A 43,161-nucleotide genomic window follows, 5' to 3' on the forward strand; every position below is an offset into this window, starting at 1 on the left:
GCCGCGCTCCATGCACCGGCAATCCTTCGAACAGGTCGTCGCCCACCATCATCCCCCAAGCAAATCAACGACCCAACAGAATCACAATCCAATCGCCTCCGCTACCAAACATTCACAGGCTCTCAGGTGGGGAGATTGGCTGGGTTTACCGACTTCCCCAAATAACGGGCGTCACAGCCCGGCGAACCGGCAGAGAGACGGGAAGGTTTGGCCACTTGTCGATCTCCCCACCTGTGGGGGTCCGAAGGACGGGCAAGACCCGTGGCTCGCCCCGGGCCCGGCAGGGCAGAGGGGGGCGGCCACGGTACGGCGGCAAAGACGTTTTCGCCCCAAATGCTCGAATTCGACTTTCCCTTACGGACGCCTTGTCACGGACACAATTCCCGATTAAACGTTCTCGCATCGATCTTGCTAGATGAACTTTGAAACGGCGCTCGCGTCGTTCCTGGCGAACTTCCTCCAAAATCGGTTTTCATCGTCGCTCGTGCTTCGGTACGCGCGGCAATCTTCTATGAGCGATTCGAAAAGGATATCGTCATGAGCACTGGTACCGTAAAGTGGTTCAACGCAACCAAGGGCTTCGGCTTCATTCAGCCGGATGACGGCGCTGCCGACGTTTTCGTCCACATCTCGGCCGTTGAGCGCGCCGGCATGCGCGATCTCAAGGATGGCCAGAAGCTGTCTTACGAGCTCGTCCGCGACAACAAGTCCGGCAAGATGTCGGCAGACCGCCTTCAGGCGGCTTAAGCCTCCAAGGCTTTTGAATATCATCTCCGGATCGTGACCACGGATGTACTGGCACGGTTCGTTGAGATGGCAGGGAAGGTCGGGTTAGCCCGGCCTTTTTTCGTATCTGGTCGGTCGCTATGCTCGCGGACAAAAGCGACATATGCCTTTGCGTCGTGCCCGCCAAACTGAATGCATCATTGGCGACAACAAGCCTCGTAAGACAGGTAAGCCACTCAGCCGCCAGCCGCCTCACCGCTCTTCAGTATCTCCATCACCCGCGCCATCACCGCCCGCGCCGCATCGAGTTCGGCTGGTGTAAACGCAGCGCCCAGCCCATCCGCCCATCCGGCCTGTGCCATCTCGATGACGCCGAGCCTGACGGCGCCTTCCGCCGTCAGCCGCACCAGCTTGGCGCGCTGGTGCTGCGGGTTGTCGGCATAGGCGGTCAGCCCTTCATCCTCCAGCACATCGGCAAGCCGCTGCACGCCCTGGCGGGCGAGGCCGAGCGTGCGGGCGATCTGCGCCACCGACATGTCGCCGCGCCTTGCCGCGGCCAGCACCTGCCAGCGGGCGCTTGTCTGGCCTGCCGGCTTGGCCAACTGGTCGCCCGCCGCCGTCAGATGGCCGGCGAGGCGAAGGGCGGTGATTGCGAAGGCGGAAAAGGCATTGCCCTCCATCGTCCGCTCCGGTCGATTTTGTTTGACAACATGTTGTCCATTTTGTATCTCATCCATAATGACAACATATTGTCATATATGCGAGCCCGATGCAACGGTGAGGAGGAGCCCACCATGAAGAAGACCTACAAGGGAAGCTGCCATTGCGGCAAAGTGCACTATGAAGTGGATATGGACCTCGAAGAGGGAACCGGTCGCTGCAATTGTTCGATCTGCGCGAAGCGGCGCTACTGGGGCGCCAACGTAAAGCCGGAGGATTTTCGGCTGATGTGCGACGAGGCCGAGACAGCGGACTACCAGTTCAATACGATGAGCGGTCACCACCGCTTCTGCCGCACCTGCGGCGTGCCCGCCTTTGGCGATGGTTATGTCGAGGCGATCGGCGGCGCCTATGTCTCGATCAACATTGCCTGTCTCGACGATATCGCCCCCGAGGAACTGGCAGCCTTACCCATCCGTTATTACGACGGCAGGCACGATGCCTGGTGGAACGAGCCTGAAGTGACGAGTTACCTCTGAGGCGATTCCGGCAAAATGGCGCGGCAGTTTGCGTCCGGAATTGCGAAAGCGGAAATGCATCCGTGTCGGATCGTCCTCCTGCCGTTCGTCCTCTGCCTGTAACGGAAAAGGAGAACGGTTGTGGAAGACGAAGCCAATGTCAGGCACGAGGAAGAGGCGGTTATCGCCATGCTGATGATGCGGGCCAAGGCGCTCGGCGAAAAGAACGCCGAGGAGGCGCTTTCCTATGAGGCCGAGGATTCCGTCGAGTTTTCGCTGGCGCCGCCGCTCGTCAGCAACGGCAGGGACGCAGCCGGTCTGCAGGCCTGGTTCGATAGCTGGGAAGGCCCGATCGGCGGTGAAGTGCGCGATGCCAGGTTGACGCTCGGCGGCGATGTCGCCTTCTGGAGCGGTCTCATGCGCATGACCGGGACCAAGACCGATGGCGCCGAGGTCGATCTCTGGTTTCGCCAGACGCTGGGCTTGGTCAAGCGGGATGGCCGCTGGCTGGTCAGCCATCAGCACGCCTCGGTGCCCTTCGCCATGGACGGCAGCGGCCGCGCGCTGCTTGATCTCAAGCCCCAAAGTGCCGGTCCCGTCGAATAATTCGGCTGCCCTCAAGCATGTCGCGCAGAACCGTGCAGCGGGTTTGCGGAAAAGACATGCGTAAAAAACAAAGCCTTAAAGCACGGGCGCGGATCTGAAGGATCGCGGCTGTGCTCTCGCCAATAAGAACTTTCTTTTAATCAAATTTTGCCAGCATGAATATTGGGGGGCCTTCGGTTTTTGCTGGATGACGATTGTCTAAACGAGCCGGCGAATGGGACTTAAGGCGTGCGCCAGTACAGCAGCGAGGGCGAGCGGGAACATGCTTTTCAAGTCTACGACAAGTCGCAATCTTTTCTCTGTGGCGGCTTGCGGCGTTATTGCCGTTATTGTCGCTTCCAGCGTCATTTTCTATCGGTCCTATACCGAAATTCGCAGCGGCAGCATCGAGCAGATGAGCCAGATCGCGACATCAGAGGCGCTGAAGGTCGAAAGAGATATCGGCGGCACCGTGCATATCGTTGACGGACTTGACGCCGTGCTGACGACGATGAAGGAGCTGGGCGATACCGATCGCGCCAAGGCGGACAAGGTCCTGCTCAACATGCTGCAAGCCAACCCGGCAATCCTGGCGACCTGGACCGGGTGGGAGCCCAATGCTTTCGACGGCAAGGACAAGGATTATGTCGGCAAGGAAGGATACGACACGACGGGCCGCTATGTGCCCTATTGGGTGCGCAGCGGCGGCCAGATCACCCATACCGCGCTGACGGACTACGCAACGGCGGGGCCGGGCGATTATTATCAGCTGCCGTTTACGCAGCGCAAAACCCTGGTCATCGAGCCGTATTCGTATGCGATCGATGGAAAAGACGTTTTGATGACCTCCGTCACCAAGCCGATTGTCATCGACGGCAAAGCGGTCGGCGTTGCCGGCCTCGATCTTTCGCTGCAGGATACGGCCAAGGCGCTGTCGGCCAGTCGGCCGATGGGAGCGGGCTTCCTCGGCCTGGTGACCAGCGCCGGCAAGATCGTCAGTCATCCCGATGCAGGCCTCATCGGCAAAAGCCTTTCCGAGGCCGGGGCAAAGACGGCGGATTGGGACCGGCTGATCGCCAACCCCGGTGTCGAGCAGGAGATGACCAACGAGGACGGCAGCGTCTCGCTGGCGATTGCCATCGCCGTCAAGCTTGCCGAGAGCCCCAATTGGTATGCGATCGTGTCGGTCCCGAAGGCAACGCTCTTCGGGCCGCTCTATGCCGTGGTGCGGGATGCCATCGTGGCGACGAGCCTGGCGGCTTTGCTGCTCGGCCTTGCCGGGTGGCTGATCGCACGCCGCTTCGTCGGCCGGATTTCCAGCGTCATCGCCGAGACTGCCGAGATTGCTGCGGGCAAACTCGATGTCACCCTGAAGGACGGGGACGCGAAGGACGAAATCGGCGATCTCTCGCGCTCGCTGAAGGCGCTGTTGGAGCGCAATCGCGACAGGGCGCGTCTGGAGGCCGAGGCGGAAGAGAACCGCGCGCTGCAGGAAAGGGAACGTGCCGAGCGCGCCCGGATCGACCAGGCTCAGGAAGCGGATGTCAAATTCGCCGTCGGTGAATTGGCGCTTGGCCTGGCAAAGCTTGCCGAAGGCGACATGACGAGCGCGCTCGAGCATCCTTTCGCCGCGACGCTTGACGAGACCCGCATCAATTTCAACGAGTCGGTCGTCAAACTGCGTTCGGCGCTGGTGTCCTTCTCGCAAAATGCCGAGGTCATCCAAAGCGGCACCGAGGAGATCCGTTCTGCTGCCGACGATCTTGCGCGCCGGACGGAGCAGCAGGCCGCCTCCGTTGAGCAAACCGCCGCAGCGCTTGAGCAGATCACGACATCCGTCAAGGATTCGACTGCGCGGGCCGAAGAAGCCGGATCGATGGTCGTTCGCACGAAGGAAAATGCTGAACGCTCCGGCCAGATCGTGCAACGGGCTGTCGAGGCGATGAACGACATCGAACAGTCCTCCAAGTCGATCTCGAATATCATCGGCGTCATCGACGAGATCGCTTTCCAGACCAACCTGCTTGCGCTGAATGCCGGCGTCGAGGCCGCGCGTGCCGGTGAAGCCGGCAAGGGTTTCGCCGTCGTCGCTCAGGAGGTGCGGGAGCTGGCGCAGCGCTCGGCCGGCGCCGCCAAGGAGATCAAGGCGCTGATCGGCGCTTCGGGCGGCCAGGTGCGCCACGGTGTTGCCCTGGTGCGCGAGACCGGCGATGCTTTGGAGGGGATTGTTCAGGAGGTGCAGCAGATCGACCGCAATGTCCACGCGATCGTTCAATCCGCCCGCGAGCAGTCGACCGGCCTTCAGGAAATCAACACCGCCGTCAATCAGATGGACCAGGCGACGCAGAAGAATGCCGCCATGGTCGAGGAGTCGAATGCCGCCGCCCACACGCTTGCGACCGAGGTCTCCGCCCTCTCCGGACGGTTGGGCCAGTTTCGCCTCGATGCGGGCACGGGCGTGACGCCGGCAATGTCGCGTTCGAATGCGCCGCGCCCGATCGCCGCTCCGAAAATCGTATCGTCGCACGCCGCCATCCCGGTTCCCTCGCCGGCTCGCGCCTTGAAGAAGACGCTGGCGACCGCGTTTGGCGGCGGTTCGAAGGCGACAGCCCCGGCCGAGCATGGCTGGGAGGATTTCTGATCCGATCCGCTCAACGGGATAGAGACGTTCGTGGCGGCCGTGTTCAGGCCGCCGCCTTCCGCCGTCCGGTGCGAAGCCCCAGCAGTCCGGCACCCATCAACAGCAGAATTACAGTCGCATAAATATCCGTCGTCAGCGCATAGCCGGCCGATCTCGCCAGGAACCCGGCAAGGATCGCCGGCAGGCTGAAGGCGAGATAGCTCTGCACGTAAAAGGCCGACAGCAGCCCGGCGCGCTCATCCGCCTTGGCGAGCGGCATGATGGTGCCGAGCGAGCCGAGGAAATTGGTGCCGAAACCGGCGCCGGTAAAGACCGTGCCGATCAGCAGCAGCGGCACATTGGCAAGATGCACGCCGGCAACGACCGTCAGAATGCCGAGCGCCTTGGCCGATACACCGAAGCCGAGATTGGCCGATGCCGACTTGCCGCGCCTGAGATAGACGGTGGTCGCCCCGCTCGCCATCAGCGCCGTCACCACCGCCCCGCCGGTCAGCGGCGCGCCGCTGCCGGTGGTGCTGGCGACCAGCGACGGCACCAGCGAGAGATAGAAGCCGGCAAGCGTCCAGTTGGCGATGTTGATCGGCGTCACCAGCGACAGCGGCCGCTTCACCTGCTGGGGAACCGTGACCCTGGGGATCAGCGACCCGAGCGCGCCCGGCCGTGTGCCGCCGGTCTCTTGCGTCAGCCAGATGCCGGCCGCCAGCAGGGTGAAGGCGAGAAGCAGCAGCGCATAAATGAGATGCATCGGGAAAGGGCCGTATTGGATCAGGGCGCTGGTGCCGACCGCGCCCACTGCCATGCCGCAAAGCGGCGCGATCGAATTGACGGTCTGCCCCTTTGCCCGGTCGACATCGACGAGAGCGGCGCCGAGCGAGGCGCCGGCGATGCCGGTCGCAATACCCTGGACGATCCGTGCCGCGATCAGCCAGCCCGGGCCGCTGGCGACGACGAAGAGACCCATGGCGATGATTTCGAGCACAAGGGCGAAAAAGATTACCGGCTTGCGGCCGAGATGATCGGAGATCGAACCGGCGGTCAGGAGTGCTGCCAGCAGCGCGAAGGCGTAGACGGCGAAAACCACGGTGATCAGCAGCGGCGACAGCGAGAAATTCTGCTGATAGATCCGGTAGAGCGGCGTCGGCGCCGCCGAAGCGCCGAAGAAGGTGGCGAGCGTCAGCGCATGAAAAACGATCGAGGGGCGCGGCGCATTCTCGGTGGATTTGGCTGCGGTGAGCATATATAAGCCCCTTAAAGCTAAGCCGTTGCGTTAGCTCCATGTAAGGTGAATGCGCGTTAAAGGCAAATTCTTTGCGTTTATGGTTCTGTCAAAGATTTTGAACCTTGGGTTATCGGGATCGGGTTGAAGGCATGGCAGCGAAAGAGAATCTCCGCCCGGGTGGCAGAAGCGCCCGGGTTCAGGCATCGGTGCACAAGGCGGTTCGCGAGCTGCTGGCCGAGATGAACCGCGCCGAGGTGACGATCCCGCTGATCGCCGCCAGGGCCGGTGTGACGCCGTCGACCATCTATCGCCGCTGGGGCGACCTGCAGGAGCTTCTGGCCGATGTCGCCGTCGAGCGGCTGCGGCCGGATATGCAGCCGGTCGATGCCGGCAGCGGCAAGGCCGATCTTCAAGCCTGGGCCGAGCAATATGCCGAGGAAATGTCTTCCGGGCCGGGCCGCGAGATGATCCGCGACGTGCTGGCGGCGCAGGCGGGCGACAATGCCTGCAAATGCTGCGAATATACCCGCCAGCAGATCGTCCTCATCGCCGAGAGGGCAAAGGCCCGCGCCGAAAGCTTCCCGGATGTCGAATGCGTCATGGATCAGGTCGTGGCGCCGATCATGTACCGCATCCTGTTCGGCGACGTGCCGGATGGCGCGCGGGTGCGTGATCTGGTGGCGCGCGTCATGAGCGCGGACTGATCTTATTCGGCGGCGGCGCGCTTGAGGCCGGAAATCTGGGTGATGTAGGCGCGCAGCGCCGCCGGCCGCACCGGCTTGTGCTGGACGGCGATATCTTGCCGCTCGGCCTCGCTGCGCACCTCCGGCGTGCGGTCGGCGGTAACGAGCAAAGCGGGGATATCGGCGCCGAACTGCCGGCGCAGATGCAGGATGGCGGCAATGCCGGTGCCGTCGTCGAGATGATAATCGGCGATGATGAGATCCGGCGGCCCGTCACGGCCGTCGCTGGAGATCACGTCGGCGAGGCAATCGAGCGCCGCGACCTCGCAGCCCCAGCCGCTGAGCAGCAGCCGCATCCCTTCGAGAATCTTCGGCTCGTTGTCGATGCAGAGGATCTTCAGCCCCTTGAGCGGCTGCCCCGGCCGCTCAGTGGCTGCGATAGCCGCAGCCGCCTCGGCCGGGCGCGAGACGTCGAGCGGCATGGCGATGCGGAACGCCGTGCCCCTGCCATGCGTCGAGTGCAGCTCCACAGGATGGTTGAGCACGCGGGCGATGCGGTCGACGATCGACAGGCCGAGCCCGAGGCCGGAGGCGGTTTTTGCGCCTTCGTCCAGCCGGGCGAATTCCTTGAACACGGTGCGGAATTTCGACGGCGGAATGCCGATGCCGGAATCGATCACCTGGATGATCACCTGGTTGCCGCGCCGCCGCGCCCCGACCAGCACCTTGCCGGTGATCGTGTATTTGATGGCGTTGGAAACGAGGTTCTGCACCAGCCGGCGCAGCAGGTTGGGGTCGGAGCGCACCCGGAGCGATGTCGGCATGACCACCAGCTTCAGCTGTTTTTCGCGGGCGATCGGCGCGAAGTCGGTTTCGATTCGCTTCAACAGGTCGGAAAGCGCGACGGCAGCAAGCCGAGGCCGCATGGCGCCGGTGTCCAGCCTCGAGATATCGAGCACCGCGCCGAGAATGGTTTCGACCGATTCCAGCGCCGAATCGATGTTCCGCACGATCGGGCTGTTGTCGGATTGCGCCATGCGCTCGACCAGCGCCGAGGAATAGAGCCGGGCGGCGTTCAGCGGCTGCAGGATGTCGTGGCCGGCGGCGGCGAAGAAACGGGTCTTGCCGATATTCGCCTCGTCGGCGGCGGCCCGCGCCTCGGCAAGCTCGTGGTTGACGCGGGTCAACTCGGCCGTGCGTTCGGCGACGCGCTGCTCCAGCGTCTCGTTCGCCTGTTTCAGCGCCTGGTCGGCGCTGACGCGCTGGGTGATATCGGTGAAGGTGGCGACGATGCCCTTGTCCGGCATCGCGTTGGAGCGCACCTCGATGATCCGTTCGCCGCCGCCGAGCACCAGGGCGAAGGGCTTGTCGAGCGTCAGGAAATGCCGAACCGTCTGGCTGAGATCGCCGGGCGCGATGTCGCCGCGCTCGCTGAGCGTTTTGACGATATCGGCCAAGGGGAAGCCGACCTGGCCGGCGCTTTCCGGCAGGTCGAGCAATTGCCGGAAGCGCCGGTTCCAGATGGTCAGCCGGTTGGAGCTGTCGAACACGGCGATGCCCTGGTCCATCTGCGAAAGGGCGGTCTGCAGCATGTCCTGATTATATTGCAGCGCCTCGCTCGCCTGGTCGAGCAGCCAGGCGGTGTCGGAAGAGGCGTCCTCGGTTTTCTGCAGGATCAAGGACAGCACCAGCCGGGCCGAGGACGAGCCGATGGCGCTGCCGAGCAGTTGCTCGCTGAAATGGATGAGCGCCATGTCGGCGGGCTGTTCGTCCTCCAGCTTGCGGCCGGAGCTTTGTTCGTAGGTGGTGAATGAGCGCTGCATGCGCTCTTCGCCGAGATAGCGCGAGATCGCCGCCTTCAGATCGCCGACGCTGATGCGCGTCTTCCAGCCGCGCGTGGCAAATTGCGAGCGCGAATGCCGCTTGACGAAGATGCCGGCCTGGATGCGTTCCAGCGGCCTGGCATTGCGGGTGAGCGAGCCGACGATGAAGAAGGCGGTGTTGACGAGCAGGCTCATGACGGTCGCATTGACCAGGGGATCGGCGTCGGGCGCGGCAAACAGCGTGGTGCCCGGGAAGATGAAGCCGAGCACGGCGCTCGCCACATAGGAATAATCCGGGCCGCCGAGCGAGGGCAGGAACAAGAGATAGATCCAGATGACGAAGCCCGAGGTGAGCCCGAGGATCGCGCCGCGTGCATTGGCCCGCCGCCAGATCAGCCCGCCGATGAGGGCAGGGGCGATCTGCGCGATCGCCGCAAAGGAAAGCAGGCCGATCGAGGCAAGGCCGGCGGTGCTGTCGGTCGAGCGGTAATAGGCATAGCCGAACAGCAATACGGCGAAAATGGCGCTGCGGCGGATGTTGAGCAGCGTCTTGGCGAAATTGTCGCGCTGGCTGGCGCGGCCGGCGAGTTTGCGCCTGAGGAAGATCGGCATGATGATGTCGTTCGACACCATGATCGACAGCGCCACGGAATCGACGATGACCATCGCCGTTGCGGCGGAGAAGCCGCCGATGAAGGTGATCAGCGACACCACCGGCATCTCGCCGGCGAGCGGCAGCGACAGCATGTAGAAATCGGCGTTGCCTGCGCCGCCGAAGGTCAGCAGCCCGCCGATCGCCACCGGCAGCACGAAGAGATTGATCGCAATGAGATAGGTGGGAAACAGGAAGCCCGCGAGTTTCAGCTGTTTCGGCGTCCGGTTTTCGACGACCGTCACGTGAAATTGCCGCGGCAGCAGGATGATCGCGAAGGCCGATAGCGCGATCAGGGTGATCCAGCGGCTGACCGGCGTGTGGTAGCTGAGCGCCGACATGACGAGGCCGTTGTCGACCGTCTTCTGCCAGAGATCGGCCGGGCCGTCGAAGAGAAACCAGATGACGCAGACGCCGGCCGTCAGAAAGGCGACGAGCTTGACCACGGATTCCATGGAGACCGCCAGGATCAGCCCGTCCTGATGCTCCGTCGCGTCCGTGTGCCGGGTGCCGAACATGATGGCGAAGCAGGCAAGCACCAGTGTTGCCACGAGCGGCAGGTCGAGGAAATAGAGATTGCCGCTGCCGATGCCGTAATCGGACGGATTGACCATGGCGCTGACGGTGCTGGAGATCGCCTTCAGCTGCAGCGCGATATAGGGAATGGTGCCGATCAGCGAGATCAGCGCCACGATGGTGGCGACCGTCGGGTTCTTGCCGTAGCGGGCGGCGACGAAATCGGCAACCGAGGTGAGCTTCTCCGCCTTGGCAAGCTCGATGATCCGGCGAAGCAGCGGCATGCCGAGCGTGAAGACCAGGATGGGTCCGATATAGATGCCGGCGAATTCCAGGCCGCGCTGCGCCGCAAGCCCGACACTGCCGAAATAGGTCCAGGAGGTGCAATAGATCGCCAGGCTCAGCGCATAGACCACCGGCCAGCCGCCGTCCAGCGCGCCCGGGCCGCGCTTCTTGCGGTCGCCATAGCTCGCCACGGCGAAAAGCAGGAGCAGATAGCCGAAGGCAGACGCGAATATGACCCAGCCTGGAAGCATTGACCCTCCGCCGGCGGAAAACCGCCGGGACCTCCCGCAACGTCGATCAGCTTAAGTCATTTCAGGCGCGTTGAAAATTCCCGCCCGTCTAGGCCTTAAGTCAAAGGCCGCCGGGCGTATCGCCAAATAATTGCGATTGTCGATTGATTAATTGCAATGAAGATGTAGCTAATGAAATCCATCGCATACTGTCTGAAATGGATCGAAGGGAGACGGATCCGATGCTCAACGAATTCAAGGCCTTTATCGCCCGCGGCAATGTCATGGATTTGGCGGTCGGCGTCATCATCGGCGGCGCCTTCGGTGGCATCGTCAAATCCCTGGTCGACGACCTGATCATGCCGATCGTCGGCGCCATTTTCGGCGGCTTCGATTTTTCCAATTATTTCCTGCCGCTGTCCTCGGCCGTCAACGCGCCGACCCTCGCCGCCGCCCGCGCCCAAGGGGCGGTCTTTGCCTATGGCAGCTTTCTCACCGTGCTCATCAACTTCCTGATCCTTGCCTGGATCATCTTCCTGATGGTCAAGGGCGTGAACTATCTGCGCCTGCAGGTCGAGCGCCAGGAAAAGGCCGCACCGGAAGAGCTGCCCCCGCCGCCGGCTGACGTTCAGCTGCTGACGGAGATCCGCGATCTTCTGGCCACACGCCCGACGGCCTGATCGGGGCCCCGCTACTGTCCGTTCGCGTCGATAGCTGCCCCTCACCCTAGCCCTCTCCCCGTAAAAACGGGGAGAGGGGACGTGCCTTGCGAGAGGTAGGTGGGGACTGGAGAGGTCGCGGCAGATCCCCTTCTCCCCGTTTTACGGGGAGAAGGTGCCGGCAGGCGGATGAGGGGCGGGCGTCAATCTCCCGGCGGGATTTTTTCCGTCGGCCGACCCTGCCATCCATCACGAAAATCGATATGCCATCACTCGATATCATGGGATTTGCCGCCATAAATCTTCTATGAAGGCGGAAACCGGAGATATGCATGTCGATCGTGAAGAGCCTCAGCCCGCGCGCCATGGCGGCGCCAGAAAGCGGGATCGTCGAAGTCGTCAATTATGCCCGCGGCCGGCAAGGCCTGCTGCCGCTCTGGGTGGGGGAAGGCGACCTGCCGACGCCTGATTTCATCAGCAGGGCGGCGATGGACGCGCTTGCTTCGGGCGAGACCTTCTATACCTGGCAGCGCGGCATTCCCGAGCTTCGCCAGGCGCTTTCGGATTATTACGCCAGGCATTTCGGAATCCGGCTTCCGGTCGAGCATTTCTATGTCACCGGCTCCGGCATGCAGGCGATCCAACTCTGTGTGCAGGCGCTGACCTCACCGGGTGACGAGTTCGTCTATCTCACCCCCGCCTGGCCGAATATCGCCGCCGCCCTCGAAATCGCGGGCGCGCGCTCCGTCGGTGTCGAGCTGCAGTTCGAAGGCGGCAAATGGGCGGTCGATCTGAACCGCGTCGAAGCGGCCATCACGCCGAAGACCAGGGGCATCTTCGTCAACACCCCGTCGAACCCGACGGGCTGGACGGCGACGAAAAAGGATCTGGCCGATATCCTGGCGCTGGCCCGCCGGCACGACCTCTGGATCATGGCGGATGAAATCTACGCCCTTTATTATTTTGCCGGCGGCCGGGCGGCCTCTTTCCTCGATGTGATGGAGCCCGACGACAAGATCGTCTTCGTCAATTCCTTCTCGAAGAATTGGTCGATGACCGGCTGGCGCGTCGGCTGGATCGTCGCCCCGCCCGAGATGGGACAGGTGCTGGAAAATCTCATCCAGTATTCGACATCGGGTGTCGCCCAGTTCATGCAGAAGGGCGCCGTCGCAGCCCTTAATCAGGGCGACGATTTCGTTGTCGCCAATATCGCCAAGGCGGCCCGCTCCCGTGATATTCTCTGCGATGCGCTCGTCGCCACCAACCGCGTCGAGACGCTGAAGCCGAACGGCGCGCTTTACGCCTTCCTGAAGATCGACGGCGTCGCCGACAGCCGCAGGGCTGCGATCGACATCGTCGACAAGACAGGCGTCGGCCTTGCTCCCGGAGCCGCGTTCGGCGCCGGCGGCGAACTCTTCCTGCGCGCCTGTTTTCTGCGCGACCCCGCCCAGGTGGCGGTCGCCGCCGAGCGTCTCTGCGACTATATCCTCAAGCGCTGACATCGGTCCGGCCTGTTGCGAAAAGGAGCGTCATCCACGGTCCAGGAGATAGGTGAGGGCTGCCCCTCATCCGGCTGCCGCCACCTTCTCCCCGCTCGCGGGGCGAAGGGGATGTGCCGCAACCTCTCCGTCCCCTGCCAGCCTCTCGCAGGGCACGTCCCCTCGCCCCGCAAGCGAAGAGAGGGTTAGGGTGAGGGGCAGCCATCAGGCGCGAATGCCGCGATTTCGTGCCGGAATCGGCCGATCGATAAAACTTGAGCAAAGCCTGAAATCGGCCTCTAACCACAAGTCCAAACATACCGGTTCAAAGGCCCTCGAACGGCCATTCGATAAGAAAATTGGAAAGAAAAACCGGGCCTGATGCCCCTGCTATAAACAAGGCAGGGATGCGGGACATGGCGGTTTTGGTGACGGGCGGCGCCGGATATATCGGCAGTCACATGGTTTGGGCGCTGCTCGATGCGGGCGAGGATGTGGTCGTGCTCGACCGCCTCTCCACGGGCTTTCGCTGGGCCGTGGCGCCGGCGGCGCGTTTCTATCTCGGCGACGTCGCCGATCCCGCCATACTGAAGAAGATCTTCATCGAAAACGACATCGAGGCGATCGTCCATTTCGCCGGCTCCGCCGTCGTCCCGGTCTCGGTCGCCGATCCGCTCTCCTATTACGACAACAACTCGGGCAAGACCCGGGCGCTGCTTACCGCGTCTGTGCAAGCCGGCATCCGCAACTTCGTCTTCTCCTCGACCGCTGCCGTCTATGGCCAGCAAAAGACCGATCTGCCGGTGAAGGAAACGGCCCCGCTCAATCCGGAAAATCCCTACGGCCAGTCGAAGCTGATGAGCGAATTCATGCTGCGCGATGCCGCCGCCGCCTATGATTTCAACTACGTCGCGCTTCGCTACTTCAACGTCGCCGGCGCCGATCCGGATCACCGCGCCGGCCAGTCGACCTCGGGCGCCACCCACCTGATCAAGGTCGCCTGCGAGGCCGCGCTCGGCAGGCGCGACAGCGTCAATGTCTATGGCATCGATTATCCGACCCATGACGGCACCGGCGTGCGCGACTACATCCACGTCAGCGATCTTGTCGATGCCCATCTGAAAGCGCTGCAGCACCTGCGCCGAGACAAGGGCTCGCTCGTTGCCAATTGCGGTTATGGCAGCGGCTATTCCGTGCTCGACGTCTTGAACATGGTCACCCGCCTGCACGGACATTCCTTCAAGATCCACATGGCGCCGCGCCGCGCCGGCGATTCGGCCAGCGTCGTCGCCGACGCCTCGCTCGCCCGCCAGGTGCTCGACTGGAAGCCCAAGCACGATTCGCTGGAAACCATCGTCCAGAGCTCGCTCGACTGGGAACTCTTCCTGGCAAACAGAAACGTCGACGACCTGAACAGCATCCACCGGGCACTCGCAGCCGCTTCCTTCTGAGCGGCGTGAGCGCTGACCATCCCCGTGCTTGCGGGCCTCGCATGCCGTCACGTGAATAAGGATTGATCAAGCTTTCTCTGGCCGGCTCGGGCCGACGGAAAAGGGAAGATGAAGAACTTTCTGGCCTCATTGCGCTTGCAAAAAGACAATCCCACGCTTCTGACGGCGCAGTTCCGGGCCCTGTCGTCGCAGATTCCCATTCTCTATATCCTGCTGGTCATCAACGCCCTTGCGGTGGCGATCACCCATCTCGAATCCGCGCCGCTCTGGCTCTCGCTCTACATTCCCATTGCCTTGAGCATCGTCTGCGTCTTCCGTCTCTGCTGGTGGGAGATCAAGGGCAAGGAAAACGTCACGCCCGAGCGGGCCTTGAGACTGATGAAGCTCACCATATCGGGCGCCGCCGTCCTCGCGATCGCTTTCGGCAGCTGGGCGATCGCGCTTTATCAGTATGGCGATGCTTCGCAGCAGGGCCAGATCGCCTATTTCCTGGTCGTCACCGGCATTTCCTGCATCTTCTGCCTGATGCATCTGCCGATGGCCGCAGCGCTGACCACGGTGATCACCTTCTTGGCCATGGTCGCGACCTTCATGTTCTCGGGCAACCCCGTTTTCGTCGCGACCGCCGTCAGCGGCCTCTTCCTGGTCCTGCCCTTCCTCAGGGTAATCAACAGTTATTTCCAGAATTTCGTCGGCTTGGTGCAATTGACCGAGGAATTGAAGCAGAAGCGGGCGGAAGCCGAGGAGCTGAACCTCGTCAACAGCCGCAATGCGCTGCATGACCAGCTGACCGGCCTCGCCAACCGCCGCAGCTTCTTTCAATCGCTGGAAGAGCGGCTGCAGAAGAATCCGTCCGCGCCGCCGGTCCTCGGCATTCTCGATCTCGACGGCTTCAAGCCGGTCAACGACGTCTTCGGCCATGCCGCCGGCGATCTCGTGCTCAAGGAGACCGCCCGTCGCTTCACCGCCCTGGTCGGCGAAGCGGGCATCGTCTCGCGTCTCGGCGGCGACGAGTTCGGCATCATCTTTCCCTGCTCGATGACGCGCCAGGCGATTGCCGATCTCGGCCAGGCGCTCTGCGCCGCCGTCCGCGATCCCTACGAAATCCCCGACGGCTCGGTCCGCGTTTTCGGTTCCTGCGGCATCGTCTATCCCGAGGTCGGCAGATACAGCGCCGAGGATCTCTACGAGAAAGCCGATTTTGCCCTCTATCAGGTCAAGAGCAAGCGCAGCAGCGGTGTCGAATTCTTCTCCAGCGAGCACGAGAAGATCCTGACGCAGCGCCACCTGATCGAACTCGAGCTGCAGGCGAATGATTTTGCCGGCGAATTGAAACTCGAATATCAGCCGATCGTCGAATTGAAGAGCGGCCGCGTCGTCGGCTACGAGGCGCTTGCCCGCTGGGACAGCGCCCGCTTCGGCCGCATCAGTCCCGATGCCTTCATTCCCGCCGCCGAGCGCACCGCCGTCATCGGCCGGATGACGCGCATCCTCTTTGCCAAGGCGCTCGAAGCGCTGGCGATCATTCCACGCCATCTCAAGCTCTCCTTCAATCTCTCGGCCCGCGATATTTGCGACCATGAGACATCGACGGCGCTGCTTGGCATGATCACCCGCTCCGGCATCGATCCCCGGCGCATCGAGTTCGAGATTACCGAGACGGCGCTGCTTTCCGATTTCGATACCGCCGACCAGGTCATTTCAATGCTGCGCGCCGCCGGCATCTCGATCGCGCTCGACGATTTCGGCACCGGCTATTCGAGCCTCAGCCATATCCACCGTCTCGGTTTCGACAAGCTGAAGATCGACAAGGCCTTCGTGATGAATCTCGATCGCGACGCCCGATGCCTGAACATTACCCGCTCGGTCGCCAATCTCTGCCAGAATCTCGGCATTGCCTCCGTCGCCGAAGGCGTCGAAAGCGAAGCGATCGCCGAGGGTTTGAAGGCGATGGGCGTTCGTCTGGCGCAGGGCTATCATTTTTCGCGGCCGCTGCCGCTGGAACTCGCCATCGACTACGCCGCCCGCTGCGAAGCCGCAGCACCCGCCCGGGATTCGCTGTCTGCCTGACCGGTCGATCCCCTGCCGATCTTAAATCGACTGGAGCCACGCTGCATCGTCGGCTATTCCTAGTCGTAACAGCGGAGGCGAACCATGCAGGACAACGAAGTCATCATTGAACGCCGGGGCACCGCCGGCATCATCCGGCTCAACCGGCCGCGGGCGTTGAACAGCCTGACGCTGCCGATGATCCGGATGATCACCGACGCGCTTGATGGCTTTGCCGATGATGCCGCGGTGGCGAGTGTCGTGGCGACGGGCGAGGGGGAGCGCGGCTTCTGCGCCGGCGGCGATATCCGCGCCCTGCATGAGAGCGCCCGCGCAGGCGACGGCCTCGCCGGAACCTTCTGGCGCGAGGAATTCCGCCTCAACCATCAGATCGCCTCCTATCCCAAACCCTATGTCGCGCTGATGGACGGCATCACCATGGGCGGCGGCGTCGGCCTCTCTTCGCATGGCCGCCACCGCATCGTCACCGAGCGCACCCGGCTCGCCATGCCCGAAACCGGCATCGGCTATGTCCCCGATGTCGGCGCCACCTGGCTGCTGCCGAAGGCGCCCGGCGAAGCCGGAACATGGCTCGGCCTGACCGGGCTCGATATCGGCGCCGCCGACGCGATCCACGCCGGGCTGGCCGATTGTCACATCGCATCGTCGCGGCTCGGCGCGGTGATCGAGGCGCTGTCGGCGCTGCCCCGCGGCAGTGCATCCAGCGACGTCGATACGCTCTTGCAGCAGCTTGCGGAACCTGCCGGAGAAAGCCGGCTCAGGCAGAACGCGGCGATGATCGACCGCGCCTTTCGTTTCGACAGCGTCGAGCAGATCCTGGCAGCCCTTGCCGGAGAGGAGGGCGACTTCGCCGCCGAGACGCGCCGGGTGCTGCTGACGCGCTCGCCGACCAGCCTGAAACTTGCTTTGGCACTGCTGAGAGCCGGCCGCCGCAGCGCCTCGCTGGCCGAATGCCTCGGCCGTGAACTCGGCGCCTGCCTGCAGATGCTCGATAATCCGGATTTCTTCGAAGGTATCCGCGCCGCCGTCATCGACAAGGACCGCAACCCGAAATGGTCGCCGGCCTCAGTCGAGGCGGTGGGAGCTGGAAGGATCGAGCATTTTCTGAACCCGGCCGAACCGCCGCTGTCTCTCTGAGACGACAGTCGATTTATCGCCACATGCCGCGCATGCGGGCGCCGACATCGATGCGCATCTGCCGCACATGGGCTTGCGCGGCGGTCTCCGATTTCACCTGCGGCCAGCTGCAGGCCTCGAAGAACTGCAGCAGCGTTGCCGGAATGAAGCGGCTGCGCGAGGCATAGACGTGCCGGTCGCCCTGCGCATTCTGCCCATAGGTGAAGAAGCGCTGCGGCACGACGAGGTCGAGACCGTCGCGCGCACGGGTCATCGCCACATAGAGCAGCCGGCGCTCCTCCTCGATTTCGGCGCTGGCGCCGACGGCGAGATCGCTCGGAATGCAGCCGTCGACGACATTCAGCATGAAAACCCTCGTCCATTCCTGACCCTTGGCGGAATGGATTGTGGAAAGGATGAGATAGTCCTCGTCGAGCAGCGGCACGCCGGCCTGATCGCTGGTCGCATCCGGCGGATCGAGGGTGAGTTCGGTGAGGAAACGCTCGCGCGAGGCATAACCGCCGGCAATCTGCTCGAGCTGCAAGAGATCGGCCTGCCGCGTCGCGGCGTCCTCATGCAGCCGCTCCAGATGCGGCGCGTACCATTGCCGCGCCAGCTCGATCTCCGCGGGCCAGCCGGCCTTGCCGGATTTCATCTCCTGCAGCATCGAAACGAAAGCCGTCCAGTCCTCGCCGGAGCGCGGCGGCGCCGGCATGGCGGCGAGCGCGGCGAGCGGGCTCGCATCCTCGGCCATCAGGTCGAGCGCCTTCTGCGCCGTCGACGGTCCGACGCCCGGCAGGATCTGCATCAGCCGGAAGCCCGCCACCCGGTCGCGTGGGTTCTGGGCGAAGCGAAGGGCGGCCAGCATGTCCTTGACATGGGCGCTATCGAGAAATTTCAGCCCGCCGAACTTGACGAAGGGAATGTTGCGCCGGGTCAGCTCGACCTCGAGCGGCCCGCTGTGATGCGAGGCGCGGAACAGCACGGCCTGCTGCTTGAGCGTCAGGCCTTCCTCGCGATTGTCGAGCACCATGTCGGCGATATAACGCGCCTGCTCGGCCTCGTCGCGCACAGTGACGAGGCGCGGCCGCTCGGTGGACTGTCGCTCGGTCCGGAGATTCTTGGTGAAGCGCTCCGAGGCGAGATCGATGACGGCGTTGGCGGCTGCCAGGATCGGCTGCGTCGATCGATAGTTGCGGTCGAGCGTGACGATATTGGCGGGCGGGCTGAAGGCGGCGGGAAAATCGAGGATGTTGCGCACTGTCGCCGCGCGGAAGGAATAGATCGACTGCGCATCGTCGCCAACGACGGTCAGCCCCTGGCCTTGGGGTTTCAGCGCCAGCAGGATCGAAGCCTGCAGCCGGTTGGTATCCTGATATTCGTCGACCAGCACATGGTCGAAGCGGCTGCCGATATCCTCGGCAATCGAGCTCTCGCCGACCATCTGCGCCCAGTAGAGCAACAGGTCATCGTAATCGAGCACGTTCTGGCTCTGCTTGGCTTCGACATAGCAGGCGAAAAGCTCGCGCAGCTGTTGTTCCCAGGTCGCGCACCACGGAAAGGCGGCGCGCAGCACCTGGTCGAGCGCGGTCTCCGAATTCACCGCCCTGCTATAGATGGCAAGGCAGGTTCCTTTGGCCGGAAACCGGCTTTCGGTCTTGGAGAAGCCGAGATCGTGCCGGATGAGGTTCATCAGGTCGGCGCTGTCTTCGCGGTCATGGATGGTGAAATCGGCATCGAGGCCGATCTGCTGGGCATAGTCGCGCAGCAGCCGCGCGCCGATGCCGTGGAAGGTGCCCGACCAGTGAAGCGCATCGGCCATCACGCCGGCATTCGTACCCAGCACATCGCGGCAGATGCGCTCGACGCGCCGCGCCATTTCGGCGGCGGCCCGCCGCGAGAAGGTCATCAGCAGGATGCGGCGCGGATCGGCGCCCTTGACGATCAGATGCGCGACCCGGTGCGCCAGCGTATTCGTCTTACCCGAGCCGGCGCCGGCAATGACCAGCAGCGGCCCGGCAATATGGCTGCCGTCGGTGAGCGTGCCATGCTCGACGGCCATGCGCTGCTGGGGATTGAGCTTTTCGAGATACATCCAGCCGTCCGGTCGGGCTCCCGCAGAATCACTGGGGAAAGATTAGATGTTCCTTGAATGTTCGCGATTTCCGCCGCTGTCAAGTCGGGAACCGGGCAATCCTCAGTCGGGGAAATCCGGCCCCACCACGCGCCGCACCAGCTTCAGGCTGCGATCCTGCTGAAGAATATAGGTTTCCTCGACGCGCTGGCCGGTCCCGTTGTAGAACTGGTGGTGGACGGCGCTGCCGACCGGCGATTTGGTAAGCTTCGTCCGCGGCTGGCCGCCATAGGTGATGCTGCCGGGAATGGGATCCAGCGCCGGGCTATCGGCCGACGAGCAGCCGGCCAGCAACACTCCGGCAAACAAAACGGGCAGCAGCACTTTCATCGTCGTCATCCCTCTTTCGGCTGCAGAAAGATATGGAAGCCGCGGCACCTTCCGCCAAGAGTGGGCCAAGCCTGACGCGCAGAAATCATGCGAATATCCGGTCGAGACCGGCGGGCCGCAACGAAAGCGCTGTTGCGGCGTTAACCGGATATACCAATCTCAGGAGACGCTTCAGTGATCGGGTATCCTGTATTCCCCGACCATGACGAGCCCGGCCGGCAGGGCCATGGTGATGCGGCGACACGTGCTTCGGTGGAGGGCGCTCTTCATGCCGCCGATGATCTCGACGCTGCGGAAATTGCTGTGAGCATGCTCGGTTCGTTTGTCGTTCTCGAAGGTTTCGTGCGCCGGCGCGGCGATGTCGAGCGGGCGGTCGGGATCGCCGAGAGCATCGTCGGCCGCGGTTATGTGCACAGTCGCCTGTTGCGGCGCTGAGGGAACCAAGTTCCCTCCTGCGGGTTGAAATGCCGGATCGAAACGCTGGAGACCCTCATGCAGTCGCTTCCTCGCCTCTCGGCAATCACCTTGATGTGGGCCGGTGTCTTTGCCGGCTCCGCCTATGCCGCGCTCGAAACCGGCACGAATTATTCGGCGCTGCCGAAGGATCAGATCGCCCTCAACGAATATACCGGAGCCGTCGCCTGCACGCCGCCAGAGCCGCACTACCTCCCCTCCTTCATCCGCGCGGGAGACGGCACGATCATCGGCGTCGGATATGTCGAGGTGGAGAAGGAGGGCGCCACAGACTGTTGAGACAGCCCGCTCGAACGAGGCTCGCCTGCGTTGCCGCAGAGGTGACGAGCCTCTGACCATCATCATGATGGCTGGGCATTTCTATGAATGGACCTATCCCGGGCGCAACGCCCGTTGCACCAAAACCCGCCACAAGTTCGATGCAGGGTTAAGTAAATTAAAGCGTTGCCCCGTTCCGGCACACTCCGTTTACGGAAATGCCGGCCTGAGTACGTTCAACGGCGGAGCGCGCTTTTGCGTCCTGTCGGACGCTTGGGCGCTCTAATGCAGCTTCAGCTTCGCCTCTTCGGCCGCCGCCAGAAACTCGGCTCTCGCCTCTTCCACGCTCTTGCGCCCATCGAGCGCTGCCCGGCAGGTGCTGCGGGCCTTGATATAACGCAGCCCGCGCGAATTCGGCCAGAAATCCGCCAGGCATTTCAACGCATCGAACGGACCATTGACCGTTCTAAGATCGGCTCCCTCGAAACCGACCTTGACCGGGCTGTTCCATTTTTCAGTTGCCATCGATGCTCCTCCACGATTGTCGACAGAAACAAGACTTCAACGCCTCCGTATTCCTCCGCGGAGACCCCGTGTAGTTAATATTCTAGCGTGATTTTTGCCGGCAGCAATGGTGGATCGATTGCGGCTGGTACGGCGAATGTCTATTTCGTGCGAATCTTCATCGTCGGGCATTTCGACTCGAATAGCGATAGCAATGCCGTCATATAGTGCCATTTTCGAATCCATTTCAATGTCTGGTCGAGTCGGAGGCTTGTTGTTCTTCCTTGGCGGCTTGCTTCTTCGCCTTGGCAATGTAGGTGACGGCGCTCTTTAGCGATGGCGCAGGAATATAGTCCCGCCCAAACATCCTCTTAAATGCTTTCTTGAAATCATCGTGATCTCGCGTGCCGTAAAAGGCAGCCCATCGTTCATAATTGTCGATCGGAAAGTCTGCTTTGCTTGCGTAGAGAACCTTCATAAGCCGCACGACCTCCGTGATGTCGCCGTTTATTGAAGCGACACAGATTTGAAACTCGGGGCCGAGAACCTTCCAGTTCTGCAAGGCAAGCTCGGCCTCGCATTCCGATTTTTTTTTCTGAAGTCGGTAGCAATTCGCGAGGTTTATTGTGTCGGACAATGTCTGCTCAGATGTGTCGCGGCCCCGTAGTGATTTGGCGAACCTCAGAATCCGTTCAGCCGCGCTTAGGTGGCCACGCTCGATGAGGTTGTATCCAAGTTCTCCGAGAGCCTCGTCAGCGGCGGCAACTTCATTTGGGCAACATCTTCGCCACGCAACCTGATAAGACATCGTACCAAACTCACAAATTAGCATTAGCGCCCGGTTGAGGTACGCTGGCTTTACAACTAATTCGTCACCAGACTTTGCGGTGGAGGTAATACGCTCCTTCTTTAGGCGGCCGAGGTAGATCTCGTTTACCCGCCCATCGGCGTGAGCGAATAGGTTTCGTCGTTCGAAAATCTCAACTAAATCATTCCAGTCCTTGTAGCTCGGAGGAATCGGGTTTTTTATTTCAAGCAGGCTTTCAATCTTTTCGATTTGGTTGACGAAGCTTTCGCGCATGATGTTCTCAACATCACGCTCCAAGATGTTCTTCTTCAATTCATCGATTGATCCATATTTCGTTACGTCAGCGAGCGTGACAGTCCTATCGTCCAAAAGATACTTTTGAGGCTTGCATTTCAAAATCTCGCTGAACAGTCTCGACTGAAAATGCTCGAAGGTGCTCACTATACCGATAAGCAGCATCTTCGGGACCTGCTTGCCCACGAGACTGGACGCCGCCAATTGTTCGTTGAGCGCGGCCCATTCATGCCGGTGTCCAATCGGCAACTCAAATATCTTACGGTCTTCTGCCGAGAGTATTTCAGTGCCGTGGCTTTCCAAAAATTCACCGCCAATGCTGTTTTGGACACCACGGCTCACAGTGGGAAGAAGGGAAGCAACTACTGGGAGCAACTCCATGTAGCTTAGGATCGCCTTCTGAAATAGGTGGAATTGTTCGCCAAAACCACTGACAGTCGGTACTTCCTCGTCGCTTAGTTCAGTCTCTATTATTTCGAAATTATTCGCTTCGCTTGTTGCATGACCAGTGGGTACGCCGTCCTTCATAAAGATGCACACGTAGAAATGTTCTTTGCTCATTGAATGCGATCCTGGGAAAACCTCAAGTTGTTTTATGGGCGAACTTTTAACAAATGACGAAATCGCACTCCGTTTAGAATGAAAAGAAGGGTGGCCTTGAACGGTAGTGCCACCGGCGTCCGCCTGTTGATTTTCCGCGCCATCTTTCAGCTTTGTTGCTCGCACGCACCGCCGTCTGCGAAGACGTCGTTTAGTCATGACCAGCGGCTCTGATGTTCTTTATTGGAGAATGTGACGGAAAAAAGCTGTGAGATTTTGCCGGGATCGCTGTACGATTCGTGTTCCGTCCCTCATCGTCGCAGTTACTCAGGACGAGAGGTTGCTGCAATCCTATTTTCAGCTTGATGCTAAGAGGGAAAACTGGTGCTGCCGAGTGGGATTGAACCACCGACCTCACCCTTACCAAGGGTGTGCTCTACCACTGAGCTACGGCAGCAGGACCAGGACCCGTGCGAGCCGGGTGGCTCAAATCGCGGGAACGGGGCGGCTATTGCCACAGCTTGACGGCAAGCGCAAGCAGCAAATTCCAACTTCGCGTGGATTGGGCTGCAAGGGCCTTTTGGATCCGCGCGAATTCGGCTAATCCTGTGGCATGAGCGACAAGACCGAAACCGGCCAGCAGAGCCGCAAGCAAGCGCTCGAGGCACAGGCGAAACTGCGCCGCGAACGCGCCGCCGAAAAACTTCGGGAAAATCTTTCAAGGCGTAAACAGCAGGTGCGCGCCCGCCGTTCGGGCCAGGCCGACGAAACAAGTGGACTGCCCGCCGCAAAAATGGACGAATCGTAATGTTCCGTCCGTCGCGAATTGAAGCGTGTCGAAAAATCCCCTAAACACCCCACTCCTATTCCAAGGCAGTATTTTCAGGAAAGGCGGGCGCGGCCCGTAAGCGCACATGGATCGTATCAGAATCGTCGGCGGTAATGAGCTGAATGGCATCATTCCGATTTCCGGCGCCAAGAATGCCGCATTGCCGCTGATGATCGCCTCGCTTCTGACCAGCGATACGCTGACGCTGGAAAATGTGCCGCATCTGGCCGATGTCGAACTGCTGATGCGCATTCTGGGCAATCATGGCGTCGACGTTGCCGTCAACGGCCGCCGCGAGCGCCAGGAAGATTCCTACGCCCGCACGATCCATTTCACCTGCCGCACCATCGTCGATACCACCGCTTCCTATGAACTGGTCTCGAAGATGCGCGCCTCCTTCTGGGTCATCGGCCCGCTCCTGGCGCGCGAGGGCCACTGCCGCGTGTCGCTGCCGGGCGGCTGTGCCATCGGCACGCGTCCCGTCGATCTCTTCATCGAAGGTTTGACGGCGCTCGGCGCCACCATGGAGATCGACGCCGGTTACATCAACGCCAAGGCGCCGAATGGTGGCCTGATCGGCGCGCGCTACACCTTCCCGAAAGTCTCCGTCGGCGCCACCCATGTGCTGATGATGGCGGCAACGCTTGCCCGCGGCACGACTGTCATCGGCAACGCTGCCCGCGAGCCCGAGGTCGTTGATCTCGCCAACTGCCTGAACGCCATGGGCGCCAAGATCTCGGGCGCCGGCACGGCGACCATCACCATCGAAGGCGTCACCTCGCTCTCCGGCGCCCGCCACCGCGTGCTGCCGGATCGCATCGAGACCGGCACCTATGCCATGGCAGTCGCCATGGCCGGCGGTGATGTCGTGCTCGAAAATACCGATGTGGCGCTGCTCGACACCGCATTGGAAACGCTGCGCCGCGCCGGCGCCGACATCTCGTCGACCAACAACGGCATGCGCGTCAGGCGCAATGGCGCCGGCATCAAGCCGGTCGATATCGTCACCGATCCCTTCCCGGGCTTCCCGACCGACCTGCAGGCGCAGTTCATGGCGCTGATGACCCGCTCTTCGGGGATCTCGCATGTCACCGAAACCATCTTCGAAAACCGCTTCATGCATGTACAGGAGCTGGCCCGCCTCGGCGCCAGGATCACGCTGTCCGGCCAGACGGCGAAGATCGAGGGTGTCCAGCGCCTGCGCGGCGCGCCCGTCATGGCGACCGATCTGCGCGCTTCCGTTTCGCTCGTCATCGCCGGCCTTGCCGCCGAAGGCGAAACCACGGTGTCCCGCGTCTATCACCTCGACCGCGGTTTCGAGCGGCTCGAGGAAAAGCTGACCCGCTGCGGCGCCGTCGTCGAGCGCATCAGCGAGTAAGCAGCGCTCATCCCGGTTGCGTAATTGCCCGCAGCATCTTATTTCCCTTGTCAACGCATCGCCATTCCGGCGGTGCCTGCCGGGGTAAGACTGAATGACCGATCTGAAGCTTGTTGCGCTCGATGACGAGGACCTCGCGGTCATTTCCGCGCATATGCAGGACAGCGTCTTCAAGGTCGGTGATATCGACTGGTCGCCGCGCGACGCGCAGTTCGCCCTTGCCGTCAATCGGTTCGTCTGGGAAGGTGCCGAGCGCAAGCGCCGGGGTTTCGAGCGCCGCCGCGCCGCCCTGGTGTTCAAGCGGGTGCTGGCCGTGCGCTCGCTCGGCATCGACCGGGGCAAACGGGACGAGGTGCTGTCGCTGCTGGCGCTGCGTTTCGAGCGGAAGGGCGAGGGGCCGGAAGGCACGATCGAGCTGTCGCTGTCCGGCACCGCCTCGATTGCGCTCGATGTCGAATGCATCGAGGTGCAGCTCGCCGATATCGGGGGTGCCTGGGAGGCTTCGTCAAAGCCTCGTCACCGCTAAAGCATGTCGCCCGGAAGTGTGCTGCGGTTCCGGGATAACGACATGCATAAAACAATGAGTGTTTGACGCTTGACGTTTGAACATCGCAGTTTCGAGTTGAGAAGGAACATCGGCCTTGGCAATCTGGCTGGATCAGGCATCGGAAGGTTTCGAGCAGCATTTCGCTGCCTTTCTGACGACGAAGCGTGAAGTCTCCGAGGATGTGAACGCCGTCGTTCGCGCCATCATCGATGATGTCAGGGCCCGCGGCGATGTGGCGCTTGCCGAATATTCGCGGAAGTTCGACGGTATCGATTTCGCCACCGTGCCGATGCGCGTCGCGCCTGAGGAGTTCGACGCGGCCGTCGAGGCGGTGCCTGCCGAAGTGCTGGGGGCGCTGAAGCTTGCGGCACTGCGCATCGAATCCCATCATCGCCGGCAGTTGCCGAAGGACGATATCTACGAGGACGACCTCGGCGTCGGTCTCGGCTCGCGCTGGACGGCGATCGAGGCCGTCGGGCTCTATGTTCCGGGTGGCACCGCGAGTTATCCGAGCTCGGTGCTGATGAACGCCGTTCCGGCCAAGGTCGCCGGCGTCGATCGCATCGTCATCGCCGTTCCCGCCACCGGCGGTGCCGTCAATCCCGCGGTGCTTGCCGCCGCCAAGCTGGCCGGTGTCACCGAAGTCTATCGTGTCGGCGGCGCCCAGGCGATCGCCGCTCTTGCCTATGGCACCGAGACCATCGCTCCGGTCGCCAAGATCACCGGCCCCGGCAATGCCTATGTCGCCGCCGCCAAGCGCCATGTCTTCGGCACCGTCGGCATCGATATGATCGCCGGCCCTTCCGAAGTGCTGGTTATTGCCGACAAGGACAACAATCCGGATTGGATCGCCGCCGACCTCCTGGCGCAGGCCGAGCACGATGTCAGCGCCCAGGCGATCCTGATCACCGATAATGCCGAATTCGGCAAGGCGGTGGAGCAGGCGGTCGAACGCCAGCTGAAGACGCTGAACCGCGCCGAGACGGCCGCGGCGAGCTGGCGCGATTTCGGCGCGGTCATCCTGGTTGCCGATCTGCAGCAGGCCATTCCGCTGGCAAACCGCATCGCCGCCGAACATCTCGAGCTTGCCGTCGCCGATCCGGACCGGCTGCTCGACGGCATCCGCAATGCCGGCGCCATCTTCATCGGCGCCCATACGCCCGAGGTGATCGGCGATTATGTCGGCGGCTCGAACCATGTGCTGCCGACGGCGCGGTCGGCCCGCTTCTCCTCCGGCCTTTCGGTGCTCGATTTCGTCAAGCGCACCTCGATCCTGCGGCTCGGACCGGGTGAGCTGCGCACGCTTGGCCCGGCGGCGATCGCGCTGGCCGTCTCCGAAGGTCTCGACGCCCATGCGCGATCGGTTGCGATCCGCCTCAACCTCGAAAGGTGAGGGGATGGCGGCGGGCGATTTCCGGCTTTGCGACGTCGTCCTCGACGATACGATCGGCCGTTCGACGCCCGATGTCGAGCATGAGCGCGCCGTCGCCATCTTCGATCTGATCGAGGAGAACAGCTTTGCTCCGATCGGCCATGCCGGTGGGCCTTATCGGCTGAACATCTCGCTGGTCGATTCCAAGCTGGTCTTCGCCATCACCACCGAGGAAGGCGGCAATGTCGCCACCCATATCCTGTCGCTCACCCCCTTCCGGCGGATCGTCAAGGACTACTTCATGATCTGCGAGAGCTATTATGAAGCGATCCGTTCGGCGACGCCAAGCCGCATCGAGGCGATCGACATGGGCCGACGCGGCATCCACAATGAAGGTTCGCAGACGCTGAAGGACAGGCTGGCCGGCAAGATCGAGGTCGATTTCGACACCGCCAGGCGGCTGTTCACCCTGGTCTGCGTGCTCCACTGGCGCGGATGACGGCAATGGATCGGCCCGTCGACATCGAGGAGGGAAAGAGGCCGGGCGCCATCCTCTTCATGTGCGGGATGAACGCCATCCGCTCGCCGATGGCCGAAGCCATCGCCCGTAGCATTCTGCCGTCCAATATCTATATAAGGTCCGCCGGCGTTCGCGCCGGCGAGCGCGATCCCTTCGTCGATGTCGTGCTCGAGGAGATCGGGCTTTCCCTCGGGCGCCGCCTGCCGCAAACCCTTGATGAGCTCGAGGACGATTATTTCGATCTGATCATCACGCTGTCGCCGCCGGCCCATCACGCGGCCCTCGAGCTGACCCGCTCGAATGCGATCGACGTCGTCTATTGGCCGACCATGGATCCGACCGTCGTCAGCGGCACGCGCGAGCAGATTCTCGAGAGCTACCGTGAGGTCCGCGATCACCTGGCCGGCCTCATCGAAAGCCGGCTGCTCAAACGAAATGGCATTGCCGCGCAATCGGCATGAAAACAAATAAAGGAAAGCCTGATCAACAAGGTTCACAAACCTTCGTTGATTGTGTAGTTTCCGCCCAAATTTTAAGGGCGCGCGCTGCGCTGCCTCTTCAACCCACAGGAAGAAAACACTTATATGCCGAAAGAAGAAGTCCTCGAATTCCCGGGTATCGTTACCGAACTTCTGCCGAATGCGACGTTCCGCGTGAAGCTCGAAAACGAACACGAGATCATCGCCCATACCGCCGGCCGCATGCGCAAGAACCGCATCCGCGTTCTCGCCGGCGACAAGGTGCTTGTGGAAATGACGCCCTACGATCTGACCAAGGGCCGCATCACCTACCGTTTCAAGTAAGCTTGCCCAAGATCCTGCAAGGGGTTTTCTCCCGTCTGCCGATGGTCGAGGTTTCATGGCGCTGAAATACAAGCTCATTCTGGCCTCGGGCTCGCCCCGCCGTGTCGACCTGCTCAACCAGGCGGGCATCGAACCGTCGCGGCTGATGCCGATGGATATCGACGAGACGCCGAAGAAGTCGGAGCATCCGCGTTCGCTGGCGCGCCGGCTTTCGGCCGAGAAGGCGGAAGCGGCCCTTGCCGCTATCAAGAGCGATATCACCTGGAAGGGCAGCTATATTCTCTCGGCCGATACGGTGGTCGCCGTCGGCCGGCGCATTCTCGGCAAGGCCGAGTTCGCCGACGAGGCGTTGAGCTCGCTGCATCTTTTGTCCGGACGCAACCATCTCGTCTATACCGGCGTTTGCCTGGTGACGCCGGATCGCAAGATCCGCCAGAAGATCGTCGAGACCAAGGTGCGCTTCAAGCGCCTCTCCGGCTTCGAGATCGAAAACTACCTGGCCTCCGGCCAGTGGCGCGGCAAGGCGGGCGCCTACGGCATCCAGGGCTTGGCCGGCACCTTCGTGCAGAAGATGGTCGGCTCCTACACCAATGTCGTCGGCCTGCCGCTTTATGAAACCATTGTGCTTTTGACCGGCGAAGGCTTCGACGTGCATAGCCGGTGGCCGGAGGGCTGAAGCCCGAAGGCCGATTCCTGAATTAGGACGGACCGATCATGCCCGAAGACAACAAAGCCGCCGCCAAGGTCGAACCGCTGCGTAAGGCGCGCCCTTGCCCTGAATGCGGCAAACCTTCACATCGCGAACATTACCCCTTCTGCTCCAACCGCTGCCGAGAGGTCGATCTCTCCCGCTGGCTGACCGGCGCCTACGCGATTCCCGTTGCCGACGACGAGACGAAGGCCGAATATCCCGATGAGGAAAACTAGAGAATTCGCCCAGCGAAGCTGTTATTTTTCCTCATGAATCCGCAAAACGCGCAAGACCGTCAAAAAAGTGTCGTTTGACCGCTTGCCATGGCCGAACAAGATGCTATAACCCCGCTCGCTTCCGGGGCGCACCAAGGCCCCGCGGTTCTTTTTCCAAAGAAGATCCATCGGAAGCAGGTTAGCCCAGGTAGCTCAGTTGGTAGAGCAGCGGATTGAAAATCCGCGTGTCACTGGTTCGATTCCGGTCCTGGGCACCATTTCTAGCTGGTTGATTTTCTCGTATTTTAGCTCCTTGTTTTAACGTGCGCGAGTTGCGTTCTAGACGCCGTTTTTCCGTTTTCTAGACGTCTTTTGTTTTGCGTCTGTTCACTTCAGCCTCAAAATCGCTTACCGTCTGAGCCAAGCGCGACGAGAATAATGCTTCGCAATCGCCTCTGTTTTGTGCCCGAACATGTCAGCGATCGTTGCATAGTCCTTGCCCATTCCTCGCAGGATAGTCGCGACAGTATGCCGAAGGCTATCAAGGGTGAGGTTAGACTGAACCCTCTTCGGGCTTTTTACGAAAGGGCGCCAGGATGCGCGGAAGCCTCACACGGTCCAGGGTTTGCCGTAGCTCTTGGCGCAAAGCGTGAGTGCGGTCCGCGGTGCCTAGGTTCGGTGGCCAGCGCCTCGGAGCAGGAATTGGCACACAAACAGGTACGCCGGTCTTGCAGCGGCGCGTATCTACCCGCTTCTAAAAAAGGCCGTCCGTGGCAACTGAAGCGCATCCTGGGAATCCGGGCGCAGTATACATCATGAGCGCCACCGGCAGCGCCATATGAGCGGGCAGGGCGACCGCCGGCCCAGTGATGAGGCTTTGCGCCACCGACGCCCTGCAGTATCGTTGGAACGGATGCAACTTTCCCGTATCTAGGAAAGAACGGAGACGCCATGATAGTCTTGGAGAAATCATGGACAACTTCGATGCTATCCCCGAGCGCGCATCTGTACGCGCAGACTGCTGACAGACACGCCGCCGGTCGTCTCGGGGTTGCTGTGAGGCAGGCGGTTGCCATCGACGAATCAGGTGCACGCGCCTGATCTAGAAATTAAATGAAAGCTGGTCCGGGTGCGAGCGCCAATGAGCGCGAACATGCTCGAGGCGATTGAACCGTCGACGGACATAAGCCCGCACTTTCACCAGTTTCGACTTCAACCTGTTGCTCAAGTTGTTGTCCCCTTTCGTTTCACAGCGGGATGAAGCCCACCGCTCCGGTATCGCATATTGCGCTCCCGTGCCCGTGCCGAGTAACGACCCGAAGATCGCCGAAACAAAAGTAGCCGATGGCAACCAGCTGAAAGCTAGGTGATTCGCTTCGAAGTTGGCTAGCGCTGCGGGCCGATTGCAGCATCGCTATCCCAAGGAAAATTAATGACCATAAATACGAACGCTGCGACATGCGGCCCCGCGAGGGCCTACTGATGGCTGACAGAGACGACCTGATTATCTCGACCTTGACAGATCAGGCCACGCTTCGTCGAAGCATTAGCCGAATAAGGGGCCTACCAATCAAGCTGCGATTTCTTGCAATTTTCGGATGGCGGCATTTATTTTCTCTATTCCGTGCAGTTCCGCGGTCTCGCAGTGAGAGACGAGCTTGCCGCCTCGGGAGAGTAGATCGCCAAGGCGGACATCCAGTCCAGAAAACTTGAAGCTTGGTTCGTGCCGCCCCGTAATTGTCCAACGGCCCGCAATCTTGGAAGAGATGACGTGGCAGCGCGTACCCAGCGAGGCGGCGTCGAGCATCTCGTCTATACTTGGGCGCATCTCATGTCGCATGTCGGAATCTCCCTCGGGCGCGGCCAGTCAGGATCTTTTCATTCGCGGCAACCATATGCGGCGGCGCTGCTCGACGTAGCGATAGAGTGTGCGGACGGCTTCAGAATTTCCCAGCCGCAAAAGCCGTTCTGCAGTCGGCCAGGCTGGAACCAACTGTTTTCGGGAAGACTCGCCAACCACGCTCGGCGCGGCAAGATCACGGGGCAAGCCGTCGGCGTGACGAGGATTGTTGTAATTCGCCTAGTCCATAAGCTTGCCTCGGCGTATGGCTGTATCGATAGCGGCCTTCTTCGCCTCAACCTTGTCCTTGTCCTGTTTATGAATTCCCGTTCGAGAAAGGATTCATTGCCGATCCATCCATCCTTAAAGGCCATGCGCGGCTTATCGTTCGCGGCGATCGACCAACGTTCTCGATGTCATTTGATGTTCCTTGGAAGGGGAGATGTTCCGGCCGGTTGCCGCAGCTCTTGTTTGCGTATGGCCATCGAGGGCTGTTGAGAAGGGTGTGATCGATTTACAAATTTGTCAACAGCGGGCGAGGGCGTTGCAACCGGAGAATGTCAGTCTAAAATACTTGGCAAACCAGCAGGACTTGAGAAGAGAATTGCCAAGCTTCGACCTAAAACCAATATCCCCTACACCGGTGTTTGATGATGATGAGGTGGGAGAAGACATCCCGGAGCTCGTCAGAGAGTGGTTTTTCGAGAACTTCGAAGATCCTGCAGACAACACTCCGTTTGAAAGCGCTGAAGGTGGTTACCAGTGGGTCTATGGCGGCCCATATGACGCCCGGGAGGAGATCGAGTTAGCGTTCCCTGATGTCGAGGAGGAGGTTCTCGAAGACATCATAAGTGACATCGAGGCGGAAGGAATAGAATGGGCTCCGCACGTTGACCGGATAATTGATAGATCTGACAAAGATCCTCCGGTCTCCGAATATGAGGCCATGCAGGCCGCAATCAAAGAACTGCAAGCCGCCGTCAAGGAGCTAAAACCATTCTCATCTACAATTGGGGGGAACAATCCTCCCGAAGAGATAGGCCTGCCGCCCTATGATGAGCAGGATAAGAAGGAAATTGAAGAAGCGATCGATATTCTGCTCGGACCAGCTACAGAACTGAGCGCAAATCCAGTTGTTGTTGCGTCGTCAGCCGAGGTCCTCAAGTCAAAGAGCGAGCACATTAAGGATTTTGTATCTCGACACGGTGATAAGTTTGTTGAGAATTTTGCAGGCCAGTTGGGAAAGAGGGCTGCGGATTCCTTGACGCTGGCGGGATGGCTAAAGTTCAGTGGGCTCTTGCTGGCTGCCTACGAAGCAACTCAAGCTTTTGTCACCTCTATCGGTATTCCTTGGCCGTTCTGACTCACGCGCGCATTCGCGCACGCGAGGCAAAAAAACTGTGTTAGCGATAGCGCTGTGGGCCGGCATCCCTAGAGGCGCGCCACAAGAAATGACAAGTACCCCCTGCAACAGCCATAACAGGCAATCATTGATCAAGGAAAGCATAATGCCTTACTGGCTGTGTACGATACTGGCGTGTCACTTGCCGCCTCCTCAGCCTACCTCTTGGCTAGGTCCACCGCTTGTGGCTGCGGCCCTAACAGTCAGCGCTACCATCCTTCTTTGGCTCGCCAAGGAATGGCGGTCTGATCTTGATGAGCGAAAAAAAAGAGCTGAGGAGAAAGAAAAATTTGTGCGAGCTCTCTACGCTGAAGTAGACTTCAATACCCATGATATGGAAGCCTTTATTGAACTGTCTGCATCGCTGGGGGAAGTAACTAGAAAAATAAAAGAAAAGGACGATTTCATACCGCACATTACCGATCAGCGACATAAAGATGTCTACAAAAGCCAGATAGGCTTATTGCATCACGCAGGTGACGACTACATTGCAGATGTTGTTACTTTTTATGGCGTGATGGAAAAGATTGGGACTGAGATTCAAGGCGTCTATTTGTCGAGCTACAAAACCATTTCGCCCGAAGGAAGAGTGTCCGTCATCGACGATATCGTTAAATTCGCGTTTGAGTGCGCTGGAATTGGGCAGTCAATTCTCGCTGAAATGGAAAGGTCGTATCCAGAGTACAAACTTAAGCGCCGCAAAAGAAGAGCGGCGGAAGTCCAATCCGACGCCGACTTGCGCACAAGGATGACTGATCTAGAATCAGATCTTAATAGGGCCCGGTCCACGCATGGTGAATCTCCTTGATCCAGTTGAGAATGATATGGTTTAAAATGACGGCTTCGTCAAGTTGAAACACCAATTGAGCAGTTAGTCGAGCGGATGAACCCTCATATGGCGGCGCGACAATTACTGCACAATCCTGCTCACGCCGCATCCATCTCAGGATCATCGACGTAAGCCTGCCCATCCTCTGGCCTTCGTTCAGTTGACGACGTCGGTGAAACGCGGGGCCGGCGCAAGTACCCAAAGACGTGAGCACGATACAAAGTTGCCGTGATGACTGATCATCAAGTCAGCCTCTCGGCCCGTGAGATCCCCAGAGTTGGGCAGGTCGTCCAAGCCCACCGTATCCATCAATGTCGAAAGCTCTTTTCGGTCGCGCTCTTGCTCCCCTGGGGCGGAACTCTTAATGACGACCAAACATTCAACCTCCTTCCCATCTGTGGTGCGGAACCACACGGTTAGCATCCGGGTTCCATCTTCCTCGTCATTGGATATTTCGGTCCTTTCTATCACGCCAGAAGCGGCCCGGTCAGGATAGATGTTGAAGTCTGGCTTTGGATCTAAAGCGTAGTTAGGGATGAGCGGCTGGCTTTACGGCTCGATCCTTTATCCAATTTTTTTAACCAGCTTCAGGCGACGAGATCGCATTGCCCGCATTGATATGCGGCAAGGATAGCGAAGCTTTCCCCAGTGGGTTCCTGACCTTTAATGTGGCATGAATACTGCGCGCGCTTACGACAGCTTCCTGATGGCGCTGTAAATGATGTTGCGGTTGGCACCGAACCAGACCGTGTTGTCGACCGGGTTTTCCGTCGCGCTATTGGCAATATGCCGCATGTTGGCCTCGGAACGCTGGAGGAGCTCCCAGTTCATATAGGATTCCATGTATCCGTCATCGGCCATTTCGTCGGAGAAGTTGGCAAATAGAAAGACGCCACCGGGCTTCAGCATTTCCATGGAAATCTGCGTGAGTCGGATTGCGACCTTATCGGTGAGGTAATCGTACAGCCCTGCGGCGTAGATCAGATCGAAGGTGCCGATCTGGTGCTTTCGCGCCAGTAGGCCGCGCACAGATCCGTTGATCGGCTCGACGGACGTTCCCTGGAATTGGCGTGAGATCGAGCCGATACTTTCGGGGTCCTGATCAAGGGCAACCCAGCGTTTGAGGCGGCCTTCCGCAAGGGCTTTCGATGCCTCCGCTTCGCGAAGGTGACCGGCGGCGATGGCGAGGATCTCCGTACCCGAACCCGTTCGCGCAGCGGTCTCATCGACGTAGCGCGTCAGGGTGTCGCGACGTTCCCTGACGGCGACCGGGCCGGGAGCGTTTATCGTGTATTCGAAGATATTCAGACCGTGCAGGGTGGACCTGGCCACTTCTTCGGCCACCGCCGGGTGCCCATAGATAAAGTCTATAAGACTGGCATCGCCGGAATAGCCGCGAGGTTTTTCAAACGACCAACGCGTGAACGGGCACTGCTGCAGAATCTTTGCCGAGGGATGGGCCTGAATAAGCGGGATGAGCTTCTGCCATACAGCAGCGCCGTATTTATGCCGGATGTCATGGAGCTGGCCAATCAACCACCTGACTGCGTCTGGCAGGTCTTTGCCCGCGGCGAACCGCTGCATTGCAATGTTGATGACAATTGCAAACTCAGCCTCCGCAATTCTGAGGCGTTCTGTTTCATTGTCTTTGTGAGGTGAGGGGAACCTGTTGCTGACGGATTGCGGTGTAATCAAGCTTTGGCCATCGAGAGAAAAGAGGGGCTGCGCCACGGAAACCTCATCGGTGAATAGAGATTTAAAACATTGCATAAAATCTTCAGCATTCTCATGAAGGTCAAGCGTTAAAGTTGGAGAAAGTGTCCCCGGTGCACGTCTTAGCTTTAGAAAATATTAGTGAACCCAAGAGATACTCCCCCCGCTTTGGCATCGTTCGAGCGTTATCGGTTGATGAGGGGTCTGCGTAGGGCTATCCAACTTCAGCTAGCGGTCTGCGTCGGGCAACGGCTGCAAGGATGTTGGGTGGCAGGGGCATGATGCACGTGTTAGCCGAGACCGCAGTCGCCGCCACGCGGCCGACACTGTCGCCAGAACAGTTGCGTGGTCTTTATAAGCAGGAGAGCGAGAGCAGCCGAACGAGCGCTACGCGCAAGGGCCTCTGGATCGCGGTCGCAGCTTACCTTGCCTACTCTTTCACGGACTATCTTTTTATCGGCGATGTCGTCCAGTACACGATCGCCGGCCGATTGGCGGTTGGCGCCGGTGCGCTCTGCATTCTGGAACTCTTACTTTACTGCAAGGCAAAGGCCGATACGGTGGACATGGCCGCGGCGGTGTCCGTGCTGGCAGCCTATCTTGTCTGGCTTCTGACCGGCCAGATGACCACGGTCAGGGACGCATTCTCATATTACATGGTTTTTGGCGCGATCTTCATGATGAGCGTCAACCTGTTCTTCAGCTTCCGCTTTCCGATTGCTCTCACCGCTTCCGCAACGAACGTGCTCATCTTCATCGGCGCCCTCTATCTGTTCGTGCCCATGTTGCTTCTGCACAAGCTGATCCTCGGCGCGTTCTGCATTTCCTGCTTTATTTTTACCTCCTACGTGAACCTTCAGCTCAATAGAGAGCGCTACAAGGTGTTCCTCAATGCTCTTGAAGCTCGTCGTCAGCAAGCTGCTGCCGACGAGCGGGGCAAGGCTCTTTTGCACCTCTCGAACACCGACGCGTTGACCGGCCTGGAAAATCGCCGGGCAATCGATCAACGCCTGCGTGATCATTGGCAACGCTGGCAGGATCAGAGGACGCCCTTTGCCGTCCTGCTGATCGATGTGGATTATTTCAAACGCTACAACGACTGTTACGGTCACCAGGAAGGCGACCGGTGCCTCGTGGCTGTCTCCCAGCTTCTCCAAAACGTGGCCTTCTCCTGGGGCTCGATCATCGGGCGATACGGAGGTGAGGAATTCCTGGTCGTCACACCAATGCCGAGTTTGGAAAAAGCGACCGAACTCGCAGAAGCAATGTGTGCTGCCGTCCGCGCATTGGCTTGGCCCCACGAGCACAGGCGAGACGGGACCACTGTCATCACCGTGAGTGTCGGCCTGTCCTATACGCGCGACCAGACCAAGCAGGTCGACAAGGTCATTCACGAAGCCGATCGTGCGCTTTATGCCGCTAAGGCGACGGGTCGTGACAGCCTCGTGGTCTTCGATGTTGATGATCCGCATTGCAGCGATGACAGCGAGGATATAGCCACGACCCTGAAGATCGCGCTTGAACACGGCCTTGTCTCGCTCGTCTATCAGCCGATCCGCAACGTCCAGACAGGCACGACTGACGCTGTCGAAGCTCTGATGCGTTTGAGGATGTTGGACGGGACGCCCGTCGCGCCTGCCATATTTATACCAGTTGCAGAAAGAACCGGGTCGATCATTGAACTGGGCCGATGGGCAATTCGCACGGTTTGCCGAGACCTGCTGGCAACCGACCTGGTGCAAGTCGCCAGCGTCAACGTTTCGCCGATCGAACTGAAGATGCCAGGTTTCGCCAGCTATGTCGCAGCGACACTCGCAGAATTCGGCGTGACGGGCGCCCGGCTTGCTTTCGAAATTACCGAAGGAATGGAGCTGGAAATCGACCAGGACGTGGTGCGCTGCATCGGCGATCTGAGAAAGCTGGGCGCTCAAGTCTGGCTCGACGATTTCGGCACAGGGTTCGCGGGGCTCTCCTGGCTTCGCCTCATAGAATTTGACACCATCAAGATCGATCGCTCCTTCCTCCATGACTGCAGCACGGAAAGAGGCAAGAGGATGTTGCTCGACATCATCAGCCTGCTGCGCAATCGCGGCGTGAGGATCCTCATTGAAGGCGTCGAGACTATCGAACATCAGCGGCTGATGCAGCAGTACGGAATCAACCAGCTGCAGGGATATTACATTGGACGGCCCGCGCCGGCCGCTCAGTTTGAAAATGATAATGTGCTGCCGTTCGGGATGGTCAGGAACCCTGATTCCAGACGCCTATTTCGGAATGGCCCATAGGTTCAGATCCACAGCGGCCACGTTGTGGTCGAGTTTGCTTGCTTTTCGAACAGCATCTCGTTGTCTCCATTGGGGGAGGCGCTCTCGTCCAACAATATCATGCCGCGCCCCTGATAGGGTCGGGAGGCGGCCAACGAACCGCTGTTCAGGCGTTAGTTTCGCCCTTTCGATGTCTTCGCCAGCATCTCGCTCAGCGTTGCCGCCGAGAGCATGGATTCGGCCAACAGCTTTTTGAGCTTCTGGTTCTCCTCCTCCAGGGCTCGCACCCTTCTGGCATGGAGGCCGAGATTTCCGAACTGCAGCGATTGCCACCGATAGAAGGTCGGCTCGCTGATGCCGTATCTGTGGCAAACATCTGCCACCGTCACCCCCGCCTGGTGCTCCTTCAGAATGCCCGTAATCTGGTCGTCGTCGAATTTTCGCTTGCCCATCACCGCATCAATCCTCACGAAATGCTCTGTTGAAACTGTCGAGCAGTGGTCTGACGGCATAGAGTGCGACGCTGCTTTTGCCTGTTTCGATCAGTGTCTGCACGGGCATGCCCGCGACCAGTTCGACATCCTTCATCTTCGCCAGCCGCTCATCGGTTACGCGGATCGTCGCGGCAAAATAGGGCTGGCCGCTCTGAGTGTCGGTGAGACGATCGGCTGATACATACTCGACTCGGCCTTTCAGCAGTGGAACGCGCCGCTGATTGTAGGGAAGGAGGTGAACCTGTGCCTCCAGCCCCGCCTGAACGAGATTGATGTCCTCGGGTCTGACATGGGCAGACACGATCAGGCGATCGGCGCGTGGCAGAAGATCGACGAGCGGTTCACCCGCGCCGATCACCCCGCCTGACGTGTGGATGCGCAGGTTCATGATTGTTCCGTCTTCGGGCGCCCGGATATCGGTCCTTGAAAGCTGATCGTCGATCGCCCGCAAGCGCTCGCGCAATTGCATGATCTGGCTTTCCGCGGCCCGCATGCCCTGGGCGACTTCGCTCAGCCGGTCGCTCTCGATCTTTGCGAGATCGGCCTGCGTCTCGCTGATCACCTGGTAGGCGCGCGAGATCTGTGCCGCGACTTGACCCTGCTGGCCATCAATGTCTGCTTTCTCCCGCTGGAGGTTGAGAAGCCTGCTCCTTGTTTCCAGTCCTTTGGCGTTGAGGGCCGTCACCTGCTCCAGTTCCTGGGCCGAAATTGCGGCTCTGTCGGCCAATGAAGCCTTCTGCGCGCCAAGTCCGACGATTTCCTGCCGCACCTGGGCGATTTTTTCATCGGCGATCTGAATTTCCGCCTGCACGACCCGGCGGCGGGCTTCGAAGATTTTCTGCTGGCCGATCAGAACCGCGCTGACCGAAGGATATTTGTCGATTGCTGCGCTGAGATCCTCGGGATAGGCGACATGGTCGTCGCCCGTCTGCTCCGCGGACAGGCGCGCGCGGCTTCCTTCGGCGTCCCAAAGCTGCCCTTGAATGCTGTCTCGCTCCGAGCGAAACTTCGTGTCGTCGAGTTCTATCACGATTTGTCCGGCCATCACCGCATCGCCGTTTCTGACGAGGATCCGTCGCACGATTCCGCCTTCGAGATGCTGAATGGTCTTGCGGCTGAACTCCGGTTCGATAACGCCCGATGCGATTGCAGCGCTTTTCAGGGGCGCCAGAACCGACCAGATTCCCAAGCCGACGATGAAAACCAGGATCAACAGGTTCCCCGTCCAGACAACACCTCTGAGCCTCGGCATGGGCGAAGGGGGAGCTGGTCCGCGCTGTTTCTGTTCGATCACCGGCGCATAGGCGGTCTGCTGCCTGGTTGTCGGTCGTTGAGCGAACCGCTGGTCCATCCTTGACGAATTTGAATATCTCGCCGGCGCGGCGTTCATTGGAACAAGGGTCATGGCAGCGTCCCTCCTTCCTACGTTCCTGTTCGAGACGGTGGTTGAAGATAGGTTTCATAAATCCGCTCGCTGTCGCCGAAGGCAGCCACGGTCCCGTTGCGCATGATGGCGATCTTGTTGGTGACCGGCAGGATCCCCATCCGGTGTGTTATGATAACGACGGTCATCCCCCTCGATCTCATGCGCTCGATGGCCATAAACAGCATGCGTTCGCCGTCGTAATCCAGGCTCGAATTGGGATCGTCGAGAACGATCAGAGACGGATTTCCATAGGCCGCCCTTGCCAGTCCCAGCTGTTGGCGCTGCGCCCGGAGGAGCAGGTTTCCGCCTTCGCCGATATCGGTATCGTAGCCCTGCGGCAGCCGCATGATCGCCTCGTGCAATCCGACCAGCTTTGCGGCGTCGATCGCCTTGCCGGGATCTCCTCCGTCAAGCCGGCCGATCACATCCCTGATTGCGCCGCCGAAGAGTTCGATGTCCTGCGGCAGATATCCGACGTGGCCGCTCCCCCCGCAACGGCGCAGAGCCGAGATATCGACCCCACCGAGAAGCGCATATCCGCTCGTTGCCGGCACAACGCCTGCCATCACGCGACCCAGCGTCGATTTCCCCGATCCCGATGGACCGATGAGCGCTATGCAATCGCCAGGTGCCAGGCGCAAGGTGATATCACTCAATATCGGCCGATCGGCGAATGGCTTGATATAGCTGACATTATCGAGAAGCAGGCCATTGGGTTCCGGCAGCGGCACGATGCCGGCATCGCGTTCCGATGCGACTGTTATCAGCATTCCGTTCAAGCGATTGAACGCGTTGCGCGCAAACGCAAAGGAGCGCCATGCCCCTATTGCACCCTCGATAGGCGCAAGCCCGCGCCCGAGCAGCAGACTTGAGACGAAGATGATCCCGGGACTGCCGCTGTTGACGAGCACCAGCCATGTCGCCGATCCCATCATCAGGATCTGCGCGAGTGTGCGGATCGATTTGGAGATACCCAGTATGATCTCCGTGCGATGCATCGCGATGTCCTGGGCCCTTCTTGCCATTTCCGCATCGCGGTAGACGATCAGCGCTGCGCCGTCCTGCATGCCCATGGCCCGGATGACCTCGAGGTTTTTCAGCGCGGTCGCAAATCGCACATAACTCCTCGAAAGGGCAAGATTGGCGTGGGCAAGCGGCTCTCGTGTCGCCAGTTCCGTCATCAACGCAGACAGCAGCAGCGCAACTGCGCAGAGAAGACCGATGGTCCCAAGCAGCGGATGAACAAGAAAGAGCAGGAGCAGGAATACCGGCGCCCAGGGAACGTCAAAAAACAGCGAGCTGGCCGGCGAATCGAGGAACTGGCGCAATGCAGCCAGGTCCCTGTAGCACTCCGTGGCGGCTCCCGTATCGGCGCGGGCGGCATATTCGAACGAGGCGGTGAGCACCATGGGCCGGAGCCTATGGTCCAGCCAGCTGCCGATGCGCGAAAGAGCTGCCCTGCGCACGATATCCAGCGTGGACCCGACCAGCACGGCGGCGGCGATGATGATCGTCAGCATCACCAGCGTGTCGGCGCTTCGGCTCGACATGACCCTGTCGTAGATCTGCAGAAGATAGAGGGAAGGGGCGAGAAGAAAGAGATTGTAGCCGCAGCTATAAAGGAAGACCAACCCGAAGGCTCCGGCACAAGCCCGAAGCGCAACAACGAGCTGTGTCGGCGGTCGCGGTGGCTTTATGGAAATCGTTGTCATTATCAGATCTCGCTGCTGCACTTGATACTGACAAAAGGAGGCTGCTTGCAGGTTTGGCAATACAGGAGGGTCGCCGGCCGAAACCGGCGACCTTCAGGGCCTGACTTCACGAGCCGAGATGGTCGACGTCGATATGGCCGAAGGCGTTGATGAAGTGATCGAGAGAATTGTTCACCGTCGTCGTGTCGGGATTGGTGTGAACCAGAGCTGACGAGATATCGCCGCCTAGTGCGTTGTTCCCGTTGCCGCCGTTGCCGCCGACGCCTGCGAGGATGGTGGCATGCTGATCGGCCACAAGCTGCGTATATTGGGTGGCGGTCGTCGCCGCAGCCACCGCAGCCGTGTCATGGCCGCTTGAGTTTCCTTGACTGCCGTTGGAGTTGGAATCTCCGCCCGCGCCGCCGGCGCCGCTGTTCGAGATTGCCGCCAGGAAGCCGTTCTGGGCCTGGGTAAAGCCACCGGGTCCGCCATGGCCGGCGTCCCAACCTGCCGTCTGCCAAACGTGATCGCCGTTGTGCAGATGGGTAGATGCCCCGTCGACGGTTTGCACGGGGTCTACATAGGCAACCGGGTTGTAGTTGATGTTCCCATTGTTGTGGCCATCACCGCCGTTGCCGGCATTCGCGTCACCTGCATCTGGGTGATTGAGGTGAATCGTGTCAGATATTTGTGGAATAGGCATTGATGTCACTCCTTCTACTTTGTTGCGTCTGAGTTCGTTTGACGGCGTCCCCCTGCGGCCTGCGTCCAGCATGTCGCCGCAGCCAATACAACCGCCGGGGAATATTGCCTGCGATTTAATCTGTGGCCTATCTAGATATTCGGCGGCATTCCTTCGGATGTATACTTGGAAAAGACGGAGCGTTATTTGGATTGGTGCTTAGAGCGCCGTGCGTCCATTTGGACGCACAAAGGACGCTCTAACTCTTCGAAATCACGCATCAGGCTTTCCGAAAATCGATTCCGATTTTCGGGCCGATGCTTGGTGATTTGGGTCAAGGTGGCATGGTCACGATCACGTCTGCCACCTCGTCGAGGCGACGCCAGGGCCTTTCATCCAAAAGCGGAGTTAGTGCTCGAAGGCGCGCGCAACGGTCGCTGCTGTCGTGACAGCCAAATGGCTATTAGACCTAGCCGACAGGATGTAGACGAATTGCAGGCTCTGCTTTTCCCACGTTCGGATGCACAATGCCCGAACGATTCAGGCTGCACGGCGCCATGCTCGGTGAACGTGTGGTCGTCGACCGCGAATGGAGACAGTAATGGCGGAAACTCGTCCCTTATTGGAAGACCAGCCCAAGTCGGGCACAGATCAACACCTCGCCTCCAATGTGGCCGCGGGGCATCTGGCACTGGTGCCGACCTGGCTTCCATTGGATGTGACGTCCGGTCCAAGTCATAGTTCAGCCGGCAGCGGGGGTGACGGGATCAGCGAAGGCGTGATCAGCAGCAATGCCTTGGCCGTCTTCATGCCGTCCAATGCGGCGATTGCGGGGCCGCATTCGGGTGCCGACGCCTTCCAGGGCAACAATGCGCTCATCAATCAGCATCCCACCGAAATGGCGGGGATCGGCGGCAATGGCGGAAGCGGCAATGTTGCCATCGGCAGCGGCGACGGCGGCAGTCATGCCGGCACCGGGGGCAACGGGGTCTTCTACGGTGGGCTGGTCAGCACCGAAGTCGCGCTGTTTGCCCCAGTGAATACTGCTGTGGCTGCAGGCCCCGGCGCGGAGGCTCACGCCGAGCAATCGAACAACGCAATGTTCCTGCAGGGCGCAACCCAGATCGGCGGCATGGGCGGCTCGGGCGGAGACCATAATACCGCGGGCCATGGCTCGTCGATGAGCCCGGGAACTGCGCTGACATTGACCGGTGATTTTTATGCCGGCCACGGCGGCGACGGTTATTTCGTCGGCAGCATGGTCGACGTCAGTATTGCCATCTTCTCGCCGATCAACATCGCCATTGGCGCCGCAGGCGGCTCGGCGGAGGCGCATCAGACAAACAATGTCATTTTCGATCAGGGCACGGTGCAGATCGCGGGCATCGGCGGCAATGGCGGCGGCTTCAACCTGTCGTCTGACACGATTTTTACCGGCAATCATGCCGGTGGCGGTGGCGGCGTCGGATCGTCGACCGGCAGCATGGTCGACGTCAATTTCGGCTATTTCCATCCCATCAACATTGCCGTTCCCGCCGGTGGGACCGCGGACGCCCAGCAGACCGATCATGTTCTCTATGATCAGCACGCGCTTCAACTGGCCGGCATCGCGGGCCACGGCGGAGAGGGTAACCTGACGGACGCCCATTCGGCTCTGGTAGACGACATTCTGAGCTTCATGCACAGCTAGAGTCTGTCAGGGTTATTCTGAACCATACCCTGCATGTCTGAGGTAGTTGGAGCACTCCTGGGGACTGAACGCCTTCAAGAGTTCTCCAATGCGTCTCCATGTAGTTTCAACGGTTCGTTCG

Annotated in this window: 38 protein-coding genes and 2 tRNA genes; 26 read left to right on the forward strand and 14 right to left on the reverse strand. The window is 60.4% G+C overall.

Going from position 1 to position 43,161, the window contains the following annotated elements; translation table 11 throughout:
* Positions 1 to 537: 537 nt before the first annotated feature.
* Positions 538 to 747, forward strand: a complete 210-nt coding sequence (locus tag ATY75_RS23065) for a cold-shock protein (protein ID WP_003545273.1) — start codon at positions 538 to 540, stop codon at positions 745 to 747.
* A gap of 215 nt (positions 748 to 962) precedes the next feature.
* Here ATY75_RS23065 and ATY75_RS23070 read toward each other — a convergent pair whose 3' ends face one another.
* A complete protein-coding gene (locus ATY75_RS23070) occupies positions 963 to 1,463 on the reverse strand; it encodes a MarR family winged helix-turn-helix transcriptional regulator (RefSeq protein WP_190241410.1) in 501 nt (166 codons plus the stop codon).
* A gap of 57 nt (positions 1,464 to 1,520) precedes the next feature.
* Between ATY75_RS23070 and ATY75_RS23075 the strand changes: the two genes are divergently transcribed.
* From ATY75_RS23075 to ATY75_RS23085, 3 genes are all read left to right on the forward strand, one after another.
* A complete protein-coding gene (locus tag ATY75_RS23075) occupies positions 1,521 to 1,925 on the forward strand; it encodes a GFA family protein (protein WP_088939373.1) in 405 nt (134 codons plus the stop codon).
* Positions 1,926 to 2,045: 120 nt separating this feature from the next.
* The gene (locus ATY75_RS23080; protein ID WP_088939374.1) at positions 2,046 to 2,510 is read left to right on the forward strand and encodes a nuclear transport factor 2 family protein; all 465 of its coding nucleotides are present in this window, start codon (positions 2,046 to 2,048) and stop codon (positions 2,508 to 2,510) included.
* Between the two features lie 262 nt (positions 2,511 to 2,772).
* On the forward strand, positions 2,773 to 5,130 hold the full coding sequence (locus ATY75_RS23085) for a methyl-accepting chemotaxis protein (protein ID WP_088939375.1): 2,358 nt from the start codon (positions 2,773 to 2,775) through the stop codon (positions 5,128 to 5,130).
* 43 nt (positions 5,131 to 5,173) lie between these two features.
* Here ATY75_RS23085 and ATY75_RS23090 read toward each other — a convergent pair whose 3' ends face one another.
* A complete protein-coding gene (locus ATY75_RS23090; protein ID WP_088939376.1) occupies positions 5,174 to 6,367 on the reverse strand; it encodes an MFS transporter in 1,194 nt (397 codons plus the stop codon).
* A 131-nt stretch (positions 6,368 to 6,498) separates the two neighbouring features.
* On the opposite strand from ATY75_RS23090, the gene ATY75_RS23095 reads away from it, so the two are divergent.
* The gene (locus ATY75_RS23095) at positions 6,499 to 7,053 is read left to right on the forward strand and encodes a TetR/AcrR family transcriptional regulator (RefSeq protein WP_064841252.1); all 555 of its coding nucleotides are present in this window, start codon (positions 6,499 to 6,501) and stop codon (positions 7,051 to 7,053) included.
* A gap of 2 nt (positions 7,054 to 7,055) precedes the next feature.
* Here the strand turns inward: ATY75_RS23095 and ATY75_RS23100 are convergent, their stop codons facing one another.
* A complete protein-coding gene (locus ATY75_RS23100; RefSeq protein WP_088939377.1) occupies positions 7,056 to 10,559 on the reverse strand; it encodes a PAS domain-containing hybrid sensor histidine kinase/response regulator in 3,504 nt (1,167 codons plus the stop codon).
* A 221-nt stretch (positions 10,560 to 10,780) separates the two neighbouring features.
* On the opposite strand from ATY75_RS23100, the gene mscL reads away from it, so the two are divergent.
* The 5 genes from mscL (at position 10,781) to ATY75_RS23130 (ending at position 17,333) form a co-directional block, all read left to right on the forward strand.
* Positions 10,781 to 11,218, forward strand: coding sequence for a large conductance mechanosensitive channel protein MscL (gene mscL / locus ATY75_RS23105; protein ID WP_012556543.1), 438 nt, complete (start codon positions 10,781 to 10,783; stop codon positions 11,216 to 11,218).
* 311 nt (positions 11,219 to 11,529) lie between these two features.
* Complete coding sequence (locus ATY75_RS23110) at positions 11,530 to 12,696, forward strand: pyridoxal phosphate-dependent aminotransferase (RefSeq protein WP_088939378.1); 1,167 nt, start codon at positions 11,530 to 11,532, stop codon at positions 12,694 to 12,696.
* A gap of 395 nt (positions 12,697 to 13,091) precedes the next feature.
* Positions 13,092 to 14,126 (forward strand): UDP-glucose 4-epimerase GalE, encoded by a 1,035-nt coding sequence (galE, locus tag ATY75_RS23120; protein WP_088939380.1) that lies wholly within the window; start codon positions 13,092 to 13,094, stop codon positions 14,124 to 14,126.
* A gap of 108 nt (positions 14,127 to 14,234) precedes the next feature.
* Positions 14,235 to 16,196 carry an EAL domain-containing protein gene (locus tag ATY75_RS23125; protein WP_088939381.1) on the forward strand — a complete coding sequence of 654 codons (1,962 nt, stop codon included), beginning with the start codon at positions 14,235 to 14,237 and terminating at the stop codon, positions 16,194 to 16,196.
* A gap of 84 nt (positions 16,197 to 16,280) precedes the next feature.
* On the forward strand, positions 16,281 to 17,333 hold the full coding sequence (locus ATY75_RS23130; RefSeq protein ID WP_088939382.1) for an enoyl-CoA hydratase/isomerase family protein: 1,053 nt from the start codon (positions 16,281 to 16,283) through the stop codon (positions 17,331 to 17,333).
* 13 nt (positions 17,334 to 17,346) lie between these two features.
* Here ATY75_RS23130 and ATY75_RS23135 read toward each other — a convergent pair whose 3' ends face one another.
* Positions 17,347 to 19,407 carry an ATP-dependent helicase gene (locus tag ATY75_RS23135; RefSeq protein WP_088939383.1) on the reverse strand — a complete coding sequence of 687 codons (2,061 nt, stop codon included), beginning with the start codon at positions 19,405 to 19,407 and terminating at the stop codon, positions 17,347 to 17,349.
* A 102-nt stretch (positions 19,408 to 19,509) separates the two neighbouring features.
* On the reverse strand, positions 19,510 to 19,776 hold the full coding sequence (locus tag ATY75_RS23140; RefSeq protein ID WP_088939397.1) for a hypothetical protein: 267 nt from the start codon (positions 19,774 to 19,776) through the stop codon (positions 19,510 to 19,512).
* A 174-nt stretch (positions 19,777 to 19,950) separates the two neighbouring features.
* On the opposite strand from ATY75_RS23140, the gene ATY75_RS23145 reads away from it, so the two are divergent.
* Both ATY75_RS23145 and ATY75_RS23150 read left to right on the forward strand, forming a co-directional pair.
* On the forward strand, positions 19,951 to 20,211 hold the full coding sequence (locus tag ATY75_RS23145) for a BON domain-containing protein (RefSeq protein ID WP_064836414.1): 261 nt from the start codon (positions 19,951 to 19,953) through the stop codon (positions 20,209 to 20,211).
* 57 nt (positions 20,212 to 20,268) lie between these two features.
* Entirely contained in the window at positions 20,269 to 20,529 is a 261-nt protein-coding gene (locus tag ATY75_RS23150) for a hypothetical protein (RefSeq protein WP_088939384.1), read from the forward strand.
* 261 nt (positions 20,530 to 20,790) lie between these two features.
* Here ATY75_RS23150 and ATY75_RS23155 read toward each other — a convergent pair whose 3' ends face one another.
* The 3 genes from ATY75_RS23155 to ATY75_RS23165 form a co-directional block, all read right to left on the reverse strand.
* Positions 20,791 to 21,033, reverse strand: coding sequence for a DUF982 domain-containing protein (locus ATY75_RS23155; RefSeq protein WP_049732818.1), 243 nt, complete (start codon positions 21,031 to 21,033; stop codon positions 20,791 to 20,793).
* Between the two features lie 226 nt (positions 21,034 to 21,259).
* Positions 21,260 to 22,675, reverse strand: coding sequence for a hypothetical protein (locus tag ATY75_RS23160; protein ID WP_088939385.1), 1,416 nt, complete (start codon positions 22,673 to 22,675; stop codon positions 21,260 to 21,262).
* Between the two features lie 361 nt (positions 22,676 to 23,036).
* Positions 23,037 to 23,111, reverse strand: a tRNA-Thr gene (locus ATY75_RS23165).
* Positions 23,112 to 23,267: 156 nt separating this feature from the next.
* On the opposite strand from ATY75_RS23165, the gene ATY75_RS23170 reads away from it, so the two are divergent.
* The 10 genes from ATY75_RS23170 (at position 23,268) to ATY75_RS23215 (ending at position 29,287) form a co-directional block, all read left to right on the forward strand.
* Positions 23,268 to 23,462, forward strand: a complete 195-nt coding sequence (locus tag ATY75_RS23170) for a hypothetical protein (protein ID WP_088939386.1) — start codon at positions 23,268 to 23,270, stop codon at positions 23,460 to 23,462.
* 106 nt (positions 23,463 to 23,568) lie between these two features.
* A complete protein-coding gene (gene murA, locus ATY75_RS23175) occupies positions 23,569 to 24,861 on the forward strand; it encodes a UDP-N-acetylglucosamine 1-carboxyvinyltransferase (RefSeq protein WP_088939387.1) in 1,293 nt (430 codons plus the stop codon).
* Between the two features lie 94 nt (positions 24,862 to 24,955).
* Complete coding sequence (locus ATY75_RS23180; protein ID WP_064836422.1) at positions 24,956 to 25,387, forward strand: DUF2948 family protein; 432 nt, start codon at positions 24,956 to 24,958, stop codon at positions 25,385 to 25,387.
* Positions 25,388 to 25,502: 115 nt separating this feature from the next.
* The gene (gene hisD, locus ATY75_RS23185; RefSeq protein WP_088939388.1) at positions 25,503 to 26,801 is read left to right on the forward strand and encodes a histidinol dehydrogenase; all 1,299 of its coding nucleotides are present in this window, start codon (positions 25,503 to 25,505) and stop codon (positions 26,799 to 26,801) included.
* A gap of 4 nt (positions 26,802 to 26,805) precedes the next feature.
* On the forward strand, positions 26,806 to 27,279 hold the full coding sequence (locus ATY75_RS23190) for a UPF0262 family protein (protein ID WP_088939389.1): 474 nt from the start codon (positions 26,806 to 26,808) through the stop codon (positions 27,277 to 27,279).
* A complete protein-coding gene (locus tag ATY75_RS23195) occupies positions 27,276 to 27,761 on the forward strand; it encodes a low molecular weight phosphatase family protein (protein ID WP_171899742.1) in 486 nt (161 codons plus the stop codon). Before ATY75_RS23190 ends, ATY75_RS23195 begins: the two co-directional genes overlap by 4 nt.
* Positions 27,762 to 27,884: 123 nt before the next feature.
* On the forward strand, positions 27,885 to 28,103 hold the full coding sequence (gene infA / locus ATY75_RS23200; RefSeq protein WP_003545338.1) for a translation initiation factor IF-1: 219 nt from the start codon (positions 27,885 to 27,887) through the stop codon (positions 28,101 to 28,103).
* Between the two features lie 55 nt (positions 28,104 to 28,158).
* Positions 28,159 to 28,779 (forward strand): Maf-like protein, encoded by a 621-nt coding sequence (locus tag ATY75_RS23205; protein ID WP_003570453.1) that lies wholly within the window; start codon positions 28,159 to 28,161, stop codon positions 28,777 to 28,779.
* Between the two features lie 38 nt (positions 28,780 to 28,817).
* Complete coding sequence (yacG, locus tag ATY75_RS23210) at positions 28,818 to 29,030, forward strand: DNA gyrase inhibitor YacG (RefSeq protein WP_003588672.1); 213 nt, start codon at positions 28,818 to 28,820, stop codon at positions 29,028 to 29,030.
* Positions 29,031 to 29,211: 181 nt separating this feature from the next.
* A tRNA-Phe gene (locus tag ATY75_RS23215) sits at positions 29,212 to 29,287 on the forward strand.
* 1,292 nt (positions 29,288 to 30,579) lie between these two features.
* Here ATY75_RS23215 and ATY75_RS23225 read toward each other — a convergent pair.
* The gene (locus ATY75_RS23225) at positions 30,580 to 30,849 is read right to left on the reverse strand and encodes a hypothetical protein (protein WP_088939391.1); all 270 of its coding nucleotides are present in this window, start codon (positions 30,847 to 30,849) and stop codon (positions 30,580 to 30,582) included.
* 442 nt (positions 30,850 to 31,291) lie between these two features.
* Between ATY75_RS23225 and ATY75_RS23230 the strand changes: the two genes are divergently transcribed.
* A complete protein-coding gene (locus ATY75_RS23230; RefSeq protein WP_088939392.1) occupies positions 31,292 to 32,212 on the forward strand; it encodes a hypothetical protein in 921 nt (306 codons plus the stop codon).
* A gap of 145 nt (positions 32,213 to 32,357) precedes the next feature.
* Positions 32,358 to 33,059 carry a hypothetical protein gene (locus ATY75_RS23235; RefSeq protein ID WP_088939393.1) on the forward strand — a complete coding sequence of 234 codons (702 nt, stop codon included), beginning with the start codon at positions 32,358 to 32,360 and terminating at the stop codon, positions 33,057 to 33,059.
* A 711-nt stretch (positions 33,060 to 33,770) separates the two neighbouring features.
* Here the strand turns inward: ATY75_RS23235 and ATY75_RS23245 are convergent.
* Positions 33,771 to 34,850 (reverse strand): class I SAM-dependent methyltransferase, encoded by a 1,080-nt coding sequence (locus ATY75_RS23245; RefSeq protein ID WP_190241411.1) that lies wholly within the window; start codon positions 34,848 to 34,850, stop codon positions 33,771 to 33,773.
* 224 nt (positions 34,851 to 35,074) lie between these two features.
* Here ATY75_RS23245 and ATY75_RS23250 point away from each other — a divergent pair, with 224 nt between their 5' ends.
* A complete protein-coding gene (locus tag ATY75_RS23250; protein ID WP_088939398.1) occupies positions 35,075 to 37,078 on the forward strand; it encodes a bifunctional diguanylate cyclase/phosphodiesterase in 2,004 nt (667 codons plus the stop codon).
* 152 nt (positions 37,079 to 37,230) lie between these two features.
* Here ATY75_RS23250 and ATY75_RS23255 read toward each other — a convergent pair whose 3' ends face one another.
* From ATY75_RS23255 to ATY75_RS23270, 4 genes are all read right to left on the reverse strand, one after another.
* Positions 37,231 to 37,509, reverse strand: a complete 279-nt coding sequence (locus ATY75_RS23255) for a transposase (RefSeq protein WP_064836433.1) — start codon at positions 37,507 to 37,509, stop codon at positions 37,231 to 37,233.
* Between the two features lie 7 nt (positions 37,510 to 37,516).
* Positions 37,517 to 38,956: an HlyD family type I secretion periplasmic adaptor subunit gene (locus tag ATY75_RS23260; protein WP_088939396.1), complete on the reverse strand. Its 1,440-nt coding sequence runs from the start codon at positions 38,954 to 38,956 to the stop codon at positions 37,517 to 37,519.
* 17 nt (positions 38,957 to 38,973) lie between these two features.
* Positions 38,974 to 40,689: a type I secretion system permease/ATPase gene (locus ATY75_RS23265; protein WP_064836437.1), complete on the reverse strand. Its 1,716-nt coding sequence runs from the start codon at positions 40,687 to 40,689 to the stop codon at positions 38,974 to 38,976.
* A 106-nt stretch (positions 40,690 to 40,795) separates the two neighbouring features.
* Positions 40,796 to 41,371: a hypothetical protein gene (locus ATY75_RS23270; protein ID WP_064836439.1), complete on the reverse strand. Its 576-nt coding sequence runs from the start codon at positions 41,369 to 41,371 to the stop codon at positions 40,796 to 40,798.
* Between the two features lie 580 nt (positions 41,372 to 41,951).
* Between ATY75_RS23270 and ATY75_RS23275 the strand changes: the two genes are divergently transcribed.
* Positions 41,952 to 43,040 (forward strand): hypothetical protein, encoded by a 1,089-nt coding sequence (locus ATY75_RS23275; RefSeq protein ID WP_064836441.1) that lies wholly within the window; start codon positions 41,952 to 41,954, stop codon positions 43,038 to 43,040.
* Positions 43,041 to 43,161: the final 121 nt, after the last annotated feature.

Source organism: Rhizobium sp. N122, assembly GCF_002211295.1.
In the GTDB taxonomy this organism is placed as follows: domain Bacteria; phylum Pseudomonadota; class Alphaproteobacteria; order Rhizobiales; family Rhizobiaceae; genus Rhizobium.

Excerpts from the sequence above, each read along its gene's own strand:
- ATY75_RS23140 (WP_088939397.1), bottom strand. The coding sequence starts at position 19,776 with ATGAAAGTGCTGCTGCCCGTTTTGTTTGCCGGAGTGTTGCTGGCCGGC.
- ATY75_RS23235 (WP_088939393.1), top strand. The coding sequence starts at position 32,358 with ATGCCTTACTGGCTGTGTACGATACTGGCGTGTCACTTGCCGCCTCCT.
- ATY75_RS23085 (WP_088939375.1), top strand. The coding sequence starts at position 2,773 with ATGCTTTTCAAGTCTACGACAAGTCGCAATCTTTTCTCTGTGGCGGCT.
- mscL (WP_012556543.1), top strand. The coding sequence starts at position 10,781 with ATGCTCAACGAATTCAAGGCCTTTATCGCCCGCGGCAATGTCATGGAT.
- ATY75_RS23100 (WP_088939377.1), bottom strand. The coding sequence starts at position 10,559 with ATGCTTCCAGGCTGGGTCATATTCGCGTCTGCCTTCGGCTATCTGCTC.
- ATY75_RS23090 (WP_088939376.1), bottom strand. The coding sequence starts at position 6,367 with ATGCTCACCGCAGCCAAATCCACCGAGAATGCGCCGCGCCCCTCGATC.
- ATY75_RS23110 (WP_088939378.1), top strand. The coding sequence starts at position 11,530 with ATGTCGATCGTGAAGAGCCTCAGCCCGCGCGCCATGGCGGCGCCAGAA.
- yacG (WP_003588672.1), top strand. The coding sequence starts at position 28,818 with ATGCCCGAAGACAACAAAGCCGCCGCCAAGGTCGAACCGCTGCGTAAG.
- ATY75_RS23095 (WP_064841252.1), top strand. The coding sequence starts at position 6,499 with ATGGCAGCGAAAGAGAATCTCCGCCCGGGTGGCAGAAGCGCCCGGGTT.
- ATY75_RS23245 (WP_190241411.1), bottom strand. The coding sequence starts at position 34,850 with ATGCAATGTTTTAAATCTCTATTCACCGATGAGGTTTCCGTGGCGCAG.
- ATY75_RS23225 (WP_088939391.1), bottom strand. The coding sequence starts at position 30,849 with ATGCGACATGAGATGCGCCCAAGTATAGACGAGATGCTCGACGCCGCC.
- ATY75_RS23135 (WP_088939383.1), bottom strand. The coding sequence starts at position 19,407 with ATGTATCTCGAAAAGCTCAATCCCCAGCAGCGCATGGCCGTCGAGCAT.
- ATY75_RS23170 (WP_088939386.1), top strand. The coding sequence starts at position 23,268 with ATGAGCGACAAGACCGAAACCGGCCAGCAGAGCCGCAAGCAAGCGCTC.
- ATY75_RS23255 (WP_064836433.1), bottom strand. The coding sequence starts at position 37,509 with ATGGGCAAGCGAAAATTCGACGACGACCAGATTACGGGCATTCTGAAG.
- ATY75_RS23190 (WP_088939389.1), top strand. The coding sequence starts at position 26,806 with ATGGCGGCGGGCGATTTCCGGCTTTGCGACGTCGTCCTCGACGATACG.
- ATY75_RS23260 (WP_088939396.1), bottom strand. The coding sequence starts at position 38,956 with ATGACCCTTGTTCCAATGAACGCCGCGCCGGCGAGATATTCAAATTCG.
- ATY75_RS23150 (WP_088939384.1), top strand. The coding sequence starts at position 20,269 with ATGCAGTCGCTTCCTCGCCTCTCGGCAATCACCTTGATGTGGGCCGGT.
- ATY75_RS23125 (WP_088939381.1), top strand. The coding sequence starts at position 14,235 with ATGAAGAACTTTCTGGCCTCATTGCGCTTGCAAAAAGACAATCCCACG.
- ATY75_RS23270 (WP_064836439.1), bottom strand. The coding sequence starts at position 41,371 with ATGCCTATTCCACAAATATCTGACACGATTCACCTCAATCACCCAGAT.
- murA (WP_088939387.1), top strand. The coding sequence starts at position 23,569 with ATGGATCGTATCAGAATCGTCGGCGGTAATGAGCTGAATGGCATCATT.
- ATY75_RS23075 (WP_088939373.1), top strand. The coding sequence starts at position 1,521 with ATGAAGAAGACCTACAAGGGAAGCTGCCATTGCGGCAAAGTGCACTAT.
- ATY75_RS23180 (WP_064836422.1), top strand. The coding sequence starts at position 24,956 with ATGACCGATCTGAAGCTTGTTGCGCTCGATGACGAGGACCTCGCGGTC.
- ATY75_RS23130 (WP_088939382.1), top strand. The coding sequence starts at position 16,281 with ATGCAGGACAACGAAGTCATCATTGAACGCCGGGGCACCGCCGGCATC.
- ATY75_RS23070 (WP_190241410.1), bottom strand. The coding sequence starts at position 1,463 with ATGGATGAGATACAAAATGGACAACATGTTGTCAAACAAAATCGACCG.
- ATY75_RS23155 (WP_049732818.1), bottom strand. The coding sequence starts at position 21,033 with ATGGCAACTGAAAAATGGAACAGCCCGGTCAAGGTCGGTTTCGAGGGA.
- ATY75_RS23230 (WP_088939392.1), top strand. The coding sequence starts at position 31,292 with ATGTTCCGGCCGGTTGCCGCAGCTCTTGTTTGCGTATGGCCATCGAGG.
- ATY75_RS23275 (WP_064836441.1), top strand. The coding sequence starts at position 41,952 with ATGGCGGAAACTCGTCCCTTATTGGAAGACCAGCCCAAGTCGGGCACA.
- infA (WP_003545338.1), top strand. The coding sequence starts at position 27,885 with ATGCCGAAAGAAGAAGTCCTCGAATTCCCGGGTATCGTTACCGAACTT.
- ATY75_RS23065 (WP_003545273.1), top strand. The coding sequence starts at position 538 with ATGAGCACTGGTACCGTAAAGTGGTTCAACGCAACCAAGGGCTTCGGC.
- ATY75_RS23160 (WP_088939385.1), bottom strand. The coding sequence starts at position 22,675 with ATGAGCAAAGAACATTTCTACGTGTGCATCTTTATGAAGGACGGCGTA.
- ATY75_RS23195 (WP_171899742.1), top strand. The coding sequence starts at position 27,276 with ATGACGGCAATGGATCGGCCCGTCGACATCGAGGAGGGAAAGAGGCCG.
- ATY75_RS23265 (WP_064836437.1), bottom strand. The coding sequence starts at position 40,689 with ATGACAACGATTTCCATAAAGCCACCGCGACCGCCGACACAGCTCGTT.
- galE (WP_088939380.1), top strand. The coding sequence starts at position 13,092 with ATGGCGGTTTTGGTGACGGGCGGCGCCGGATATATCGGCAGTCACATG.
- ATY75_RS23205 (WP_003570453.1), top strand. The coding sequence starts at position 28,159 with ATGGCGCTGAAATACAAGCTCATTCTGGCCTCGGGCTCGCCCCGCCGT.
- ATY75_RS23250 (WP_088939398.1), top strand. The coding sequence starts at position 35,075 with ATGCACGTGTTAGCCGAGACCGCAGTCGCCGCCACGCGGCCGACACTG.